Consider the following 57,671-nt stretch of genomic DNA (forward strand, 5'->3'; position numbering starts at 1 on the left):
GGTGGGGGGTGACCGGGGGTGCGGGTGGGGCGGCGGGCATGCGCACAGCATAGATACAAGACGTATACGTGGGGAGCGCGGTCCACGATCCGGACATGGGGGCGCGGGAGCGAGCCGGGCACGGGGGCGGACCGGGCAGGGGGCGGGCCGGGCAGGGGGCGCCGGATTGGGCGCGGTCCGCGCTCCCCTCCGCATCACTTGGCCGCATCTTTACCCGTTTAGCGTGCATCCCTTCCGGCCTCTCACGCGTCATCCCTGTGGCGGCTCTCCCATGTCGGCTGTATTTCAGGGGAATTTGGGACAAAGAGCCGTCAACTACCCCATCAGCAGGGACCAACGGAGTGTTCACCTTGAGAATCCGAACCCCGGGCGTGCGCGTGCGCCGTATAAGCGCAGCCGCCGCCGTCACCGCCGGAGCCGTCCTGACCACGGGCGTCGCGGTGTCGCCCGCCCAGGCCGCCGCGCCGCCCAAGCCGTCGATCGCCGCCAAGGGCGGCTTCCTCATGAACAACGGTTCGGGCAAGACGCTGTTCACGAAGGCCGCGGACACCCGCCGCGCCACCGGCTCGACGACGAAGATAATGACCGCCCGGGTGGTCCTCGGCCAGCGCAACCTGAACCTGGACTCGAAGGTCACGATCCAGAAGGCCTACAGCGACTACATCGTCAAGCACAACGCCTCGCACGCCCGCCTCATCGTGGGCGACAAGGTGACGGTCCGCCAGTTGCTCTACGGGCTGATGCTGCCGTCCGGCTGCGACGCCGCGTACGCCCTCGCGGACAAGTTCGGCAAGGGCTCGTCCCGTTCCGCGCGCGTGAAGTCCTTCATCGGCCAGATGAACAAGACGGCCAAGGACCTGAAGCTGAAGAACACGCACTTCGACTCGTTCGACGGCATCAGCAACGGCGCCAACTACTCGACGCCGCGCGACCTGACGAAGCTCGCGAGCAACGCCATGAAGAACTCGCTGTTCCGTACGGTCGTGAAGACCAAGACGTACACGGCGAAGACGAAGACGAAGACCGGCGGCACCCGCACCATGGCGCCGTGGAAGAACACCAACGCGCTGCTCGGTTCCTACCGCGGCGCGATCGGTGTGAAGACGGGCTCCGGCGCGCAGGCCAAGTACTGCCTGGTCTTCGCGGCGACCCGCAACGGCAGGACCGTCATCGGCGCGGTGCTCACGTCCACGTCCAACTCCGCCCGCGTCAAGGACGCGAAGAAGATCATGGACTACGGCTTCAAGGTCGCGTAGCGGCTCGTACCACCCGCATGACGACGGGGCCCACCGCGGGTGCGGTGGGCCCCGTCCTCGTGTCTACCGGCGGCCCGCGTGTCCGCGGACCGCCCTCGTGTCCGCGGGCGTTACGGCAGACCGACGCGACAGGACGACGCTACGACCAGGTCATCAGCCGCTTGGGCTGCTCCAGGATCGCCGCGACGTCGCCGAGCACCTTGGAGCCCAGCTCGCCGTCCACCAGGCGGTGGTCGAAGGAGAGGCCGAGGGTGGTCACCTGACGCGGCTTCACCTTGCCCTTGTGGACCCACGGCTGGAGCTTGATCGCGCCGACCGCGAGGATCGCGGACTCACCGGGGTTCAGAATCGGCGTGCCCGTGTCGATGCCGAAGACACCGATGTTCGTGATCGTCACCGTGCCGCCCTGCATCGCGGCGGGCGACGTCTTGCCCTCGCGGGCCGTGGACACCAGGTCGCCGAGCGCGGCGGCCAGCTCGGGCAGCGTCTTGTCGTGCGCGTCCTTGATGTTCGGCACGAGCAGACCGCGCGGGGTCGCCGCGGCGATGCCCAGGTTCACATAGTGCTTCTGGACGATCTCCTGGTTCGCCTCGTCCCAGGCGGCGTTCACCTCCGGGTTGCGGCGGATCGCCACCAGGAGCGCCTTGGAGATCAGCAGGAGCGGGTTCACCCGCAGGCCCTCGAAAGCCCGGTCCTGCTTCAGCTCATCGACCAGCTTCATCGTGCGGGTCACGTCCACCGTCACGAACTCCGTGACGTGCGGCGCGGTGAACGCCGAGCCGACCATGGCCTGCGCGGTGGCCTTGCGGACGCCCTTGACCGGGATACGGGTCTCGCGGGCCCCGGCGGCGGGCGCGGAGGCCGCAGGGGCCGCCGGTGCCGTCTGCGCCGCCGCTGCGGGCTGCTCCTGGGGCGCTGCCCACTGCGGCGCCGCCTCGGGCGCGGCCACGGCCGCGTGCACGTCCTCGCGGGTGATGATCCCGTCGGGCCCGGTCGGCGTGACGGCGGCCAGATCGACGCCGAGGTCCTTGGCGAGCTTGCGCACCGGTGGCTTGGCGAGCGGCCGCGCACCGTGCCCGTTGACCCCGGCTTCGGCGGAAGCTTCCTGCACGGACGCGCCGCCACCGGCCGAAGCTCCCCTACGGGGCCTGCGCTTCGTGGAGGACTCCGCGACGCCGTACCCCACGAGGACCGGCTGGCGGCCGGTGGGAGCCGCGGCGTCCGCGGACACGGCCTCGGCGGCAGGCGCGGCCTCCGCGGGCACTACCTCTGCAGGCGCGGCCTCCGCGGGCGCGGCCTCGGGAACCGCGTCCCCGGCCGCACCGACGGTAATGATCACCTGGCCCACATCGACCGTGGACCCCTCCGGGAACCGCAGCTCCCGGACCGTGCCGTCGAACGGGATGGGCAGCTCGACGGCGGCCTTGGCCGTCTCCACCTCGCACACGACCTGCCCGTCTGTGACGGTGTCGCCGGGGGCGACGAACCACTTGAGGATCTCCGCCTCGGTGAGCCCTTCGCCCACGTCGGGCATCTTGAACTCGCGGACGGCCGAGGTGGTGTCAGTCATTGTCGTCACGATCCTCTTCCCTCAGTACGCCAGCGAGCGGTCGACGGCGTCGAGCACCCGGTCGAGGCCCGGCAGATAGTCTTCTTCGACCCGCGCGGGCGGATACGGGGAGTGGAAGCCACCGACCCGCAGCACGGGCGCCTCCAGGTGGTAGAAGCTCCGCTCCGTGATGCGCGCCGCGATCTCCGCGCCGGAGCCGAAGAACACCGGTGCCTCGTGCACGACGACCAGGCGGCCCGTCTTCTCCACCGACGCCTGCACCGTGTCGAAGTCGATCGGCGAGACCGAGCGCAGGTCGACGACCTCCAGGGACTTGCCCTCCTCCGCGGCGGCCGCGGCGGCCTCCAGGCAGGTCTTCACCATCGGGCCGTACGCCACCAGGGTCGCGTCCGTGCCCTCGCGGACCGTCTTGGCCTTGTGCAGCGGGCCGGGGATGGCGTCGGTGGTGACCTCGCCCTTGTCCCAGTACCGCCGCTTGGGCTCGAAGAAGATCACCGGGTCGTCGCTCTGGATGGCCTGCTGGAGCATCCAGTACGCGTCCGAGGAGTTCGAGGGCGTGACCACCTTCAGGCCCGCGACATGCGCGAACAGCGCCTCCGGGGACTCGCTGTGGTGCTCCACGGCGCCGATGCCGCCGCCGTAGGGGATGCGGATGACGACGGGCACCTTGATCTTGCCGAGCGCCCGGGCGTGCATCTTCGCCAACTGCGTGACGATCTGGTCGTACGCGGGGAAGACGAAGCCGTCGAACTGGATCTCCACGACCGGTCGGTAGCCGCGCAGGGCCAGGCCGATGGCCGTGCCGACGATGCCCGACTCGGCGAGCGGGGTGTCGATGACGCGGTCCTCGCCGAAGTCCTTCTGCAGACCGTCGGTCACCCGGAACACGCCGCCGAGCTTGCCGACGTCCTCGCCCATGACGAGGACCTTCGGGTCGGCTTCGAGGGCCGTGCGCAGGGATTCGTTGATCGCCTTCGCGAGCGGAAGTTTCTTTACCGTCATGACTACTTGACCTCCCCGCCCGTTACGGCGTCCACCGGCGCGTCCGCGAACGACGCCTCATAGGCGGCGAACTCGGCGCGCTCCTCGTCCACGAGCGCGTGACCGTCCGCGTAGACGTTCTCGAAGATCGACATCGGCTCCGGGTCCGGCATCGACCGCACCACGTCCCGCACTCGCTTGCCCAACGTCTCGCTCTCGGCCTCGAGTTCCGCGAAAAATCCCTCATCCGCGTGACCTTCGGACTCCAGGAACGCCCGCAGCCGCGCGATCGGGTCCTTGGCCTCCCAGGCCTCGCGCTCCTCGTCGCGGCGGTAACGCGTCGGGTCGTCGGAGGTGGTGTGGGCGCCCATGCGGTACGTGAACGCCTCGATGAGCGCCGGGCCCTCGCCCGCGCGCGCCCGCTCCAGGGCCCACTTGGTCACCGCGAGACAGGCGAGCACGTCGTTGCCGTCGACGCGGACGCCGGGGAAGCCGTAGCCCTGCGCGCGCTGGTACAGCGGCACCCGGCTCTGCTTCTCCGTCGGCTCGGAGATCGCCCACTGGTTGTTCTGGCAGAAGAACACCACCGGGGCGTTGTAGACCGCGGAGAACGTGAACGCCTCGGCGACATCGCCCTGGCTGGTCGCGCCGTCGCCGAGATAGGCGATCACGGCGCTGTCCGCGCCGTCGTAGGCCACGCCCATCGCGTAGCCCGTGGCGTGCAGCGTCTGCGAACCGATGACGATCGTGTAGAGCTGGAAGCCGTTGGTGTTGGGGTCCCAGCCGCCGTTGTTCACACCACGGAACATGCCGAGGAGGAGCGTCGGGTCGACGCCCTTGCACCAGGCGACGCCGTGTTCACGGTAGGTGGGGAAGACGTGGTCGCCCTCCCGGGTGGCACGGCCGGAGCCGACCTGGGCGGCCTCCTGGCCGAGCAGCGACGGCCACAGGCCCAGCTCGCCCTGCCGCTGCAGGGTGACGGCCTCGGCGTCGAAGCGGCGGGTGATGACCATGTCCCGGTAGAGGGAGCGGAGGTCGTCCGGGGTGATGTCGGCTACGTAGCTGTCGTACGCGGCGTTCTCGACCCGTACCCCTTCAGGGGTCAGCAGTTGTACGAGCTCGGGCTCGCCGCTGCTTGCCGCCCCGCCCTTGCCCCGGGCGGCGCTCTTCCCCCGCGGGGTCCCCCGGCCCGGAGCGGAGTCCTTCTTGGCGCTCACAGTCTTGGCGCCGGCGCGCTTGCTGCCGCTGCCTGCGCTGCGCGGTGTGCGCGCGGCGGTGCTCTCCACGGTCACGTGTGCTCCTCCGTCGGTCCGGCCCCCGGGGTCCACCGGCAGGCCAGTACGGCTCGCCCGATTCCGGCCCGTCGCACGGGGTGGGTGCGGCTCGGCCGGGACAAGGCGTGACAGTTGCTCCGGCGAGACCCTTCTCCAAGCACGTTACCCAGTGTCTCCCAAAACTGTGAAACCCCACCTGACCTGCAATTTTGCTTGGATATCCAAGTAAGCTGCACTAGGAAATCCAAGTAAATCGAGAAACGCGGGAACACAGCCTGGTCACAGCACTGAACACAGCCTGGCAGGGGGCCGGAACACCGGCACGTTATCCCGACCGGCTAGGGCACGGGAAGAGTCGATGTGTGACACTGACAGAGTGCGCGAAGAAGGAAAAATCACGGTATTCCTGCTCGACGATCACGAAGTCGTGCGGCGCGGAGTCCACGAGTTGCTCTCCGTCGAGTCGGACATCGAGGTGGTCGGCGAGGCCGGCACGGCAGCCGACGCCCTCGTCCGCATTCCCGCCACCCGCCCCGATGTCGCCGTTCTGGACGTCCGTCTTCCGGATGGCAGCGGGGTCGAGGTCTGTCGCGAGATCCGTTCCCAGAACGACTCCATCAAATGCCTGATGCTGACGTCGTTCGCGGATGACGAAGCTCTCTTCGACGCCATCATGGCCGGCGCCTCGGGCTATGTACTGAAAGCCATTCGCGGCAATGAACTCCTCTCCGCGGTGCGCGACGTGGCCGCCGGGAAATCCCTGCTCGACCCGGACGCGACGGCCCGCGTCCTGGAGCGCCTGCGGGACGGCAACCACGCGAAGGGCGACGCCCGGCTCGCGAGCCTCACCGAGCAGGAACGCAGGATCCTCGATCTGATCGGCGAGGGCCTGACCAACCGCGTCATCGGTGAGCGGCTGCACCTCGCCGAGAAGACGATCAAGAACTATGTCTCCAGTCTGCTCTCCAAGCTCGGCATGGAGCGCAGGTCCCAGGCGGCGGCGTACGTGGCACGGATGCAGGCCGAGCGGCGCTGAGCAGCCCCTCGTGGGCTTACACGGGACTTATGGCCCCCCGCTGTGGGGCGGGCGGCCCTTCTTCCGGCGCGGGCCCGTGCCGGAGGGTGGGGGGATGCCGACCGAAGAACAGCTCGCCCTTGAACTGCTCCGGCGCACCGACTACGGCCGGGTTGCCACCAGCATGCGGGCCCTGCCCTTCCTCGCGGTGGCCCGGCACGTGGTGGTCGACGGGCGGATCCTGCTGCGCATGCACTGCGGCCTCGGCCACCACCAGGCGTGCGTGGGCAGTGTCGTCGCGTACGGGGCGGACAATCTGAGCACCGGGACGGCACCGGGCGGCCAGTGGACCGTCCAGTTCCTCGGCCTGTGCGAACCGGCCGAGCCCACCCGCGCCGAACTGGACCTCTTCGGCCCGGGCCCCGACTACGTCGACGGCGAGGACTTCTCCCCGGTCTATCTCCGCCTCACCCCGCAGACGGCGAGGGTGCACACGTTGACGAGCCTGACCGCCGCTGTGAGCACACGTTGACCGGCCCTCACCGCCGCCGTCGCCAGGCGTTGACCGGCCTCACCGCCGCCGTCACCAGGCGTTGACCGGTCCCACCGCCGCTGTGAGCGGCTGACCCGCCCCGCTCCCCGCACCGTGGCGGTCCCCCGTAGGTTCACCCTTGCGGGTTCACCTCTGTAGGTTTACTCCGGGTCCCGGGTGGGTTCACTCCGGGTCCCCCTCGCCGCCCTGGGCGGCTCCCTCGCTGTCGCCCCCGCTGTCGCCACCCGGCGTGGTCACGGGATCGCTCGGCTCGGTCGGGGTGTCCGACGGGTCCGGCGGCGGGTCCGAGGGGTCCGGCGGCGGATCCGACGGGTCCCCGGTCGGGTCCGAGGGATCGGTCGTCGGCTGCGTCGGCTGCGAAGGCCGCTGTGTGTCCTGGGTCGGCGGCCCGGTCCAGTCCCCGGTCTGCCCGCCGGTCCCGTCCCCTCCGGGCTGTGTGGTCCCGTCGGGCGTCTCTTCTTTCTTGGTGCTCTTGGTGGGTGACTTCTCCTGCGACTGCTTCGTCGACGGCGTAGTCGGAGTCTTGTCCTTCTTGCCGCCGTTGTCGTCACCCGCGGACAGCGCGAACGCGACACCCGCGGCGATCGCGATCACGGCGAGGACCGCGAGGATCCACACCTTGCCGCGGCCGCCCCTGCCGCCACCGTCCCGGTGACCGCCGTCGAAGCCGCCGTCGTCGCCGCCCGGCGTCCGCAGCATCGGTCCGGGGATCTGCTGGGTGCCCGAGTCCCCGGGGTGCGGCATCGCGGTCGTGCCCGCGACGCCCATCGCGGGGGTGTGCCCGCCCTCGTGCATACCGGCGAGTGCGACGGGCCCGGTGTTCCACGTACCGGTGTGGCTGCCCTGCTCGGCCAGCATCTGGAGGCCGTACTGGACCAGGCCGCGCATCTCCTCGGCCGTCTGGAACCGGTCGTCCGGGTCCTTGGCGAGGGAGCGCATGACGAGCCCGTCGAGCTCGGGCGGCGCCGCCTCGGAGACCTCCGACGGCGGCACGGGAATGTCCTGGACATGCTGGTAGACCACGGACAGCGGCGTCTCGCCGGTGAACGGGGGCCGCAGCGCGAGGAGTTCGTACAGCAGACAGCCGGTCGCGTACAGGTCACTGCGGTGGTCGACGGCCTTGCCGAGCGCCTGCTCGGGCGAGAGGTACTGCGGGGTGCCCATGACCATGCCGGTCTGCGTCATCGTCGACTGCGCGCCGTGCAGGGCGCGCGCGATGCCGAAGTCCATCACCTTCACGGCACCGGTATGGGTGATGCTGACGTTCGCGGGCTTGATGTCGCGGTGCACGATCCCGTGCTGGTGCGAGTAGGCGAGCGCCTCGAGCACACCGGAGACGATGATCAGGGCCTGCTCGGGCCCCGGGGCCTCCGCGTTGATCAGCAGGTCCCGGATGGTGCGGCCCTCGACGAGCTCCATCACGATGTACGGCACGGAGTTGCCGTTGATGACGTCCTCGCCGGAGTCGTAGACCCCGACGACCGCGTGGTGGTTCAGACCGGCCACCGACTGGGCCTCGCGCGTGAAGCGGGCCTTGGACACCGGGTCCTCGGCGAGGTCGGAGCGCAGCAGCTTGACGGCGACCGTGCGGCCGAGCCGTACGTCCTCGGCCGCGAACACCTCGGCCATGCCACCGCGTCCGAGGCGCCCCGTCAGCCGGTACCGGCCGTCGCCGACAAGACCGCCATTACCCCACATCTCAGGCACATCCGACATACCGCCGCCAGCCGCCTCGGGGTCGGACGGGCCCTGAGCGGGGTGCGTCTGTGCCATCAGTCCTCGCCGTCGTTTCTGATCGTGGGCCGCCGTGGCCGCCGTGTACATGATGTACATCGTGTACGTGGTGTAAAGCTCGCACCGGTTACGTGATAGAGCGGTACGGGGTACTCCGGCGTGCCACGCTACAGCCTTCCGGGGGCCGACCGGTCCGGCGTGAGTCGCTCGGCAAACCCTCCGGGCGTCCGACGAGGCGAACTTGTAACGCTTCCGAGACGCTTCTTGCGCGTACGGTCACGGAACGGGCACCGAGCTTGACGTGTCAGGGCCCTCGGGCAGACTTGGCCTGGAATAGCGGATCGATCAGCGTCATCAGGACGTCTTCGGTCGGCCCTTAGCCACAGTCACAACCGCGGCGCCGTCTCGCGTCCGCGCCGATGGGGGACGCACGACATGAGCCAGGACGGCGCTCAGGGCCGGTACGCGGGCAGTTCACTGGCCGGCGGCCGCTATCAGTTGCGCGATCTGCTCGGCGAGGGCGGCATGGCGTCGGTGCACCTCGCGTACGACACCGTGCTCGACCGGCAGGTCGCGATCAAGACACTGCACACCGAGCTCGGTCGTGAGCAGTCCTTCCGGGAGCGTTTCCGGCGCGAGGCCCAGGCCGTGGCCAAGCTCACGCACACCAACATCGTGTCGGTCTTCGACACCGGCGAAGATGATCTTGATGGGGCCACCATGCCCTACATCGTCATGGAGTACGTCGAGGGCAAGCCGCTCGGCTCGGTCCTGGACGCGGCCGTCCGCCAGCAGGGCGCGATGCCGACCGACCAGGCGCTGAAGATCACCGCCGATGTGCTCGCGGCCCTGGAGATCAGCCACGAGATGGGCCTGGTCCACCGCGACATCAAGCCCGGCAACGTGATGATGACCAAGCGCAACGTCGTCAAGGTCATGGACTTCGGTATCGCCCGCGCCATGCAGTCCGGCGTCACGTCGATGACGCAGACCGGCATGGTCGTCGGCACCCCCCAGTACCTCTCGCCCGAGCAGGCACTCGGCCGCGGCGTGGACGCCCGCTCCGACCTGTACTCGGTCGGCATCATGCTGTTCCAGTTGACGACGGGGCGCCTCCCCTTCGAGGCCGACTCGCCGCTCGCCATCGCGTACGCGCACGTCCAGGAGGAGCCGGTCGCGCCCTCCTCGATCAACCGTTCCCTGCCGCCGGCCGTCGACGCGCTCGTCGCCCGCGCGCTGAAGAAGAACCCGAACGAGCGCTTCCCGACCGCCGAGGCCATGCGCGACGAGTGCCTGCGCGTCGCCCAGTCCTTCCAGGCGTCGCTCTCCCAGGCCCCCAGCATCGTGCCGGGCGCCCAGACGGCGAGCGGCGCGGGCGTGGGCGCGGCCGTGTTCCCGCCGGTCGACACCGCCGCACCGGCCTCGGGCGGCGTCCAGACGCCGTACCAGCCGGGCGCCTACGGACCGCCGACCCCTGCCCCCACGCCGACACCGGGCTACGGCTACCCCCAGCAGGGCTACCAGACCCCGGCGCCCGCGGGCGCCTACGCCCCGCAGGCGGCCCAGACCCCGCCCCCGTACAACCTCACGCCGCAGCCCACCACGGCCGCCGCGTCCGGCGGTCCTGGCGGCGGTCCTGGCGGTGGCCGCAAGCGGAACATGCCGGTGATCGTCGGCTCCATCGTCGTCGCGCTCCTCGCCATCGGCGGTCTGATCGCGGCCGTCTCGCTGAGCGGCGGGGACGACAAGGGCGGCGAGAGCGGCAAAGAAACCAAGAAGCCGGTGGCGGGCCACCGGGGCCCGGACCGGACGAACACCGTCGACAAGACGATGTGCACGGAGCCGGAGACGGCCACCAACGACCCGAAGAAGATCAAGATGCCGGACTTCACCTACAAGGACTGGCGCTCGGTCCTTTCCTGCCTGCAGGCGTCCGGCTGGCGCTACGACAAGATCGCGGTCGACGAGAACACGTACGGCGAGGACACGGTCATGCGGACCCTGCCGAAGGCGGGCGAGGACCTCGACCCCAAGAGCGTGAGCATCCAGTTCGACATCTCCACGGGCAATCCGGCCTGACGTCGGCACGCCCATCGGAAGCCGGACAGCGAGGCAGCCGCAGAACCGCGAAGGGCCCGGTACGCACCACGCGTACCGGGCCCTTCGCGTTCCGTCCTTCTCAGAGGTAGGGCCCACCGCTGCGGCCCGCGATGCCACCACCGATGTCCTCGGCTCCGTCGTGACCGCCCACGCCCGGCGGGAGCGCACGGCGCATCTGCTCGAGCTGGGCCCGCGCGGCCATCTGCTGGGCGAAGAGGGTCGTCTGGATCCCGTGGAAGAGGCCTTCGAGCCAGCCCACCAACTGGGCCTGCGCGATGCGCAGTTCCGCGTCGCTCGGGGTGCCCTCCTCGGTGAAGGGCAGCGAGAGCCGCTCCAGTTCCTCGACGAGCTCCGGGGCCAGACCGTCCTCCAGTTCCTTCACGGAGCTGGCGTGGATCTCCTTGAGGCGCACCCGGCTCGCCTCGTCCAGAGGCGCCGCCCGCACTTCTTCGAGCAGTTGCTTGATCATGCTGCCGATGCGCATGACCTTCGCCGGCTGCTCGACCATGTCCGTCACCGGGAGCTCACGGGACTCGTCGTCTCCGCCCCCGAGAGCCATCCCGTCCTGACCCACGACCAGGACCTGGGGATCTTCCGGCGACCGTTCGTTCCTCGGCATCTCCATGCGGCCATTCTCTCGCACCCGCTGCTCACACCTCCGTGGTGCCCCCGTACGACGTTGATCCACCGTGTACGAGGGCGTACGCCCTGTCCAACTCCGCTCCTCAGCCACGGCGCAGACGCAGCCCGAGGAAGCCGAGGCCAAGGCCGATCAGGACCATGCCCGCGCCGAGGGGCAGCACCCGCAGACCGGGGAACGCCGGGCCCTCGGCGGCCCGCTCCCGGGGCTCGTCGGCCGTGCCCGGTACGGACGGCACCGCAACGGACGGGGGCGGCCTGGTCCCTTCGGGGCGGCGCACCTCGCGGGGCGGGGGCGGCAGGGGGCGCCACACGGCCGGGTCGGGCACGGACTCCGGCTCGCCACGCCCAGGTCGCTGCTGCCCCTCACCCGCCCCGCTACCGGCCAGGGAGCCGGTGCCGTAGTAGGGGGCCGGGGCCGAGGGCGAGGGGGTGGGGGGCGCCACCGGGGCAGCGGCGGGCTGGGCGTACGCCGCCGTACCGAACCCGACGGGCCTGTCGAACCCCGCGGGCGTATCGGACCCCGCCGTCGTACCGAACGCCACGGGCGTACCGAGCCCCGCGGGGAGCAGCAGCGCGAGCAGCACCGGGGGTACCGCCGGGCGGAGCGCGACCCGCAGCCGTGATGTCACCGCGCTGGTCCCTCCCGGTGCCGGGTTGCCGCCTGGTCCGCAGAACGCCCGACCCCCACGCACGCGAGGGCCAAGGGGCGTACGGCCAGCGTCACATGAGCCACGGCATCCGGCATCTCGAAGGGCCCCTGCCGGGTGCCCGCCCGGAGGCTGCGGGGGCCCGTGACGGGCCCCCGCGCCAGGGTCAGGACGGGTTGGCGTCCCTGGTCAGGAGGACCTTGCCGATGTGACCGCTCTCCTCGAGTACGCGGTGGGCGGCGCCCGCGTCGCGCATCGGCAGGGTGCGGTCGACCACCGGGCGGACCTGGCCCGCGCCGATGAGCGGCCAGACGTGTTCCCGTACCGCCGCGACGATCGACGACTTCTCGGCGACAGGGCGGGCACGCAGCGAGGTCGCGGTGATGGCGGCGCGCTTCTTGAGCAGCGCCGCGATGTTCAGCTCGCCCTTCGCACCGCCCTGCATACCGATGATGGCGAGGCGCCCGTTGACGGCGAGGGCGCGCACGTTCCGGTCCAGGTACTTGGCGCCCATGATGTCCAGGATGACGTCCGCACCCGCCCCGTCGGTGGCCCGCTTGACCTCCTCGACGAAGTCCTGCTCCCGGTAGTCGATGAGCACGTCGGCGCCCAGCTCCTGGCAGAAGCCCAGCTTCTCCTTGCCCCCGGCCGTCACCGCCACGTTGGCGCCGACCGCCTTCGCGAGCTGGATCGCCATGGTGCCGATGCCGCTCGCTCCGCCGTGCGCCAGGAGCGTCTCACCGGGGCGCAGGTGGGCGATCATGAACACGTTCGACCACACCGTGGACGTGACCTCGGGCAGCGCCGCCGCCGTGACGAGGTCGATGCCGTCTGGCACCGGCAGGACCTGCCCGGCGGGCACGACGACCTGCTCCGCGTACCCGCCGCCCGCGAGCAGCGCGCACACCTCGTCGCCGACCGACAAGCCCCCCACCCCCGGGCCGAGCGCGGCGATGCGGCCCGAACACTCCAGGCCGGGGTACGGCGACGAGCCGGGCGGCGGATCGTAGAGCCCCTGCCGCTGGAGCAGGTCGGCACGGTTCACGGCACTGGCGACGACATCGATGAGGACCTCGCCCTCACCGGGTACGGGATCGGGGACCTCGGCCCACTGAAGCGCTTCGGGTCCGCCGGGTTCGGGGATCGTGATCGCATACATGCGGGCGAGGCTACTCCGGGGCGGCCCGTTCCGACCTGCTGAGGAGCGACGAGGGGTGCCCCGGGCGGGGCGGGGTGGCGGCCGCTCGGTCGGCGGCGGGACGGTCGGCGGCGGCAGGCCGGTCGGTCAGGGGCGGGGTGACCGCCTCGGGTCCATGCCGCCCGTCGCCGGTGTCGGTGCCGGATGCGGGGAGGCCCGCACGATGGTGATCAGACGGTCAGTCAGCTTGAGCTTGCCGATGGCCGGGTCGTCGTACCCGAGCACCCGATGGCCCCGTACGACACTGACGATGAGGTCGGCCGTCTCCCGCACTCCCTTCCCCACCTCGGCCTTTATCACCGGCCGCTCGACGAGGTCGAGCCCGCTGCCCTGCTGGATCAGGTCCTCCATCACCAGGCCCGCGCTCGGGCTGAGCACCGAGAGACCGAGCAGCCGCCCCGCCGCACTGGCGCTGGTGATGACGGCGTCGGCGCCGGACTGACGCAGCAGCGGCGCGTTCTCCTCCTCGCGCACCGCCGCCACGATCTTCGCCCCCCGGTTGAGCTGGCGCGCGGTCAGTGCGACAAGGACGGCCGTGTCGTCGCGCTGGGTCGCGATGATGACCTGCCGGGCCCGCTGCAACTCGGCACGGAGCAGGACGTCGCTGCGGGTCGCGTCGCCGACGACCCCGGCGAACCCCTCGGCCGTGGCCGCGTCCACCACCTTCGAACTGGGGTCGACGATCACGATCTGCTCGGGCTTGAGACCGGTCGCCTGCAAGGTCTGCACCGCCGACCGGCCTTTGGTGCCGAAACCGACGACGACGGTGTGGTCACGCAAGTTGGACCTCCAGCGGGAAAGCCGCCATTCCTCGCGGGTGCGTTCGGTCAGCACTTCGAGGGTGGTGCCGACCAGGATGATCAGAAAGAGCACACGCAGCGGCGTGATCAGCAGGATGTTGACGAGCCGCGCACTGTCGCTGTGCGGCACGATGTCGCCGTAACCGGTGGTGGAGAGGGTCACGGTGGCGTAGTACGAGGCGTCGAGCAGGTCGACCGTATCGTTCGCGTTGTCGTGGTAGCCGTCCCGGTCGATCCACACGATGAAGATCGTCAGTACGAGCACGGACAGCGCCATCAGCAGGCGCTTACCCACCTGGAGCAGTGGCCGCTCCACCACCCGCCTGGGCAGTTTCACCCGGTGTGTCACCAAGTGTTCGTCGGCTTGGCGCGCGATGGCGTCATGGCCGGGAAGTTTCACGTGAAACACACCTCGCCGTCGGCGCCGGAGGCGCCCAACTCACCTTGTATTCCGCCCGGTTCCGTCCAGGGCAGCTCGAGAAGCTCCAGCTCCTGCTGTCGGCCCGCGCCCCGCGGGGGGATCACCGCGAGCCCGTCGGCGACCGCGATGCTCCGCAGCATCGCGGGACCGTTGTAGTGCAGCGGCACCGCGTACTCCCCGCGCAGGGCGACCGGGACGAGCCGTGTGTCGTGCGGATGGCCGGGGACGTCGTCCCGTACGGGGGCGGTGTACGGCTCCGCGGCCGGGCGGCCCCCGAGCCCGCGCAGCAGGGGCTCGGCCAGTGTCAGCAGGCCGGAGACGGCGGCGAGCGGGTTGCCGGGCAGGCCCACGAGGTGCCGCATCCGGCTGTCGCCGGCCGTGGCGGGCAGCCGGGCGAGCAACATGGGGTGGCCCGGCCGCACGGCGACGCCGTCGACGAGCAGCTCGGCGTTCAGGCGGCGCAGCGTGGGGTGGACGTGGTCGACGGGCCCGGACGCGGTGCCCCCGGTCGTCACGACGACGTCGGCCGTCGCCGTGGCGAGGGCTTCATGGAGTGCCTCGGCGTCGTCGCCGAGGCGACGGACCGCGGTCACCTCCGCGCCGAGCGCCCGCAGCCACGGCGGCAGCATCGGCCCGAGTGCGTCCCGGATGTGGCCTTCCTGGGGCAGGCCGGAGGTCAGCAACTCGTCCCCGAGGACCAGGACTTCGACACGCGGTCGGGCGGTGACGTACAGCGCGTCGTACCCGGCGGCAGCCGCGAGGCCGAGCACGGCCGGGGTCACCAGGGCTCCGGGCGGCAGGAGTCGGTCGCCCGCCCGGCACTCCTGGCCGCGCGGCCGGATGTCCTGCCCGGGGGCGACCTCGCGCCGTGCGTGCAGGTAACCCTTGTCGTCGGCGTGGCCGTGCTCACTGCGGATCACGGCCGTGGTGTCCCGCGGGATGCGGGCCCCGGTCGCGATCGGCACCGCCTCGCCGTCGCCGAGCGGGTCGGGGGTGTCCTGTCCGGCGAGGATTCCGGGCGGGCGGTTGTCGGTGCCGTTGTCGGTGCCGTCGTCGGTGCGGATGGCGGTACCGGACAGCAATGTCCATGGTCCCGGGCCCGCCACGGCCCATCCGTCCATCGCCGAGGTGTCGAAGGAGGGGAGGTCGGTGAGCGCGGTCAGGGGGGCGGCAAGGGTGCGGCCGAGGGTGTGGGAGAGCAGGGTCGCCTTCACCTCCGGCGAGACCGCGGCCCTCGCGGCGGCGACACCGGCACGACGCGCGATGGCACGGGCTTCGGTCCACCGGGTGGAGTGGGCGGCGCGCTTGGGGGGCTCGGGGCTGTGCGGAGGCGGGGAGGCGGGGTTGGACTCGGCGTGGGGGTCGGGGGCGGCGGAGGTCTGCGCGGGAGCCGTTGCCCCGGCGGCGTCGGCACCACTGCCGCCACCACCGTCCCTGGCGGCGCCGTCACCCGTACCCGAACCCGAACCCGCGCCGGTACCGGTACCGGTACTGGCAGCGGCTCCGGCCCCGGCTCCGACACCGTTGCCTGCACCCGCGCCGACGGCAGCCGCGCGTGCAGGGCGCACGGCGCCCATCCCGGCCCGCTCCCGGTCCTCGTTCACCAGGGCCAACGCCTCATCGAGCTCGGCGTCGGCCGCGTTGCCGGTCATGGGGTGCTCGGCTGGGTGTCGGAGGGGGCGGAGGGCTCGGACGGCCCGGCAGTCCCGCCTGGTCCGGCAGCCCCGGAGGGCCCGGACGGCCCGGCAGTCCCGGCTGGTCCGGCAGCCCCGGAGGGCCCGGACGGCCCGGCAGTCCCGGAGGACTCAGCGGACTCGGCAGACCCAGCAGCCCCGGTGGGCCCCGTAGCCCCAGCAGCCCCGGAGGAACCGGTAGCCCCGGAGGACTCAGCGGGCTTGGCGGTCCCGGAGGGCGAGGAGAGCTTGGAAGGCTCGGCGGAACCGGCCACCCCAGGGGACTTGGCAACCCGGGAGGGCCCGGCAGTTCCGGAGAGCTCGGCAGATCCAGCGGCCGCAGTGGGCCCCGTAACCCCGGCAGCCCCGGAGGACCCAGTGGCTTCGGAGGGCTCGGAGGAACCGGCAGGCCCGGCAGCTCCGGAGGGCGAGGAGGGCCCGGCAGCCCCAGTGGGCCCCGTGGGCCCGGCAGGCTCGGTGGACCCAGCGGGCCCGGCAGGCTCGGCGGACCCAGCGGGCCCGGCAGGCTCGGCGGACCCAGCGGACTCGGTGGACCCAGCAGCCCCGGAGGGCGAGGAGGTCCCGGCAGCCCTGGCGGGCTCGGTGGACCCAGCGGGCCCGGCAGGCTCGGCGGACCCAGCGGACTCGGTGGACCCAGCAGCCCCGGAGGGTGAGGCAGGCCCGGCAGCTCCGGAGAGCGAGGTGGGCCCGGAGGGCGAGGTGGACCCAGCAGCCCCGGAGGGCGAGGCGGGCCCGGCGGCGCCGGATGCCAAGGGCGTGGTGGCGTTGGGCTTCGGCGTTGCGGGCGTCCCGTCCGCCGCCTCCTCGGCCCACCGCGCCGCCAGCACGGCTGCCTTGTGCGCGGCATCCGCCACGGCCCGCGGACCGCCGCCGCCCGCCCCGGCCTGCGCGGCCGCGTACCCGACCAGAAAGGTGGTCAGGGGCGCGGCCGGCCTGGCCACGCCGTGTGCTGCGTCGCGGGCGAGGTCCAGCAGGATGCCGGTGTCGACGTCGAGCTCGATGCCCAGTTCGTCCTTGACTGCGGTAATCCATTCATCCAACACGTGCCCATGCTCCCTGATCCGCGCGCGGGCCGCCGCGATGTCGTCCCAGGTGTCGCAGTCGAACGCGGCGAGGGGTTCGGTGATGCGCACCATCTCGAGCCGGGCGACGAGCCGCCGCAACGGCATCCCGGCGAGCCCGTGCCGCGCTTCTCCCTGCCCGGGCGTGCCGGGCCCCGCCGCCGCGTCGGCGGCATCGTTCGCGGCAAGCCCCCGAAGGGCCTCGCGGAGTGCCGCGGCCCGGTAGACCGCCACGAGAGGCTGATCCCGTCCTTCGGGGTCGGTCAGCATCGCGCCGTCGGCAGACCCCGCGCCGACCGCGCGCTGCGCGCCGCCGTAGCCGCCGCCGTGGCCGTGTCCCTCGTCCTGGCCGTCCGCCACGGACACCGCGGCGATCAGACGGTGGACGGTCCGCTCCCGCAGGAACGGCAGGTCGGCCGAGAGCACCACGACCAGCTCGGCGTTCGTGCGGCGGAGCCCGGCGTCGAGCGCGGCCAGGGGCCCGCCGCCCGCAGGGATCTCGCGCGCCCACACCACCGGCCGCGGCGTGGGCCGGGGTGCAGCCACGACGACAGTGGTCCCGGCACCCACGCACGCGGCGAGCACCCGGTCGAGCAGGGCGCGCCCGCCCACCCGCAGGCCCGGCTTGTCCGCGCCGCCGAGCCGCGCCGCCCGCCCTCCGGCCAGCACGACGGCGTCGAAGGGGGCGGCGTCCGGAACCGTGCGTGAGTTCACCCCACGAGTATGGACACAGCCGCGATCAATGCCACCCCCACGGGGGTGTCCGCGTCACACCGACCGCAACAGCACCGCCGGCTGCTCCACACAGTCCGCGACGAAGCGCAGAAAACCGCCCGCCGTACCGCCGTCACACACCCGGTGGTCGAAGGTCAGTGACAGTTGCACGACCTGACGCACCGCCAGCTCGCTCTGATGCACCCACGGCTTGGGCACGATACGGCCGACACCGAGCATGGCCGCCTCGGGGTGGTTGATGATCGGCGTGGACCCGTCGACCCCGAACACGCCGTAGTTGTTCAACGTGAACGTGGACCCCGTGAGTTCCCCCGGCGTCAGCGTTCCCGTGCGGGCGGCCTCCGCGAGGCGCGCCAGCTCGGCGCTCAGCGACTCCGTGTCGCGGACGTGCGCGCCCTTCACGACCGGCACGACGAGCCCCCGCTCCGTCTGTGCGGCGAAGCCGAGGTGCACTGCGTCGAGCTGGACGACCTCCCGCGCGTCCATGTCGACCCTGGAGTTGAGCTCCGGGTGGCGGGCCAGGGCCGCGGTGCAGACGCGGGCGAGGAGCGCGAGCAGGGAGACCTTCGGCCCGCCTGCCGCGTTCATCGCCGCGCGGGCGTGCAGCAGTTCCGTCGCGTCGGCGTCGACCCAGCACGTCGCGTCCGGTATCTCGCGGCGGCTGCGCGCCAGCTTGTCGGCGACGGCTCCGCGTACACCGCGCAACGGGATCCGCGTGGCCCCCGTGCCCGTCGTACCGTCCGCTCCCGCGCCGGACGCCACACCGGCCCCCGCACCGGCCGGTGCCGTACTCGTCCCGCCGGCCCCGAAGGTGACCCCGATGCCCGGCACCGGGCGCTCCGTTGCGGTGGACGCGGGGGGCGACGCGGACGCCGGGTCCGCTATCGACGCGACGACGGTCGCAGCGGCCCGCACGGCGTCCTCCACGTCGGCCCGCAGGATCAGCCCGTCAGGACCGGAGCCGACGAGCTGCCGCAGGTCCACGCCGTGCTCCCGCGCCAGTTTGCGGACGAGCGGGGAGATCACGGGGACGGGACCGCCGTCCCGCGCGGGAGCGGCGTCACCCCGTACGGGACCGGCATCACCCCGTACGGGAGAGGCGTCACCCCGTACGGGAGAGGCCTCGGAACCCTCGCTTCCCTCGAGGGCGGGCCCGTAAGCAGCCCTCTCCCCCGAGGCCACGGCCCCCGCCCCCGAGCCCGCGTCGGACGGCGAACCCGCGCCGACAGCGCCCCGGCCATCGGCTCCGGAACCGTCCCCCGCGGTCGCCCCGGAAACCTCCGGCGGCCGCACCCTGCGCCGCCGCGCGGGCGGTGCCGTCGTGCCGTACCCGACGAGGACGTTCCCCGAGGCGTCGTCCCCCACCGCCGCGGCCGCACCGCCCTCGGAACGGGAAGCAGGGCCGCCGGAGGCCAGGTCCGCGGCGGGGGCACCGACGGCGACCGTCAGGAGCGGCGCACCCACGGGCAGTTCGGTGCCCTCCGCGCCGAAGCGGGCCGTCACCACGCCCCCGTACGGACACGGCACCTCGACCATGGCCTTGGCCGTCTCGACCTCGACGACGGGCTGGTCGACCTCCACGACGTCGCCGACCTCCACGAGCCAGCGCGTGATCGAGGCCTCCGTGAGCCCCTCGCCGAGGTCGGGCAGCTTGAACTCCAGGACCTGCGCCATCAGCTACCCGCCTCCCACTGCAGCCGTGCCACCGCGTCCAGGATCCGGTCGACGCCCGGGAGGTGGTGCCGCTCCAGCATCGGCGGCGGATAGGGGATGTCGAACCCGGCGACCCGCAGCACCGGCGCCTCCAGGTGGTGGAAGCAGCGCTCCGTGACCCGCGCGGCGATCTCCCCGCCGGGGCCGCCGAAGCCGCCCGACTCGTGCACGACCACGGCGCGGCCCGTGCGCCGCACGGACGCGGCCACCGTCTCGTCGTCGAAGGGCACCAGGGAGCGCAGGTCGACCACTTCGAGGTCCCAGCCCTCGGCCTGCGCCGCCTCGGCCGCCTCCAGGCAGACGGGCACGGAAGGGCCGTACGTGAGGAGCGTGGCGCTGCGGCCCGCGCGCCGCACCACGGCCCTGCCGATGGGCTCGACGGTGGCGGGCACGTCCGGGTTCCAGTCGGCCCTGGACCAGTAGAGCCGCTTCGGCTCCAGGAAGACGACGGGGTCGTCGGAGGCGATGGCCGCCCGCAGCAGACCGTACGCGTCGGCGACGGTGGCGGGCATGACGACGTGCAGCCCCGGCGTCGCCATGTAGTACGCCTCGGAGGAGTCGCTGTGGTGCTCGACGCCGCCGATCCCGCCGCCGTAGGGCACGCGGACGGTGAGGGGCAGCGCGAGGCCGCCCCTGGTGCGGTTGCGCATCCGCGCCACGTGCGAGATCAGTTGCTCGAAGGCGGGGTAGGCGAAAGCGTCGAACTGCATCTCCACGACGGGCCGCAGCCCGTACATCGCCATGCCGACGGCCGTCCCCAGGATGCCGGCCTCCGCGAGCGGGGTGTCCGTGCAGCGCGTGTCGCCGAACTCGGCGGCGAGGCCGTCGGTGACGCGGAAGACACCGCCGAGGGTGCCGACGTCCTCACCGAGGACGTGCACGGTGGGGTCGTCGGCCATCGCGTCGCGCAGCGCGCGCCCGAGTGCCTGCCCCATGGTGGCCGGTTTCACGGCGACAGTGGTCATCGTCCCGCTCCGTACGCCTCGTCCTCGGCCGCCAGCTCGGCCCGCAACCGGGCCGCCTGTTCCCGCAGTTGGGTGGTCTGCTCCGCGTACACGTGCGTGAACAGGTCCATGGGGTCCAGGGCCGGTTCCTCGTTCATGCGATCCCTGAGGTCCGCGGCCATCGTCTCCGCGGAGGCGCGCACCGCGTTCCTGCGGTCCTCGTCGAGCAGGCCGCGCTCGGTGAGTTCACGCTCCAGGAGCACGATCGGGTCGTGGTCGCGCCAGGCGTCGACCTCCGCGTCCCTGCGGTAGCGCGTCGCGTCGTCGGCGTTCGTGTGGGCTTCCACGCGGTACGTGACGGCCTCGACGAGCGTCGGGCCGCCGCCCGCGCGGGCGGTGCGCACCGCGTCGGAGAGGACCTCGAGCACCGCGACCGCGTCGTTGCCGTCGACCAGGCGGCCCGGCATCCCGTACCCGACGGCCTTGTGGGCCAGGGAGGGGGCGGCCGTCTGCTTGGCGAGCGGCACGGAGATCGCGAAGCCGTTGTTCTGTACGAGGAAGACGACGGGGGCCTGCCAGACCGCGGCGAAGTTCAGGGCTTCGTGGAAGTCGCCCTCGCTGGTGCCGCCGTCGCCGACCAGGGCGAGCGCGACCACGTCGTCGCCCTTGAGGCGGGCGGCGTGCGCGAGGCCCACGGCATGCGGAAGCTGGGTGGCCAGGGGAGTACACAGGGGCGCTGTGCGGTGCTCGCGCGGGTCGTAACCGGTGTGCCAGTCGCCGCGCAGCAGGGTGAGGGCCGCCACCGGGTCGAGGCCGCGGACGACCGCGGCGAGCGTGTCCCGGTAGCTGGGGAACAGCCAGTCCTGCTCGCGCAGGGCGAACGCCGCGGCGATCTGGCTGGCCTCCTGGCCGGTGCTCGACGGGTAGACGGCGAGCCTGCCCTGCTTGGTGAGGGCCGTCGCCTGCGTGTTGTACCGGCGGCCGCGCACGAGCTCGCTGTGGAGGCGCAGCAGCAGTTCCTTGTCCACCGCGCCTGCGGCCCGGGTGCCCAGAACGCGATACGGCTCCGCGTCCGGCAGGAGCGGCGCGGGGTCGGTCCTCGGCTGCCATGCGGGGGGCGGGGCGGGCTGGTGGGCGCCCCGCTGCTCCATGACCGTCATGACGGCACCTCCTGGGGGAACTCGGAAAAACAGTCTCCTCATGGGAGCGGAATGAGGCGCGCCGACGTGATGCGCCTCACCTACCGATTGTTCGGTCGTCGGCACATTTTGGCTACAGGCACCTCCAGGCTGTGGACAAACGGTTCTCCACAGCCTGGGATGGGTGCAGTACGTCCATGGTAGGGAGGCGGGGGGACATGGCACCTGAACGAATGGCCGACGGCGGCGCCGGGGAGCGTCCGGAGCCCCAGCTCCGCCCGCTGGACTCCATCGACCGCGACATCCTGCAGATCCTGCACACGGACGGTCGCGCCTCGATACGTGCCGTGTCCGAGCGCGTGCACGTCTCCCGGGCCAATGCCTACGCGCGCATCAACCGCCTCATCGACGACGGCGTGATCCGCGGTTTCGGCGCCCGCATCAACCACGAACGTGCCGGCCAGGGCGCCTCCGCCTACATCACCCTGAAGATCGTCCAGAACGGCTGGCGCACGGTCCGCGAACAACTGCGGACTCTGCCGGGGGCCTCTCACATCGCGCTGGTCAGCGGGGACTTCGACGTACTGCTGCTGGTGCACACGCCGGACAACCGCGCGCTGCGGGAGCTGGTGCTCACCCGGATCCAGTCCATCCCGGAGGTCCTCAGCACCCGCACGCTGCTGGTCTTCGAGGAGGACGACCTGGAGGCGGAGGGCTGAGATCGCGGGCGGTGGCACCCGCCTGGGTCAGCCTTCGGTGCGCAGCCCCGCGAACGCTAGCTGCACCACGGCGTCGGCGACCTCGGCACCGCTGGCGGCGTTGCGTGCCTCCGGTTTGTACCACTCCACGATGGAGTTGATCATTCCGAAGAGCAGCCGGGTGGCGAGCCGCAGCTCGACGTCGGAGCGCAGGTCGCCGTCCGCGACGGCTTCCTTGAGCAGTTCGGCGACCTCGTGGTCGAACTCCCTGCGCCGCTCAAGGGCCCACCGCTCGGTGTCGGTGTTGCCGCGCACCCGCAGCAGCAGCGTCACATAGGGCAGTTCGGCGATCAGGACCTCGACGGTGCGCCGGGTCACGTGCTCCAGGCGCCGCACCGCGCCGCCCTCGCGCGCGTGCTCCTCGGTGAGGATCCCGAAGAGCCCGTCGAGCGCCCGGCTCACCGCGCGGCGCAGCAGCTCCTCCTTGCCCGACACATGGTGGTAGATCGACGACTTGGAGATACCGGCGGCCTTGGAGAGGTGCTCCATGGACGTGCCGTCGTAGCCACGCTCGTTGAAGACCCGTACGGCGACGTCGAGGAGGGTCTCGGGGGTGTAGGTGTCCCGCCGGGCGCTCATGCGTGGTCCTCCTTCGCGGCGGCGCGGCGCAGCCCCTGGGATGCGGCGTAGCGCCCCGTGGGGTACTCGTCGTGCAGGTGGTCGAGGACCCCCGTGACCCAGTACAGGCCGAGGTCGGTGCCCCAGGAGAGCGGTCCGCGCGGGTAGTTGACGCCCAGGCGCATGGCGGTGTCGACGTCGTCGGGTTCCGCCACGCCGCGCGCCACGGCGTCGTGCGCGAAGTCGACGAGCATGGCGACCGTACGGGCCACGATCATCCCGGGGATGGCGCGTACGACGCTGACCTTCTTGTCGAGCGCCTGGAAGAGGCCCACCGCCTCGCCGAGCGCGCGCTCGTCCACGCGTGCCGCGGGGGCGAGGGCGATGCGGGTGGCCGTTCCGTAGTCGAGGGCCAGGTCGAACTGGATGGTGGGCTGTGCGGCGGCGTCGGGGGACGAGCCGTCGGCGAGGGCCAGGCGGGTGCCCCCGGAGAGCTCGATCCAGCCCGGGAAGTCCGGGTGTGCGGACTGCCCGCGCTCCACCCGGACGCCGGCGCCCTCGATGAGCGGGAGCAGGGCCGCGGCCTGGAACAGCTCGCCGTGCAGGGCGACGGACCCCGGTGCGTCCGCGGGGCCCGCGGTGTGCGGCCGGGGCTGCTCGGCACCGTCCCCGTACGCGAACCAGCCCTGCCCCGTCTTGCGGCCGAGGCGCCGGGACTCGACGAGGCGCCGCTGGGCGAGGGACGGCGTGAACTTGGGGTCCTGGAAGAACGACTCCCACACCGAGCGGGTGACGGCTTCGTTCACGTCCTGGCCGATGAGGTCGGTGAGTTCGAAGGGGCCCATCTTGAAGCCGCCGGACTCGCGCAGGACCGCGTCGACGGTAGCGGCGTCGGCGGCGCGCTCCTCGTGCACGCGCAGGGCCTCGGCGTAGAAGGGCCGGGCCACGCGGTTGACGAGGAAGCCGGGGGTGTCGGCGCAGTGGACAGGCGTCTTTCCCCAGGCTCGCGCGGTGTCGTACGCGCGCGTGGCCGTCGCCTCGTCCGTGGCGTGACCGCTGACCACCTCGACCAGGGGCAGCAGCGGCGCGGGGTTGAAGAAGTGCAGTCCGACGAAGCGGCCCGGGCGCCCGAGTGCGCCCGCGACGGCCGTCACGGACAGGGACGACGTGTTGGTGGCCAGCACGCAGTCGTCCGCCACGATCTCCTCGAGGTCCTGGAACAGGCGCTGCTTGACGTCCAGTTGTTCGACGACGGCTTCGACGACCAGGTCGCACCCGGCGAGGGCGTCGAGACCGTCGACGGCTTCGAGGCGTCCGGCCGCGGCGTCCCGGGCGGGCGCGTCGAGGCGGCCCTTCTCCACGAGGCGGTCCAGGCGGGCGGTGATCGCGGCGGCCGCCGTGCGCGCGTGGCCCGGCGCGGCGTCGTACAGCCGCACGGGGTGGCCCGCCACCAGGGCGACCTGGGCGATGCCCTGGCCCATGGTGCCGGTGCCGACCACGGCAACGGGGCTGTCGAGATCGAGTGCTGTCATGCTCGCGATCCTCCCGCACTGGGGTCTCGGCCAGGGGCCCGGGGGTGGCCGGGGAAGGTTTTCCACAGGTTCGGCAGACCCTCTTGTCCCGACCGATCGTTCGGTTACTCTAGCTCTGTCCAGGTGTTCCCGCCCACTGCCCCTGCCCAGCTCGCCAGCTCGAAGGAGAGCTGACTCGACGAGGAGTTGGTCCCTCATGGCCGCCGAACTCACCGCGCACCAGTTGATCGAAAAGCACCGGCCCACCCTCGACCAGGCGCTGGAGACGATCAGCACCCGCGCGTACTGGTCGCCGCACCCCGAGCACCCCAAGGCCTATGGGGAGAACGGCAGCCTGAGCCTCCCCGAGGGCAAAGCCGCCTTCGAAGCCCTGCTGAACGAGCGCTTCGACCTCGACCAGCCGGGCACGGACGACTGGACGGGCGCGGAAGTGTCCCCCTATGGACCCGAGTTGGGCATCACCTATCCGCACCCGGACGTGGACGCCCTGCTGCCCGCCATGCGCGCGGGCACGGCCGCCTGGCGCGACGCGGGACCCGACGTGCGCGCCATGGTCTGCCTGGAGATCCTGGCCCGCATCAGCGCCCGTACGCACGAGTTCGCGCACGCCGTCATGCACACCAGCGGCCAGGCCTTCATGATGGCGTTCCAGGCGGGCGGCCCGCACGCCCAGGACCGCGGCCTCGAAGCGGTGGCGTATGCGTACGCGGAGCAGTCCCGCACCCCCGGCACCGCCGAGTGGACCAAGCCCCAGGGCAAGCGTGACCCGCTCGCCCTGACCAAGCGCTTCACCCCTGTCGGCCGCGGCATCGCCCTCCTGATCGGCTGCAACACCTTCCCGACGTGGAACGGCTACCCCGGCCTCTTCGCCTCCCTCGCCACCGGCAACCCCGTCCTGGTCAAGCCGCATCCGCGCGCGGTGCTGCCGCTCGCCCTGACCGTGCGTGTCGCCCGTGAGGTCCTCGGTGAGGCGGGCTTCGACCCGAACCTGGTCGCGCTGGCCGTCGAGCGCCCCGGGGAGGGCATCGCCAAGACCCTGGCCGTCCGCCCCGAAATCAAGATCATCGATTACACGGGTTCGACGGCCTTCGGCGACTGGCTGGAGACCAACGCCCGGCAGGCCCAGGTCTACACGGAGAAGGCCGGTGTCAACACGGTCGTCGTCGAGTCGACCGACAACTACAAGGGCATGCTCTCCAACCTGGCCTTCTCCCTGTCGCTGTACAGCGGCCAAATGTGCACGACCCCGCAGAACCTCCTGATCCCCCGCGAGGGCATCCGGACGGACGCGGGCGCCAAGACGTACGACGAGGTGGTCACGGACCTGGCGGGCGCCGTGAACGGCCTGCTCGGCGACGACGCCCGGGCGAACGGCATCCTCGGCGCGCTGGTCAACCCGGACGTGCGCACCAGCCTGGAGGCCGCTGCCGGGCTCGGTGAAGTCGCCCTCGCCTCGCGGGAGGTCGCCAACCCGGAGTTCCCGGACGCGGTGGTGCGCACGCCGGTGATCGTGAAGCTGGACGGTGCCAAGCCGGACGCCGAGGCGGCGTATCTGAGCGAGTGCTTCGGCCCCGTCTCCTTCGCCGTCGCCGTCGACTCCGCGGCGGACGCCGTGGAGCTGCTGCGGCGCACGGTCCGCGAGAAGGGCGCGATGACGGTCGGGGCGTACACCACCTCGCCGGAGGTGTCCGAGGCCGTGGAGGAAACCTGCCTGGAGGAGAGCGCCCAACTGTCGCTGAACCTGACGGGCGGTGTCTATGTGAACCAGACGGCGGCGTTCTCCGACTTCCACGGCTCGGGCGGCAACCCGGCCGCGAATTCCGCGCTGTGCGACGCCGCGTTCGTGGCCAACCGCTTCCGGGTGGTGGAGATCCGCAAGGAGGCGTGAGCCGGGGCGACAGCCATGGGTCCGCGCCCCTCGGGGCGCGGGCTCGGCCCCAGGCCGCCGGGGAGGGGGGCTCAGGCTCCCGGCGGTCGCCCTGATGACCAGTGGAACAGCGTCATGCCGACACTCGTCGCGAGGTTGTAGCTCGACACCTGTGGCCGCATCGGCAGCGACACCAGTTGGTCGGCCCGGGCCCGCAGTGCGGCGGACAGGCCGCTGCGCTCCGAGCCGAACGCGAGCACGGCATCGTCGGGGATCTTCAGCCCGCGGATGTCCGCGCCCTCGGCGTCGAGGGCGAACAGCGGGCCCGCGGGCAGTTCCGGGACGTCGAGGCGCTCCACCGCCGTGGCGAAGTGCAGCCCCGCACCGCCGCGTACGACCGTGGGATGCCAGGGGTCGAGCGTGCCGGTCGTGACGACTCCCGTCGCGCCGAAGCCCGCGGCGAGCCGGATCACCGCCCCGGCGTTGCCGAGGTTTCGGGGGTCGTCGAGGACGACGACCGGCGCGGACCTCGGCGTGTGCGCAAGGGCCCGGAGGTTGTCGGCACGTGCCGGGCGTACGGCCAGGGCGGCCACGGCGGTGGGGTGCAGCCGGGGCACCAGGGCCCGCAGCGTCGCGTCGTCGGTCTCGGCGAGCAGTGCGTCCAGGGCGGCCGTCACATCCGGCGCCAGGTCCTCGGCGAGAGCGAGGACTGCGGCCTTGTCGCCCGTCAGCGCCACGGGGACGCGGGCGTCGAAGCGCAGGGCGTGCTTCAGGGCGTGGAAGCCGTCGAGCAGCACGTGGGAGCCGGCGAGACCGCGCCAGACCCGGACCGGATCCTCCGCACCCGCCCACGACGCCCCACCGCGCCCCCCTGCCGCCGCTGCCCACGGCGGCTCGTCACCACCCTCGGTCGCCACCGCCCTCCGCGACTCGTCGCGCCCCACCGCCGCTGCCGTCCGCTTCGACCCGTCGCGACCCGGAGGCGTCCCCTGCGGCTCGTCGCCACCTACTGCCGCTGCCGTCCTCCGCGCCTCGCCATGCCCCGCCGCCGCTGCCGTCCGCTGCGGCCTGTCATTGCCCTCTGCCGCGCTGCCGCTCATGCTCCGAAGCCTACGCGCGCGGGCTCGGTGACTGGGCTGACCTGCTCCTCTTCCTTCGGTAGCGGCGACGGCGCGGACTTGCGCGGCAGTCGCGGCGCCCGGGCGAGCACACCGTCACGCGCGCGTGCCACCCGGCCGCCTAGGCGGCGCAGGAAGGACGTGGGCAGGAAGACCGCGTCGGCCGCGATCATCGCGAGCGAGAAGAACGGCAGCCCCAGAACGACGGCGATGGCCGCGTGCTCGAAGATCATCACGGCCAGGAGGACGTTCTTGACGCGCCGGTTGAACAGGGTGAACGGGAAGGCGACCTGCACGGCGACCGTCCCGTAGGTCACCAGCATCACCAGTACACCGTGCGAGGCCAGCAGGTCGGCGAGCGCGGGCCAGGGGGAGAAGTAGTCGAGCTGGAGGGGGTAGTAGACGGCGGTACCGTCCTGCCAGCGGCTGCCCTGGATCTTGTACCAGCCCGCCGTGGCGTAGATCAGGCACGCCTCGGCCATGATCACCAACAGGGCGGCGTTGTGCGCGAGGTTGGCGACGACGTCGAGCAACAGCCGGGGTTCGCCGTTCGGGGCCCTACGACCGGCGAACCACCACAGGCCGTGCGCGAGCCACAGCCCCCAGAAGAACACCGGCCAGTACCCGTCGAGTTCCCCCATGAACGTCACGGCGGACAACGCGAGCCCGAGGACCCACCACAGCACGGGCCCGACCCGGTCCTCGCGGTTCAGCGGGGCGGCGTCGCCGTTCTCCTCACGGCCCGGCGGGGCGGCGGCATCGCTTCCCCCGCCCCGGGAGTCGGCGCGTGCCGCACGCCGCGCGTCCAGGGACCAGACCTGGCCGCACCGCGTGAACACCAGGTAGATCGCCATGAGATGGATGACGTTGTCGCCGCCGTCGCCCATGAAGATGCTGCGGTTCTGCAGCGAAAGGACGCCGATCATGAAGAGTACGGACATGGTGCGTGTGCGCCAGCCCACAAGGAGCAGGGCGCTGGACAGTATCGCCAGGAAGTAGACGATCTCGAACCACACCCGCCCGTCCGACCACATCAGCGCGGTGAAGGCGTCATTGGCGGAGATGAGCCGCTGGGCCATGTCCCAGCTCCAGGGCCCTTCGGGTCCGTACAGCTCATGCCGGTGCGGCAGTTCGCGCAGCAGGAACAGCAGCCAGGTGGCGGCGAAGCCGATGCGGACCATCGCGGTCTGGTACGGGCCGAGGGCGTGCGCCGTGACGCGCTGCACGCCACGGGCGAGTGGGTCGAGACGGATCACCGGACGGCTCCCTTCCCTTCGGCGGCCACGTCTCCGCGCGCCCGGTCCTCGTCCGCGAGCGGCAGGTCGGACGGGGTCACCGACCACCACGGAAGGACCCGCTGCACGGGCTTGATGTTGATCTTCTCGTCACTCCACTCCGGTGGCGGCACCGGCGTGGTCCGGGACCTGACCTGCACCTGGTCGAAGGCCTCACCGCGGGCGAGCGGCTCGTGCCGGTCGAGGCGGAGCAGCGCGATACGGCGGACGTAACGCTCGGACAGCTCGCCGCGCAGGCCGGTGGGACGATTTTGCGCGTCGTGGGTGGCCACGAAGAAGTCCCAGCCTCTGCGGAGTTCGTTCTGCTGGGTGTGGCTCGGCAGCGGGTTGTGGTCGATGGCGGCGCCGTCCTGCGCGGACAGGTTGTACCAGCGGGTGGTCCTGGAGGTCCCGTCAGCCGTACGGATCTGCGCGCGCACCTCCACCGCGACGTTCTGCTGGAGCGGGTTGGGCGCGAACAGCTTCCAGTTCTGCTCGAACTCGGGATAGATCCAGTCCTCGACCGTCCGGCCGTGTTCCTTGGTGACGGTGTTCGACGGCGCGACGTGCAGGAACAGCATGCCGACGTGGACGCAGACGGTGGCCACGACCACGGCGAGGACCAAAGCAGCGACGACTTGCGACCCGCGGGAGAGGGCGGCGATGCCCGCCGGGGGGCGGGGCGGGGTGGGGTCCGGCGGGGGCTCGGCCGGGGGTCCGGAGTCGGCGGGCACGTCCAGTTCCGGGTCTGGCTCGGTGGGCTTGGCGAGCGTCGGGTCCGGCTCGGTGGGCTCGTCGAGCGTCGGGTCCGGCTCGGTGGGCCCGGCGCGCCCTGAATCCAGCTCAGCCCGTTCGCTGAGCTCCGGGTCCGGCTCGGTGGGCTGGGCGGGCTGGGAAGCACGCCTGGCGGGCTCGGTGGGCTCGGCGGCACGCCTGGGCTCGGTAGGCCCGGTAGGCCCGGTGGGCTCGGCGGGCTTGGAGGCCCGCCCGGCGGGCTCGCCGCGCGGACCCTTGTCGTACCCGTCCATCTCGCCCCGTTCCTCAACCCTCCACCGGCCCCTGCATCGGGGCCCCGCAACGGACCCTGCCGCCGGAACGGTACTCAGACCCGCCCGCCAGGCCCAGGCGTCCCGGAGGTTATCCACAGGGTTGACACCTTAAGGCGAGCCACCGCACCATTGAATTCGCACGAACCGAACGATCGGTCGGTAAGTTGCTCGACCGTCGAGTTCGTGGGAGTCGGACGATGCCCGAGGTCGAGGGGGACCGAGATGCCTACAGCGCAACGGCCCGTGAGCCCGATGGACACCACGAGCGCCACGGGAACGGCAGGGGCTGCCGGGACAGCGGGCACGGCAGCGGCGGACGCCGTGACGCTGGAGGCGGCGTTCGACGCGGCCGTGGCGGCCGACGAGCGCATCGAGCCGCGTGACTGGATGCCTGACGCCTATCGCGCCACGCTCGTGCGCCAGATCGCGCAGCACGCCCACTCCGAGATCATCGGCATGCAGCCGGAGGCGAACTGGATCACGCGTGCGCCCTCGCTGCGCCGTAAGGCGATCCTGATGGCCAAGGTCCAGGACGAGGCGGGCCACGGCCTTTATCTGTACAGCGCGGCGGAGACGCTCGGCGCGAGCCGCGACGACCTGCTCGACAAGCTGCACTCGGGCCGCCAGAAGTACTCCTCGATATTCAACTACCCGACGCTGACCTGGGCGGACGTGGGCGCCATCGGCTGGCTCGTGGACGGTGCGGCGATCACCAACCAGGTCCCGCTGTGCCGGTGTTCGTACGGCCCCTATGCCCGCGCGATGGTCCGGGTCTGCAAGGAGGAGTCGTTCCACCAGCGCCAGGGGTACGAACTGCTGCTCGCCCTCAGCAGGGGCACCGAGGCCCAGCACGCGATGGCTCAGGACGCCGTGGACCGCTGGTGGTGGCCGTCCCTGATGATGTTCGGACCGCCGGACGCGGAGTCGTCGCACTCGGAGCAGTCCATGACCTGGAAGATCAAGCGGCACTCGAACGACGAGCTGCGCCAGCGGTTCGTGGACATCTGCGTCCCCCAGGCCGAGTCGCTCGGCCTCACCCTCCCGGACCCGGACCTGAAGTGGAACGAGGAGCGCGGGCAGCACGACTTCGGCGCCATCGACTGGAGCGAGTTCTGGTCGGTCCTGAAGGGGAACGGCCCGTGCAACGAACAGCGCATGACCCAGCGCAGGCTGGCCCACGAAGAGGGCGCCTGGGTGCGTGCGGCGGCGGCCGCCCACGCCGCCAAGCACGCCGCCCGCGCCGCCGAGCACAGTGAGCGCAAGGAGGCGACCGCATGAGCAGCTCGACCGAATGGCCGCTGTGGGAAGTGTTCGTGCGCTCGCGCCGCGGCCTGTCCCACACCCACGCGGGCAGCCTGCACGCCCCGGACGCCGAGATGGCCCTGCGCAACGCCCGCGACCTGTACACCCGCAGGAACGAGGGCATCTCCATCTGGGTCGTCCCCTCCGCCGGGATCACCGCGTCCTCGCCCGACGAGAAGGACTCCTTCTTCGACCCGTCCGCCGACAAGCCCTACCGCCACCCGACGTTCTACGACATCCCGGAGGGAGTGAAGCACCTGTGACCGCCACCCCGTCCACGAACACGGCCGCGACCGCCACCGCCGCCTCCGCGTCCCCTCCCGCCCCGGCTCCCCCGGCCGCGGCCCTCCCCCTGGGCGACGACGCCCTGGTGCTCTCGCACCGCCTGGGTGAGTGGGCGGGGCACGCCCCCGTCCTGGAGGAAGATGTCGCCCTGGCGAACATAGCCCTGGACCTTCTCGGACAGGCCCGGGTGCTGCTCTCCCTGGTCGGTGACGAGGACGAGCTGGCCTATTTGCGGGAGGAGCGCGCCTTCCGCAACGTCCAGCTCGTCGAGCAGCCGAACGGCGACTTCGCGCACACCATCGCCCGCCAGTTGTACTTCTCGGTGTACCAGACCTTGATGTACGACCGACTCGCCCGCACGGTCAGCCCCTTGGCGCCGCTGGCCGCGAAGGCCGTCAAGGAGGTCACCTACCATCAGGACCACGCCGAGCAGTGGACGCTCCGCCTCGGCGACGGCACGGCGGAGAGCCATGAGCGGATGCAGCGCGGTCTGGACGCGCTGTGGCGGTTCACCGGGGAGCTGTTCCAGCCGGTGACCGGCCTCGATCTCGACTGGGAGGCCCTGCGCGCGCAGTGGACGGCCACGATCACGGCGGTGATCGAGAGGGCCACCCTCACCGTCCCCGAGGGGCCGCGGAGCGGGGCGTGGCAGGCCGGCGCCGGACGCGAGGGCCTGCACACCGAGCCGTTCGGCAGGATGCTCGCGGAGATGCAGCATCTGCACCGCAGCCACCCGGGGGCGTCATGGTGACCACTCCGTCCCGCGCATCCGCAACGTCCACCACACCCCCTGCCCCCAGCGCCTCCCACACTCCCGCCGCACCCACCCCGTCCCCCGGAACCGCCGCACCCACCGCCCTGGAAGCCGAGCTGTGTGCCCTCGCGGGGTCCGTGCCCGACCCCGAGCTGCCCGTCCTGACCCTGGGAGAGCTCGGCGTGCTCCGCGCCGTCCACGTCAGCGGCACGGGCCACGTCGACGTGGAGCTCACTCCGACATACACGGGCTGCCCCGCCATAGAGGCCATGTCCGCGGACATAGAGCAGGTGCTGCGCGAGCACGGCAGGGACGACGTCACCGTGCGCACGGTGCTCTCCCCCGCCTGGTCCACGGACGACATCAGTGCCGAGGGCCGCCGCAAGCTCGCCGAGTTCGGCATCGCCCCGCCGCGCCCGCACGCCGCCGACGGGCCGGTCCCGCTCTCCCTCACGGTCCGCTGCCCGCACTGCGGCTCGACCGACACGGAGCTGCTCAGCCGCTTCTCGTCCACCGCCTGCAAGGCGTTGCGCCGCTGCGTCGACTGCCGGGAGCCCTTCGACCACTTCAAGGAGTTGTGATGGCGCGCTTCCACCCGCTCCGCGTGGCGGCGGTCGAGCAGCTCACCGACGACTCCGTGACGCTGACGTTCGCGGTGCCCCCCGCGCTGCGCGAGGAGTACCGGCACGCGGCGGGCCAGCACCTCGCCCTGCGCCGCGTCGTCGACGGCACCGAGATCCGGCGCACGTACTCGGTCTGTTCCCCGGCGCCGGACCCGCGGGCGGCCGGTGAGCCGAGGGAGTTGCGGGTGGGCGTGCGGGTGGTGGAGGGCGGCGCCTTCTCGACATACGCGCACAAGGAGATCGTCGTCGGTGACGAGCTGGAGGTGATGACCCCGGCGGGCCGCTTCACGCTGCAGCCTGCTCCGGGACGGTATGCCGCGGTGGTCGGAGGCAGCGGCATCACGCCGGTGCTCTCCATCGTCACGACGCTCCTTGAGCGCGAACCGCGGGCCGAGTTCTGCCTCATACGCAGCGACCGTACGGCGGCGTCGACGATGTTCCTGGACGAGGTGGCCGACCTCAAGGACCGCTGGCCGCACCGCTTCCAGTTGGTGACGGTGCTGTCCCGGGAGGAGCAGCAGGCCGGGCTCGCCTCGGGACGGCTCGACGAGGAACGCCTGGGACGGCTGCTGCCCGCGCTGCTGCCGGTCGATGAGGTCGACGGCTGGTTCCTGTGCGGTCCGTACGGGCTTGTGCAGGGTGCGGAGCGGACGCTGCGGGGGCTCGGGGTGCAGCGGCGGCGCATCCACGAGGAGATATTCCACGTGGACGACGGGATCGCGGCCGTGCCTGTCGCCCCGGCGCCGGAGGACAGCACGGTCACGGTCACCCTCGACGGGCGCTCCGGCTCCTGGCCGGTGCGGGCGGGGGAGTCGCTCCTGGACACGGTGTTGCGCAACCGCGCGGACGCGCCGTTCGCCTGCAAGGGCGGGGTGTGCGGTACCTGCCGGGCGTTCAAGGTGTCCGGTGAGGTGCGGATGGACCGGAACTTCGCGCTGGAGCCGGAGGAGACCGAGGCCGGTTATGTGCTGGCGTGCCAGTCGCATCCGACGACGGACAGGGTGGAGCTGGACTTCGACCGCTGAGCGGAGCCCGGGGCGAGCAGTCGGTCGGACACCCGGGCCCGACTCTCCCCCGCCATGCGGTCGTTCTCTCCCATGCGACTGTTCCCTCCCATGCGACTGTTCCCTCCCATGCGACTGTTCCCTCCCATGCGGCTGTTCGCTTCCATACGGCTGTTCCCTCCCGTGCGGCGGCTGTTCGCTTTCATCCGGCTGTTCCCTTCCACTGGAACTTGTTCTACCTTGACGACCCGTCAGGGCCGGGCCGTGCGGAGGGACGAGCTGTGGACTTCAGTTTCACCGAGGAGCAGCAGGCGGCGCTTGAGGCGGCGAAGGCGGTGTTCGCCGATGTCGTGCCGGACGGGGTGCCAAGTCCCGCGCTCACCCCGGGGGCCGTGGCCGAGGACTTCGACCGGGAGCTGTGGGGCAGGCTCGCCGGTGCCGATCTGCTGAGTCTGCTGGTGGCGCCGGAGTACGGCGGTTCGGGTCTTGACCCCATCGCGCTCTGTCTGGTGTTGCGGGAGTCGGCGAAGGTGCTTGCCAGGGTGCCGCTTCTGGAGAGCAGCGCTGCCGCGTATGCCGTACAGGCCTTCGGGAGCCAGGAGTTTAAGCAGGCCGTGCTGCCTGCGGCCGCGCGGGGTGAGACCGTCCTGACCGTGGCGACGAACGGCCGCACGGGCCACGACGACGCCGCGCTGGCCGTCACCGCGCGTCCCGATGGTGACGGTGACGACGGGAGTGGCGGGTGGGTGCTCGATGGGGTGCAGAGCGGGGTTCCCTGGGGGTTCGATGCCGACTTCATCGTGGTTCCGGCCACGTCGTCCGAGGGAATGGCGGTTCTCGCGCTGGTGCCGGGTGCGGGGGCAGGAACGAAGACGGGAGCGGGTACGGGTGCGGGGGCGGGGCTCGGTTTCGCCGAGCAGTTCTCGACGAGTGGGGAGCGGCTCGGGGAGTTGCGGCTGGACTCGGTGCGGGTCGGTGCCCGGGACGTCATCGCGGTGGAGGGGGCGTGGGACTATCTGCGCGACCTGCTGGCGACGGGTACCTGTGCGCTGGCGCTCGGCCTTGGTACGGGGGTGCTCGGGATGACGAGTGAATACACCGGGAAGCGGGAGCAGTTCGGGTTTCCGGTCGCCACGTTCCAGGCGGTGGCGATGCAGGCGGCGGACCGTTACATCGACCTGCGGGCCATGGAGGTCACGCTGTGGCAGGCCGCCTGGCGCCTGAGTGAACCGGGGCGCGGGGCCGCGGGCGAGGGCGGGCCGCTGCCCGCGTCGGGGGATGTGGCGGTGGCCAAGATCTGGGCGTCGGACGGGGTGCGCCGCGTCGTCCAGACCGCGCAGCACCTGCACGGCGGCTTCGGCGCCGACGTCGACTACCCCCTGCACCGGTACCACGCCTGGGCCAAGCATCTGGAGCTGGCACTCGGCCCGGCGGCGGCGCACGAGGAGGCGCTGGGAGACCTGCTGGCCGCCCACCCCCTGGCCTGACCGCCCCCGGCCCGACCGGCACCGGCCCGACCGACCCGCCCACCGGGCCACGGCCCCGACGTCCCGGCCACCGGCCACCGGCCACCGGCCACCGGCCACCGGCCACCGGCCACCGGCCACCGGCCCAGGATCCCCCGACCGACCGACCGACCGGCCCACAGCCCACGAGGTCACGGCCCATTGGGCCACCCGGCCAGAGTTGCCCCGACCGCCCGACCCACGGCCCACGAGGTCACGGCCCACCGGGCCACCCGACCACCCGGCCCGGGCCGCCCCGACCGACCCACGGCCCACGACGTCACGGCCCACCGGACCACCGGGCCACCGGGCCACCGGGCCACCGGGCCACCGGGCCACCGGGCCACCGGGCCACCGGGCCAAGATCCCCTCGACCGACCGGCCCACAGCCCACGAGGTCACGACCCATTGGGCCACCCGGCCAGAGTTGCCCCGCCCGACCGAGCCACAGCCCGCGACGTCACGGCCCACCGGCCCACCGGGCCACCGGGCCACCAGGCCACCAGGCCACCAGGCCACCAGGCCACCAGGCCAGGATCCCCCCGACCGACCGACCCACAGCCCACGACGTCACGGCCCACCGGATCACCGGGCCACCGGGCCACCGGGCCACCGGCCACCGGCCACCGGCCACCGGCCAAGGGTCGCCCCGGCTTACCGGGCCAGGGTCGGGTCGCCCGGCCCACCGGCCGGGGTCAGACCACCGTGCCCGGCTGGCCCTTGTCGTCGACGATGGGCCGCCCCTCGGCCTCCCAGGCCTGCATGCCCCCGTCGACGTTCACCGCGTCGATGCCCTGCTGGGCGAGGTACATCGTCACCTGGGCGGAGCGGCCGCCGGAGCGGCAGATGACGTTCACCTTGGCGTCCTGTGGCGCGGCGTCGGTCAGCTCGCCGAAGCGGGCGACGAAGTCGCTCATCGGGATGTGCAGCGCGCCCGCCGCGTGGCCCGCCTGCCACTCGTCGTCCTCGCGGACGTCGAGGAGGAAGTCTCCGTCCGTGAGCGCGTCGACGCCGACCGTGGGCACACCAGATCCGAAATGCATGGCCCCGACGCTACCCGACCGCCGGCACCCACCGCCGCCCACCCGTGGCCCCCCACGGCCCCACCCCCGGGGGCCGACGGCACCGCCACCGGGACGGCAGGCCTACGCGCTGGCCCGCTCCAGCTCCGCCTCGCGCTCCGCGACCTGCGCCAGGAGCTGCTCGGCGATCTCGTCCAGGAGCCGGTCCGGGTCGTCGGGCGCCAGCTTGAGCATCGAGCCGATGGCGCTTTCCTCCAGGTCGTGGGCCACGACCGCGAGCAGTTCCTTGCGCCGGGCGAGCCACTCCAGGCGGGCGTACAGCTCCTCGGCGGGCGTCGGCTGCTGCTCCTCGGGCGCGGGCCCCGCGTCCCACTCGCCGAGCAGCTCCCGGAGCAGCGACTCGTCGCCGCGGCCGTACGCGGCGTTCACCCGGGTGATGAACTCGTCGCGGCGGGCGCGTTCCTGCTCGTCCTGGGCGAGGTCGGGGTGTGCCTTGCGGACAAGCTCGCGGTACAGCTTGCGGGCCTCGTCGCTCGGCCGCACCCGCTGCGGGGGCCGCACCGACTGGTCGGTGAGCATCGCGGCGGCCTCGGGGAACAGGCCCTCGCCGTCCATCCAGCCGTGGAACAGTTCCTCGACGCCCGGCATCGGAAGGACCCGGGCCCGCGCCTCGTCGGCCTTGCGCCGGTCCTCGGGGTCACCGGAGCGCGCGGCCACGGCCTCGGCGATCAACGCGTCGAGCTCGTCGAGGCGGGCGTACATCGGGCCGAGTTTCTGGTGGTGCAGCCGGGAGAAGTTCTCCACCTCCACCCGGAACGTCTCGACCGCGATCTCGTACTCGATCAGAGCCTGCTCGGCGGCGCGCACCGCCTTCTCGAGTCGCTCCTCGGGCCGGGGCGCGCCGTCGGGGCCGTCGGCGCCGTCCGCGCCGTCCGTGGGGTGGGGCGCCGCCGCATGCGGTTCCTGGGGCGTGGGCTCGGCTTCCGGGGTCGTCACCGGTCCAGCGTAGGCCACACCGATCCCTCGGACAGGCTCCAGGCCCAGGCCACACCGACCACTCGGACGGGCTCCAGGCCCAGGCCACACCGACCACTCGGACGGGCTCCAGGCCCAGGCCACACCCACCCCCGGACGGGCTCCAGGCCCAGGCCACACCCACCCCCGGACGGGCTCCAGGCCCAGGCCACACCACCCCTCGGACGGGCTCCAGGCCCAGGCCACACCCACCCCCCGGACGGGCCCTAGGCCTCCGCCCGCAGCCGTCCCTCCCGTACCGCCGCGATCAGCCGGTCGTGATCGGCCTCCGTACGGTCCGCGTACGTCACCGCGAACGCGGCCACCGCCTCGTCGAGCTCGTCGTTCTTGCCGCAGTATCCGGCGATCAGGCGGGGGTCGGCACTGTGCGCGTGGGCGCGGGCGAGCAGGGCGCCGGTCATCCGGCCGTAGTCGTCGAGCTGGTCGGCGGCGAGGGCGGCCGGGTCCACGCTGCCCTTGCGGTTCCTGAACTGACGTACCTGGAAGGGGCGGCCCGAGATCGTCGTCCAGCCCAGCAGGAAGTCGCTGACGACCTGCATCCGCTTCTGCCCGAGCACGACACGGCGGCCCTCGTGACCCCCGTCGCCCTCCTGCTCCTTGAAGCCCGCCACCGGCAGGTGCGGAAGGAGCGCGGACGGGCAGGCCTCCTTGACCTGGAGGACAAGCGGCTCCCCCCGGTGGTCCAGGAGGAGGACCACGTAGGAGCGCAGTCCGACGCTGCCGGTGCCGACGACGCGGAAGGCCACGTCCTGGATCGCGTACCGGGTGAGGAGGGGCAGGCGGTCCTCGGCCAGCGTGGAGCGGTACGCGCCGAGGGCGGCGGCGACCGCGGCGGCCTCGGCGTCCGGCACCCGCCGCAGCACCGGGGGCGCGTCGACGAAGCGCCGCGGCGTGACGCCGCCCGCCGGGGCTTCGGCCTCGGTGTCGGGGACCGGCTCGGTCGACTTGGCGGCGAAGCGGGCGCTGGTGTTCTGCCGGGCCTTCTCGGAGACCCGGTCGAGGGTGCCGAGCAGGTCACGGGCGTCCGTGTGGGAGACGAGTTCCTCGTCGGCGATCGCGTTCCACGCGTCGAGCACGGGCAGCTTGGCGAGGAGCCGCATGGTGCGGCGGTACGCGCCGACGGCGTCGTACGCGGCCTCCTCACAGGCGTCCTCCTCGGCGCCCGCCTCGCGCCCGGCGAGCACCAGGGAGGTGGCGAGGCGCTTGACGTCCCACTCCCAGGGGCCGTGCACGGTCTCGTCGAAGTCGTTCAGGTCGATGACGAGGCCACCGCGGGCGTCGCCGTAGAGACCGAAGTTGGCCGCGTGGGCGTCGCCGCATATCTGGGCGCCGATGCCGGTGAGGGGGGTGCGGGCCAGGTCGTACGCCATCAGGCCCGCGGTGCCGCGCAGGAAGGCGAAGGGGGACGCGGCCATCCTGCCGACGCGCAGCGGGGCGAGTTCCGGGATGCGGCAGCGGTTGGTCTCCTCGATGACCTGTACGGGGTCGGGGCGCCGGTCGTCCGGCGCGTACCGCGCGTGCGCGGAGCGCGGGGTGCCGGCGCGCAGGGCCTTGCCCTCCTGCTTGGGCTGCCCGGGTCCGGGGTCGCCGGGCGCGGGCAGGCGCGCGAAGCCGTCCACGTGCGGGAGGCGGCGCCCGCCCGCCCCCGCTTCCGGCACGGCCCCGGCGCCGCTCTCGGCCCCTGCTCCGGTCCCCGTACGTATCGCGTCAGCCATGTTTCCCGCCCCCGGTCACGAACATCAGTGCGCGTCGAAGGTACCGCCGGGGGCCCGGGGCGCCCACCCCCGCTACGGGACCGCCGCCACCCGCGTCCGGCGGAAGCCCTCCGTACGGAACCGGCCCGCGAGCTCCTCGTCCGCGACGCCGGACGCCATGGACGCGCCGGATACCCCGGACGCCCCGGACCCCCCGGACCCCCCGGACAGGATCAGCAGATCGTGCCCCGGCCCCGCCGCCCCGACCTCGGGCCACCTGGGCGCCGTCCCCGCATGCCGCCCCCACGTCACCACGAGGGCCGGGTCCGACAACGACCGCAGGCTGAGGAACTTGTCCACGAAGCCGCCGCCCAGCTTCGGCGTGAGTACCTGCGCGGGGACGGGGGCGAAGCCGAAGCGGGTCTTGAAGTTGAACAGGCCCGGCTGGACGACATGGCCGAAGAGCGAGGGGTCGTTCCCCAACGAGGCGTACGTCAGGCCCTGTTCGCGGGCGAACTGGAGGGCCTGCGCGTACGCCACCCGCATCACCCGGCTGGACCGGGCGTCCGCCGCCGACGCGGAGTAGCGCATCTGGAGCACCGACTCCTCGGGCCTGATCCACCAGAGGGACCCCACGAGCATGGCGCCTTCGCGGGTGGTGACGCAGACGCTGACGTGCTGGTCGGCGCCCGCGAGCAGCCGGTCGCGACCGCGCCGCGCGAAGTTCTGGCCGCGCGGCATACCGGCGATCTGCTGCTCGTACAGGACCAGGAACTCGTCCACGAGCTCCTCGGTCAGGCCCACGCGGACGTCGACCCGCAGCCCCTCGTCGTGGACGAAGCGGGTGCCGAGGCGGATGTTGCGGCGCTCGGTGCCGGAGAGTGCCGCCTCGAAGTCCGCCCGGGAATCCCCCACGGGGGCGCACCAGTTCAGCCACTTCGGGCGGGCCACGAACCCCAGGTCGGCCAGGCTCGCGTCGATGCCCCCGGCAGGGTCGACGTCGGCCTCGGCGAGCCGCACGATGTCGATCCGCCCGGCCGCCCCCTCGGCCGAGTCCTGGCCCGACGCCTCGGCCGCCTTCCACGCGTGGCTCTCCGCCTCCGCCCGGTCCACCACGGCGATGACGAGGTGGTCCTGCTCAACGATCTCCACTTGCCGCTCCTTGTGCTGGCACTTCCTGTGCTGCCGCTCCTCGTGCTGGCACTTCCTGTGCCGCCGCTCCTTGTGCCGCCACTCCTTCGGAGGAATCCGGCGCCCCCCGCACACAAGTCCTCGCGCCCCGCCGCGCATGCACCGCCCAGATCACATTCGCCGTGGCCCACAGGCCGAGGGCGGGCAGCCAGTACCAGTAGCCGTCCAGGCGGCTGGCCCAGGCGTAGAGGAAGCCGGACAGGGGAACGGCTCCCGTGATGAACATGCGGATCGTGGCGTTGGCGCGGCCCGCGACGTCGGCCGGGATGGTCTCCTGGCGGTAGGTGATGGACGCCACGTTGCTCACGGCGATGGCGAAGCACTCCACCATGAAACCGACGACCCGCACGGGCAGTACCGGTACGGCGATCAGCGCGAGGCCCGCGAAGCCGATCAACTGGCACACCAGGATGCGCCGTTCGGGGGTCCACAGCGGCAGGAAGTGCGGGGCCACACGGCTCGCCACGGCGCCCGTGAGCAGGCCGATCGCCATCACCACGGAGATCACGGTGGTGTTCATGCCCTGATCGCCGAACTCGGTGATCAGGGCGGGTTCCAGTTGGCCGATGGCCAGATTGGTCATCGACATGGTCACGACGAGCCACAGGATCTCGCGCTTGCCGACCCAGCGGAAACCGATCGCGAGGTCACGACGGATGTTGATCTTCTCCGGGCTCGCCGCGACCGCGGGCAGCAGCATCGCGACACAGCCCGCGATCACGTACAGGAGCGCGATGCACAGCGTGGCGGCGGCGGGCCCGAGCAGGGTGAAGCCGACGCCGCCGAGGACCAGGCCGATGACCTTCGACAGCTCGATGGCGGAGTTCAGCTTGGCCACGGCGAGCGGGCGGCCGGGCGCGCTGATCAGCTTGGGGATCAGTACGAACTGGCCGGTGATGGCGCTCGCGACACCGCCGACGCCCGAGAGCAGCACAAGCACCGCCACCGACACCTGGCTGGACAGCGTGGCCGCGAGCACCACCAGGCACAGGGCTTGCTGGAGCTGGGCGAGCACGAAGATCAGGCGTTTGTCGAAGCGGTCGATGACCGAGCCGAGGAACGGCGAACCCACATAGGTGACACCGCGCAGCGCGAAGGAGACGAGGGACAGCGCGACGGAGTCCGACTCGGCGAGGACCGCGAGCGGGATCACGATGCCGAGCTGCCAGTCCGCGACCTTCGAGAACATCGACGAGGTGATCAGGACGCGCAGGGTCCGCTTGTCCTCCGGCGCGGCGGCCGGGGTCCGGTCCACGGCCGGAACCGCGCCCGGCCCGCCCGGCCCGGGGGGCGGGACCGTCATGCAGTCACATCGCCGGGTCGCGCCGGGGCGCCGAGGCGGCGGGCCAGCTCCGGGTGGGCGCACAGGGCCGCGAGCCCCCGGGCCGTGTTGGCCTCCACGCCGCCGTCGTCGACCTGGTGCACGATCCAGCCCCAGGAGTCGGCGTACTCACGGAACAGCTTGGCCGTCTCGTCCTGCATCCGGCTGAACGACTCCTCGCTGCGCTCGCCCGCGGGCCCGTAGTCCTCCAGGGCACCGACGGCGCCGTTCTGCGCGGTGCGCCAGCGGTAGGCGTACGAGGAGGGGCCGTCGACGAGGATGCCGACGTCGGGACGGAGCAGCGACGAGCCGAAGACCAGGTCGAGGAGGCCGCGCAGGGTGCGGGTCAGCTCGCCGACGGCCGCGGCGGCCGGGTCACCACCCTCGCCGCCCTCGCCGCCGGTGCCCTCCCCGGCCAGCCGCTCGGCGACCGCGAGTTCCTTCAGGACGTGCTTGATGGGGTACGACTCCTGGACCACGATCGCACCCCTGGCCAGGGCCTTGCGGGTCACCTCGGAGGCCAGCAGCACATTGCCCGCGATCTCCACGAACGCGGCCGCGAGGGCGCCCGACGCCTTGTTGCCCATGACGGGCTCCGCGGCCAGGTGGCGCTCCCAGTCGTTGTCGCGCCAGTCGTCGTAGCCGCGGGGGATGTCCAGCGGCTCGCCGTCGCGCAGGCCCGCCCCGTACAGGGTACGGAAGGACTCCAGCCAGAGCTGCTGGAGCGGCACCGCGGGCCAGGGCGCCGCGGTCTCCTCCAGGGCGGACCGCCAGGTGACGGTCACCACCTCCTGGCCGCTCTCGCGCACGCGCTCCTCGAAGGCGCGGCACAGGGTGCTCTTGCCGATGCCGTCGATGCCGAGGAAGGCGACGGTCAGCCCTTGGCTCATGGGTATTCCTCCTGATGTTCCTGGTCCGGCTTCCGTACTGCTGATGCGGCTCGTCCGGTTCCGTACTGCTGGTAAGGCCTCAGCACTCGTCGTCGAGCCGCCGCGTGATCTCCTCGACGTAGCAGCGCAGGCCCGTCACGCGGGCGCCGTCGACGGCCTTGCGCACGAGGCGGGCCGCGGCTGCGCGCGAGGTGTCGGCGGCCAGGGCCTGGGCGAGGATGAGTTCATAGGTGACGGGGCGCGCGGGGTCCACCGACCAGGCGTACGCGACGCCGTCGACGTCGGGCAGTTCGAAGCGGTCGAGCGTGCCCACGTCCGGGAAGTCGGCGAGCTCCTGCGGGTGGACGAAGAGCCGGGCCTCCAGGCAGTGCCGCGTCCGGTCGAGAGGGTGCGCGGCGGCGGAGACGGACTCGCCCCGTGCGATACGGAGCTGTAGCTCCACGAGGTCGGTGCCGGGCCGACTCCCGGAATCGGTGCCGAGCTGGCTCTCGGACATCTGGTAGGCCAGCGGCAGCCTGCCGTTGACCTCCAGGAAGTAGTAGCGGTCGGGGCCGACGATGAACTCCACCGTCATGACGTTGGTCAGCCCGAACTCCCGCGCCACCAGGGCCGCGTCGGCACGCATGGCCTCCAGGACCGGCGCGTCGACGCCCGCGACCGGCGACGCCTCCAGGAGCTTGAGGCCGTCGGCCACGAGCAGGCTCTCGCGTTCGCCGAGGGGAAGCACATCGCCGTCGTGGTCCACGGCGAGGGTGACCCCGACGACCTGGTTCACGGGCAGGTACTTCTCGATGTACCACGAGGTACCCGCCGCCCCCTCGGCGCTCCCCGCCACCGCCCGCTCGACGTCGGCCTCGGTGTGGGCGATGCGCACGGCCTGTCCCCCGTAGCCGAACTCCGGCTTGAGTACGACCGGCAGGCCCATCGCGCGGACGTGGGTGAGGACCTCGTCCCGGCCCCGGCCCGTGGCGTGCGGAAGCACCGGGACGCCGATGCGGCGAGCGGCCTCGGCGGCGGCGGCCTTGCTGCCCGCGAGCCGCAGCGCCGCGGCCGAGGGCCCCACGAAGGTCACGCCCCGCTCCTCAAGACCGGCGACGAAGTCGGCGTTCTCGGCGAGCGAGCCGTAGCCCGGGTAGACGGTGTCGACCCCGCTGCGGTCCACGGCGTCCAGGACGCGCTCGGCCGAGTCGTAGGTGTCGGGCAGGCCCCTGCCGTCGACGGTGACCTCGTGGTCGGCGGCGGCGACATGGGCGGCTGCCTGGGCGTCGGTACGGGCGGCGAGCGCGGTCGTCCGCAGGCCGAGGCCGCGGCAGGTACGGGCGGCACGCACCGCGATCGCGGCGCGGTTGGCTATGAGGATGTGCTGCATGGGGTCGGGTCTCCTGTCAGGGACAGCTCAGTGGCAGCTCAGTGGCAGCGGGCCAGGCGATCGAGGAGCCGCGCGCACGAAGCGGCGATACGCCGGATCCGGGACTCGTCGTCGACGTCGGCGCTGTACTGCCACTTCAGCCGTACGGTGACCGCGGCGCTCTCCGCCTTCGTTTCCGCCTTCGTTTCCGCCTCGGTCTCCGTCTCGGTCTCCTTCTCCCTCTCCGTCTCCGTCTCCGCGTAGATCTTGATGCGGTACGGCTGGGTGCGGTCGAGGGTCATCTCGGTGCCGACGTCGCCGTGGCGCGGCCGGAAGGGGCCCGCGGCCTCCAGTTCGCGCATGTGCGAGCCGAGGAAGTTCAGATAGACGTCCGGGGCGGGCAGCGCGGCGAGCCTGGCGCGTACGCCCGCGTCGTCGTGCAGGTGGCGCAGGGCTCCCCAGGTCTGCTCCAGGTCGCGGATCTCGGCGATCTGCGCCCGCAGCGCGGCGGCGGTCCCGGCACCCGTGGCGCCGGGTCCCGGCAGGGCGAGTACGTACGGCGTGATGCTGTTGAGCCAGCCCACCGCGTCGAAGTGGCCGGGCCCGCCGGTGAGGTCGGTCCTGCCGTGGCGGCACACCTCGACGGCGCCGCCGCGGGTGCCCGACTCCTCGGCGACGGCCGCCGCGACGGCCGAGATCAGCAGCTCCTCCTGGCGCGGGGCACTGATGCCCGCGGGCAGCGGGACCTCGGTGTCGAACGCCCTGATGTGGCTCAGGTGCATGCTGCCGTCAGGACGGTCGGCGGGCAGCGGGGCGCACTGCGACCAGGGCAGGGACTCCCAGCGGCGTACGAGGAACTCGTCGAGCGGGCCGTTGGCGAACCGGCGCAGTGTGCCCGCGTGCGCCGCCCAGGAGGACGCGGGGGCGGGCGGCACCGCCCCCTGCTCCGCGCCGGCGGCCGCCGCGTAGAGCGCTCCGAGGTCTCGGGCGATGATCTTCAGGGACATGCCGTCGGCGATGAAGTGGTGGAACACGAGCAGCAGTTGGTGGCCGCCGCTCCCGGAGAAGTGGGCCGCACGCCAGACGGGTCCCTCGCGCAGGCTCAGCGACTGCTGGAGGAGGTCGGCCTCCTTCAGGAAGGCCCGCTCGACCGCGTCGACGTCATCGGTTTCGGGGAGTTCGTACCAGAACAGGGGCGCGCCCGTCGGCCGGTCCGTGACCGGTACGGGCGCCCCGGCGGGGCCGGTGAGCCGCAGGCGCAGCGCGGGGTGCCGCTCGGCCAGCGCGTCCAGGGCCTCACGGAGCGCGTCCCGGTCCACGGTGTCCGCTACGTCCAGGAGCAGCGAGACGTTGTAGTGGTCGGCGTCCCGGTAGTCCCACTCCAGGAAGCGGAGCTGGGCCGGGGACAGCGCCGTCGGCAACTCGGCGGTGGCCGCCGGAGCGGCGGAGGGGGCGGGGCCGCGTGCCCCGACCGTGTCCGCGAGCTCGCCGAAGGTCCGCGTGCCGTACAGGTCGGCGACGCGCAACTGGATGCCGAGGTCCCGTGCCCTGATGGTCATCTCCATCGCGCTGAGGCTGTCCCCGCCGAGCGCGAAGAAGTTGTCCGCGGCGGTGACGTCGGCGACACCGAGGACGTCGCGCCACACCCCGGCGAGACTTTCCGCCCCCGCGGACCGGGGCCGCGCCGCCGCACGCAGCGCACGGCGGTCGGTCTTGCCGTTGGGGCTGAGCGGTATCTCGGGGACGGCGACGATGCGGTGGGGCAGGGCGTGGGCGGGCAGGTGCCGGGCGAGGTGGGCACGCAGATCGGCGGTATCACCCGCCACGCCTCCCACGCCCTCGGCGCCCTGCGCGCCCGCCACGCCTCCCACGCCCTCGGCGCCCTGCGCGCCCGCCGCGCCTCCCGCGCCCTCGGCGCCCTGCGCGCCTCCCGCGCCCACCGCGCCTTCCGCACCCACCGTGCCTCCCGCGCCCTGCGCGCCCACCGCCCCCACCGCAAGTACGACATAAGCCACGAGCCGCAGCGCATGATGCCCCCGCTCCGCGACGACGGCGGCGGCGCGGACCGACGGGTGTCGCAGCAGCCACCCCTCCACCTCGCCCGGTTCGACCCGGTGCCCCCGGATCTTGACCTGGTCGTCGGCGCGCCCCTCGTAGGCGATGCGGCCGTCGGGCAGCCTGCGGCCCAGGTCGCCCGTGCGGTAAAGGCGCTCGCCGGGGCGGAACGGGTCGGGCAGGAAGCGCCCGGCAGTCAGCTCGGGACGGTCGAGGTAGCCGAGGGCGAGGCCGGGACCGCCGAGGTGGATCTCGCCGGTCTCGCCGTCGGCACAGCGCGCGCCGTCGCGCAGGATCTCGACGACCGTGTGCGGCACGGGTCGGCCGATGGTGATGTCGGCGCCCGGTGCCTGTCCGGGTACGGAGGTGGCGGCGCCCGGTATCTGTCCCGGTACGGAAGTGGCGGCGCCCGGCCCGCCGGATGTGGGCACCCGCTCGTACAGGGAGAAGATCGACGTCTCGGTGGGGCCGTAGATGTTCCACAGCGCGGCCGCGGGCGCGAGTGCCTCCGCGAGGGCGGGCGACAGGCTCTCGCCGCCCGAGACGATGCTGACACCGCGCGGCGGCCGCCAGCCGAACGCGGTGAGCGCGGCGAACATCGAAGGCGTGCCCATCACGAACGAGGCCCGACGCGCGTCGAGCGCCGCTTCGAGCAGTTCGGGGTCGCGGGCCACGGCCCGGTCGAGCAGATGCACCGTACCCCCGCTGATCAGCGGGAGCAGCAGCTCCAGTTGGGCGAAGTCGAAGGAGAACGCGGCCATGGCGAGCACCGAGTCGTCCTCGGTGAAACCGAACGCGTCCCTGCTGTGCCGCAGGATGTCGACGATGCCGCGGTGGGCGAGCACGGCGCCCTTGGGGGTGCCGGTGGAGCCGGACGTGTAGATGACGAAGGCCGGTTGGTCCGGCGAACAGGCCACCGACGTGAGCCCAGTGGAAGCCACCGGCGCGCTCCCCGGGGAAGCCACCGGCGTGAGGCCCGTGGAGACCACCGGCGTGAGCCCCGCGGCCTCCCCGCTGGGCGCACCCGGCTCGTCGACGTGCACGAGCCGCGTCCCGTCCCCGTACGGAGGCTCCGGCAGGGTCCTGCGGGTGAGGACGGCCGCGGGCCGGGCGTCCTCGATCATGAAGCGCAGCCGGTCGGCCGGGTACTCGGGGTCCAGTGGCAGGTACGCGCATCCGGCGCGCAACGCGGCGAGCAGCCCGGCCACGAGGTCACGCGTACGGTCCAGATGGATGCCGACCCGGTCACCGGGACACACCCCGGCCCGACCCAGCAGCACGCTCAACTCGTCGGCACGGGCGAGCAGTTCGGCGTACGTCCAGGAGCCCGTGGTGTCCTGGACGGCGATCCGCTCGGGCGCGCGGGCCGCCCGGTCCGCGACGAGGCCGTGCACGGTCTCCGAATCAGGCGCCTCGGGAATCCCAGGCAGAATCTCAGGCTGAATCTCAAGCAAAATCTCACGCACCCCGAATGCCTCCTGGAACAACGCCAGTTCCGCCTCGACGCACTCCACGATGGTCGTGCTCCGCTTGAACCCGTGCCGTTCGCCGTCGAAGACCAGGTGCCGGTACGGTGCCGCCTCCGGCCGTACCCCCGCCAGGAACCGCTCGGCCTGCGCGGGCGGGCAGATCGGGTCGGCGCTGCCCTGGAGCAGCAGGAACGGCACGGCGACACGGTCGGCGGCGTGGGCGGGCGAGCGCGTCAGATAGTCGCTCTCGGCCTCGGGCCAGGGTCCGACGAGGGTGTCGAGGTAGAACGCCTCGAAGCCGTGGTTCTGGGTGTTCCGCCAGGTCACCGGGTCCAGTACGGGGTAGTGCAGCGCCGCGCAGCGGTAGGTGTCGAGGGTGGTCAGGGAGACGGCGGCGGTCCAGCCGCCGGCGCTCGCCCCGCGGATGGCGAGCCGGTCGGGGTCGGCTGCGCCCTCCGCCGCGAGCGCCTCGGCGACCAGGGCGCAGTCCGCGACGTCGGCGATGCCCCAGGCGTGCCGGAGGCGTTCGCGGTACTGCCTGCCGTACCCCGTCGAACCGCTGTAGTTGACGCCGACGACGCCTATCCCGCGGCTGGTGAGGAACGCGGTCCGCAGGTCGTACGCCATGGGGAAGCGGCTGGTGGGGCCGCTGTGGGCGAAGACCACGTAGGGCGGCCGTTCCCCGGGCGGCCCGGTGAAGGCGGGGTTGCGCGGCGGGAGGACGACGGCGTGCACCGGGCGGCCGTCACTCCCGTGGAAGGTGCGGGCCTCGGGCACCGGGAGCAGATCCGCGGGTACGGTCGCGCGCGGCTGCGACAACGTCGTGCACGTACCGTCCGAGGTGTCGACGCACACGGCCGTGAAGTCGCGGTCCGCCCGCGCGCCGATCGCGACCAGCCGGTGGCCCTGGCTCACGAGCAGGGGCTCGTACTCGGTGAACGGGCAGGGCAGTGCGGTGAGTTCCCCGGTGGCGGGGTCGAGTACCGAAAGGGACATGGAGTGGGTGCCGTGCAAGACGGCGAGCCGCCCCCCGGGCAGCGGTGCGCACCAGGTGAGCCCGATCTTGGTGAGCGCCCCGGCGAACTCCTCCGCACGCGGGCACACCGCGACCACCCGCGGGGAGCCACCGCCGAGGTCGGCGCGGTGCACGCCGAGTTCAGCCCGGCGCACGTTGAGTTCGGCCCGGTGCACGCCGAGTTCGGCGCGGTGCACGTTCCACCAGCCGGAGCGGTCGGTGATCACATAGAGGCCGCCGTCGTCGGTCCACTCGACCTGGGCGACGGACTCCCCGGGCCCGCCCGCGACGACGCGGGCCGCGGTCAGGGTGCCGTCGTCGCGGATCTCGGCGACACAGGCCTCGCTCGCGTCCCACGGCATGTCGGGGTGGTCCCAGCCGATCCAGGCGACGTGCCGCCCGTCCGGCGCGATGCGCGGCCCCGTGAGGAAGTCGTGCCCGGAAGCCAGTGTGCGCACGAGCGCGCCGTCCCCGGCGGCCGATCCGTCCAGCGGCACCGCCACCAGTTCCCGTACGGGAACACCTCCCGGAGCGGTCTGCTCCCGTACGCACCAGACCTCGGCCGGTACCGCCCCGGCGGCAGCGGGCAGCACCGGGTCGACGAAGGCCGGCCCGGCGCCGGGTGCGCACGCGGGCGTGAGGGGCCGGGGCGCGGCGCCGGGGGTGGCCGGGTCGTGGCGGTAGAGCCGCTGGTCGTCGGCGTGCACGAAGACGATCAGCGGGCCGTCCCCGGTGGCCGCGCCCGCCCAGGCCCGGCCGCCGTACTCCATGACCCTGCTGCGCACGTTCCACGGCGCGGGCAGGGCGCTGTGCGCGCCGCCGCCGGGATCGGCGCGCATGAGCGTCGTACGCCCGCCCTCCTGGGGCAGCCGCTCCGACCACCAGATCTCGTCGCCGACGAACCCGGGCCAGTTGGGGTGACTGTCCGTCGCCGCGACGTCAGCCGCCGAAACGGGTGAATTCCATGCCCCGTAGGGAGCGGCCTTGCTCATGACTGCTTCCTTCCGCTTCCTGCCGCGTCAGTGCACGGCGCGGAGCGCCCTCAGCACCAGCGATTCGTCGAGTCGTACGGGGTTGTTGGCGGCCCGTGCCGTGGAGCCGAGGCCCGCGGCGACGTAGTCCGGCAGCTCCCGGTCGGTCAGGCCGTAGTCGGAGAGCCGTGGCGACCAGGCCGACTGCGCGAGCAGCTCGCCGAGCCTGCCGGGTACGTCGACGGGGTCGAGGCCGAAGGCTGCGGCCACCGCGTCGAGCTGGGCCCTGACGTGGGCCCGGCCCCTGTCGTCCTCGCAGTGGGTGCCGTACCGCTCGGTGTTGTAGGCGTACAGCCACTGGAGGTTGAGCAGACAGGCCACGCCGTGCGGGACGCCGTAGCGGCTGGTGAGGCGGTAGGCGAAGGCGTGCGCCGCGGTGGTGCGGGTGACGTTGATGGCGCGGCCCGCGTCGATGGCCGCGCGGGCCAGTTGCTCCCGTACGGCGGGCGACGTGTCCTTGACGCCGTCGCCGAGCGGGCCGGTGAGGGCGCCGAGGGCACGCAGCGCGTCGGCCCGCGAGCCCTCCTGCGAACGGCGGGCCCACAGCGACTCGACGGCGTGGCACAGCGCGTCCATGGCGCAGCTCGTGGTGACCTCCGCCGGGCAGGTCGCGGTCAGCTCCGGGTCCACGACGGAGCGGGTCGCCGCGGCCGTCGGGTGGTCGAAGGAGAACTTGTGCTCCCCGTCGAAGACCGTCGCGAACTGCGTCACCTCGCTGCCCGTACCGCTGGTGGTGGGGACGAGGACGAGGTCCCCGGCCACCGGCAGCGGGGCCGCGCCCGTGCCCAGGCAGGCGCGGGCGGCGGCGCCGTCGGCGGGCAGGGCGCGCACCATCTTGGCCACGTCCATGGCGCTGCCACCGCCGAGCCCCACGACGAGGTCGGGGCCGACGCGGTCGCGCAGGGCGCAGCCCGCCAGGACGTCGTCGAGCGCCGGGTTGGGCCGGAAGCCGGAGAACAGATGGTGGCGCGGGGACTCCAGCCAGTGCCCGAAGCCCGCCCGCCGCAGGCCGCCCTCGGTGGCCACGACCAGGACGCGGCGCGCGCCGTAGGAGTCGACCATGGCGTCGAGGCGCCGCACCGCGCCCGCCCCGAACACCACCTCGACACCACTGTGCCTGCCCGGTACGCCGTGCCCGTCGTGTCCGTCGTGTCCACCGAGCCCGCCGTGCCCTCCGGAGTCAGCCGCCACCGGAGTGCTCCTCGCCCCGCAGCCGGGACCCACCCCGAGGCCGGGACTCACCCCCAGGCCGGGACTCACCCCCAGGCCGGGACTCGCCCCGCAGCCGTGCCGCGAAGCCCTCGCGGATATCGGTCGTGGTCATGGCGGCCGTGGCCCGGGAGAAGGCGGAGGCCCCGGCCTTGGCGACGGGGACGACGATCAGGTGCGGCCCGCCGCCGCCGAGCGCCGTGGTGAGGGCCTCGGTCACCTCGTCCACGGAGTCGCAGACCCGTGCCGAGGCGTAGCCGGCGCCCTCGGCGACGGTGGCGAACCTCGTGGTGTGCGCGGTGGTGGCCTGGCCGCCGGTGGACTCGTACGAGCCGTTGTCGAAGATGACGTGGACGTAGTGGTCCGGTGCCGCGGCGCCGACCGACGACAGCGTGCCCAGGTGCATGATGGCGGCGCCGTCGCCGTCGAGGACCACGACCGGCGTACCCGGTTCGCGCAGGGCGACGCCCAGGCCGAACGCGGCGGCGTGCCCCATCGAGCCCTGCATGTAGAAGTGGCTCTTGGAGCCGGTGACGCCGAACAGCTCGCGGGAGGTGTAGCCGGTGGTGGAGACCACCGCGGCGCCTTCCAGGAGGTGCTCGATCGCGCGCAGCACCTCGACCCGGCCGAGCCCCGGCTCACGGGGGGCGGCAGCAGCCTCGGCGGGCTTCTCGCCGTCCTTGCCCCCTGCTCCGGCGGCCTTCTCGATGGCCCCCTTCTGGGTCAGGACGAACACGGTGCGCCCGGCGGCCAGTTCGGTCTCCGCGTGGTCGAGCACGTCCGCGAAGTCCTCGGCGGTGGCGGTCGCCGGGACGGTCAGGTGCGGTACGTCCAGCGCGTCGAGGAGCTTGTGCGTGGACGTACCCATGATCTCGTGCTGGGGCTCGTCCTGGCTGGGGTCGGGCCAGCCGCGCAGGCTCATGAAGACCAGGACCGGGATCCCGTACGTCTCGGTGAGCGAGGCCAGCGGGTTGACGAGGTTGCCGAGCCCCGAGTTCTGGGCGATGACCGCGGCGCGGTGCCCGGCGACGGCGGCGCCCGCGGCGGCGGCGAGGGCCGCGCCCTCGTTCGCGGCCGGGAGGTAGACGCCGTCTCGGGTCAGCCGCTCGATCGGGCCGCTGAAGTAGGAGCAGGGGACGCCGGCGACGAAGTCGAAACCGCGGTCCGCGAGCGCCGTGCAGAAGTCGTCGTTGGATATCACGCTTCCAGGGCCAGCCAATCCTGAAGTCGCTGTAGGGCGAACACGTCGGACACGGGGGCGATCTCGGACTCGACGCCGAGGGACGTGCCGTCCCGGTAGATGGTGCCGAAGGTGGTGCGCAGGGCCTGGACGGTGGCGCGCAGGCCCTGGTTGGCGTAGATCACGACGGAGACGCCGTGTTTGGTCGCCTCCGCGGCGGACCACTGCGGGTAGGTGGTCGGCACGATGACGACGGGCTTGCGGCCGTCCCAACCGTCGAGGAACTCGACGATCTCGCCCTCGTCCTTCTTCTTGGAGTGGATCAGGATCGCGTCGGCGCCCGCGTCGGCGTACGCCGTGCAGCGCTTGAGTGCCTCCTCGACGCCGAGGCCGTCGATGAGGGCCTCGGTGCGTGCGATGACGTAGAAGTCCTCGCCGCGCTGGGCGTTCTTGGCCGTCTCGATCTTCTGCGCGAAGTCGGTGAGCGGCAGCAGGGTCTGTGCGACCTCCGCGAAGCTGTTCACCTTCGGGTACAGCTTGTCCTCGATGGCCACGGCGGTGATGCCGGCGGCCTCGTACTCGTGGACCATGTGCGCGACGTTCAGGTTGTTGCCGTAGCCGGTGTCCACGTCGGCGACGACAGGGATGTCGATCGCCTTCTGCATGTTGGCGGCGGCGGCCAGGTACTCGGTCATCGTCAGGACGCTGGCGTCCGGCAGGCAGCGCGAGGCGGAGACCTCCAGGCTCGATGACCAGACCGCCTGGAAACCGGCCTGCTGGGCGAGCGTCGCGCCCATCGCGTCGTGTGCGCCCGCGACCCGTACCAGGTCGCCTTGGGACATGACTTCACGGAAGGAGGCCCGATGAGAGGTCAAGGTTGCTGCTCCTTTGGGTCTCGCCGGAGGCACGGTCGTACGACCGTTTCCCGACGGCGGTTGGAAGGTGCGTTACGGCACACGGATGTGCGGCGGTGAACGGCGAAGAAGCGAGCGGACGGCAGGGGGCCGCCGCCGTGGTGCCCCGGCGGCGACGGTGGACCAGGAGATGTCGGACGTCGGACGTCGGGTCAGGAGACGCCGGACGTCGGACCTGGAGACGGTGGACGTCGGACCAGGAGGCGTCGGACGTCGGGTCAGGAGACGTCGGCGGCGATCCACGTGCGCAGCATCAGCCGCTGGTGGCCCTGGTCGCTGTCCTGGAACTCCACTCTGCCGTGCAGGGTCCACCGGTTGTCGATGAAGATCATCTCGCCCTCCCCGAGCCGGTCCTGCGACCGCAGCTCCGGATCGTCGAGCAGGGCGTCGAACTGGTCGAACGCCTCGATCTGGGCCTCGGTCAGGGGCGGAACGCCGTCCCTGCGGTGCCCGATCTCGATGTATTCGCGCAGGTAGTGCACGCGGTCCCGGCCGTCGTCGGTGTGCTCCAGGACGGGGCGAAGGACCGTGCGGGCGGCGCCCGGGGTGTCGTCGCGGGTGTCGAAGTACACGGGCCTGCGCAGCGTGTCGAGCACGCCGGGCCGATCGCTCAGGCGCGCCACGATGTCGGCGAGCCGCACGAGCACGAGGTCACCGCCGACGGCGGCCTGGTGCACGCAGGCGAGGGCGAAGTAGTCCGGCACGTCGGTGGGCCGGTGCGGGGAGTCGGTGTGCAGGCTGCCGCCGGTGCGGGAGTCGGAGTAGCGTCCCGTGGCGCCCTCACCGAGCTCGACGCCCCGGTAGCGGACCTCGCGCAGCAGCGTTCCCTCGCTGTCCTGCGGGACGAGGTCGCCGAGGGCGGCGGAGGCGGTGACGGCGAACTCCCGGTACTCCTCCTCGTCGAAGTGGCCGAGGCCGGTCAGGACGAAGAAGCCGGGGTCGCCCTCCAGGCAGCGGCGGGCGTGGGGCAGGAGTTCGGCACGCAGTTCTTCGCGCGTAGCACCCTTGCGCAGGTGCGCGGGGAGCTCGAAGCGCACCGGGTCGAAGGCGTGGTGCGTGGTCATGTGGGGGCCCTTCACAGAACTCGGCTTACGGAACGCGGCTTACTCGGGGCACGGAACTCGGGTCACAGAACTCGGGTCACAGAACTCGGCCGGACATAACCGCGGGCGGCTCGATGCCCAGGAGGTGGAGGCACGTCGGCGCGATGTCCCGGAGGTCGCCGGACGGCGCGAGAGCGCGGTCCGCGCCGAGCACCCACAGGGGTACGGGGCTCGATGTGTGCCGGGTGCTCGGCGTGGTGCCGTCGGCCTCGCGCATGGACTCGCCGTTGCCGTGGTCGGCGGTGACCACCAGGTACGCGCCGTGCTCGGCGGCGGCCTCGGCGATGTCCCGCAGACAGGCGTCGACCACCTCGGCGGCCTGCCGCACGGCGTCGTAGTTGCCGGTGTGCCCGACCGTGTCGATGTTGGCGATGTTGGCGACCAGGAACTGCGCCTCGCCCGAGCGGAGTTCACTGATCAGTTGCGCGGTGATCTCCCGCGCGGACATCTCGGGGGCCAGGTCGAAGCTCGGCACGTCGGTCCTGCTGGCCACCATGATGTGCCGCTCGCCCGGTTGGCGGTGCTGGGTGTAGCCGTTCAGGAGGTATGTGACGTGCCCGTACTTCTCCCGTTCGGCGATGTGCACCTGGGCGAGCCCGGCCGCGGCGACCGCCTGGGCCAGGGTGCCGTCCACGTGCTCCTGGTCGAAGACCACGGTCGCCGGGATGTCGTCGCTGTACCGGGTCATCGTGGTCAGCGGGCGCCCGGTCGCGGCCAGCGCGGTGGCGAGCTGGCGCAGCCCGTCGGGGCGGAAGTTCGTCATGACGATCTCGTCGCCGGGCGCGATGCGGGGCGCGTCCAGGACGATCGGCGGCAGGTGCTCGTCCGTGCCGCCCGCGGTGTAGTGCTCCGCGACCGCCGCCCGCCAGTCCCGCGTCGTCGCCGGTGCCGTCGCCGGCGCCTCGCCGTCGTCCACGCTCTCGCCCGTCAGGGCCGCGACGACACTCGCCGTGCGGTCCGTGCGGCCCGAGCGGTCCATGGCGAGCTTCCGCCCGACCACCGTGGCGAGCCGCGCGCCCTTCTCCTCCAGTCGCGCGAGGTCTTCGAGGGCGGTGCGTGCGGGTACGTCACGTCCGTCGCTGACGGCGTGCACATAGGTGCGGTCCGACCAGTTGTACTCCGCTGCCAGGTCGAGGACCGCGCCGATGTGGTCGATGTGCCCGTGGGCGCCGCCCTCGGAGGCGATGCCGAGCACGTGTACCGGGGTGCCCGCCGCGCGTGACCTGGCGAAGACGTCCGCGAGGGCGGGACAGCCACGGAAACCGCCCTCGGTGACGGCCCGGCGGATTTTCACCGAGGCCTGCGCGATGGTGCGCCCGGTGCCGATGGTGAGGTGCCCGACTTCGGAGTTCCCCACTTGCCCGGGCGGCAGTCCGACCACCGAACCCGATGCTTCGAGGAGAGTCGGAGGCGTGTCATCGGCGAGACGGGAGATAAATGGAATATCTGCTTCCAACAGCGGATTGTGGCTGCCTTCGGGAGCCCATCCCAGCCCGTCAAGCACCAGCAGCAGAAGGCGCTGCTTAGCGTCACGCACCCGAACCCCCCGGTTTCCGATCCGAAGCGCCTGATCGAGTCGATCAAGATCGCAGCATGCAGCTTCACTGAATGAACAGTGGGAGTCAAGGGGGTAACTTTGCGTCGTCAAACAAGTGAGCTAATGTCCAGTTTCGGACAGTTCTGACGGTTGATTCTCAAAGAAGCCGATAGTGACTGCTCATCGAATCCGGCTGCCGATCAATGACCATTGACGTGCAATGTCGGCACCGTTTAGTGTGCGTCGTCGTTGTGATCAGCAGGCCGCCAGCGGTCGAATCCACACTGATCCATCCGGCTTTTCCCGCGCGGCGGAACTTCCGGCTCCGGCGCAGTACACGCGCCCGCCAAGGCACCCAATGCCTTTATCGCCCGACATTTTCGAAGCGTCCGCGCGGAGTTGTCCGCCGCATTATCCGCCCGCATTATCCGCCGATAATTTCCGGTGTCCCGAGTATCCCTAGGAGTTGCTTTGACAGCGCAGTCGAACGCCGGCGTCGGGGAAGCAGGGACCATCGTCACCAGGCGCCTCGTCATCGCCGACATGGCCCACCAGTACTCGGTCACCCCGGTCACGGACGCCCCGGCGCTTGTGGCCGAGCTCGCCGCCGAAGCCGGTGACGCCACCCGGGCCATGGAGTTCCTGCGCCCGGAGCAGACCGCGTCCCAGGCCCTCGCGGTGGTCCGGGCGGCGGGACAGGTGCGGCCGCTCAGCCCGCCCGCCGCCCCCCTGCCGACCTGGTCCTGCACCCACTTCCCAGCGGATTTCACCGCCTATCTGGGCAGCGTTCTCGCGACGGAGGGCGGAATTCCGGATTCTGCCGACGCCACCCTTTCCGCGCTCGGTCCGCTGCTGCTCCTCCGCACGCACACGGCCGCTTCGGGGCCCTTCACCGAAGTCCTGATATGCGCCAGATACCGCACGAACGGCACCTTGTTCGTGCGGACGGCACGATTCGCGCACGCCGCCGACATCGGCCTCGCCGACCTGGTCGCCCGCGCTCTGGAGTACCGCACCGAGCTCCAGGACCACATGCGGATCGAGAGCAACGCCCATATCAACTGCGAAGAGGACATCGAGATCGAGCAGAAGGTCACCCTGCTCGACGAAGCCTCCATTTGGTCCCTCACCAAGGACATGTGGACGGCCGTGGAAGCGGGCGACTTCCCCGGCTTCATCACGTACCCCGGTTACGAACTGACCCGCTGGCATTTCGTGCAGCACAACTTCGAGGTCACCGGGCCCGCCGACGAAGTGGGCCACTACGCCTTCCAGGAGAATCCCGGCAACCGCTACCAGCTCAAGATGAAGAAGTTCCCCGCCGACGCCCTGCGCCGCGAGGAGACCTTCCGCAAGGGCGTCGAGGTTCCCGGCGGCGACTTCGACGCGTATCTGTCCCAGGAGTTCCCGGCACTGACCTTCCGGCGCCTTCCGAGCTTCCGGCGCACCCGCTTCGACGTGAACGTGCACTCCCTGGCGACCGGCCACGGCTTCGGCATCGAGACGGACGAGGTGACCGTCGACGCGGCCGGCGGGCGCAAGCTGCGGCAGGTCGAGATGGAGTACCTGGAGACCTACCGGCACGAGGGACTCGACGCCGCCACCATCGACGGCGAGATGGAGCGGCTCACCCGCCTGGTGGAGGCCCACCTCGCCAAGGCCGGTATCGCCTACGAGCGCAACCACTACTCGAAACTGTCGTTCCTGCGCGACTGCGTGGCGGCCGGCGCGCCGGTCCCGCCGGCCACCTCCCGGCCCTGACCGGCTGCTGGACGATTAAGGACGTACGGCGTGAAGACAAGCCGACGGGGCATCCGCTCCTTCCGCGACATCACCCATGGCGATGTCGACCTGCGGCGCCCCATCGTGACGCTGTTCAGCGGCGGTCTGGACAGCTCCTACCTCCTGTACCGGCTGGTGCAGGCGGGGGCCACCGAAGTGCACGCCCTCAGCGTGGCGGTGGGCGGTGACGAGGAGCGGTCCCACATCGAGCGGGTCACGACCGCGCTCGGGGTGCGCCTGCACCTGGTGGACGGCCGGGCCGCGTTCGTCGAGGAGTTCGTACGGCCCGCGCTCACCGCACACGCCGTGTACCTGGACACGCACCCCGTCAGCTCCACCCTCAGCCGCCCGCTGATCGCCCGTATCGCCACCGAGGTGGCCGGGGACCTCGGCGCCGGGGTGATCCTGCACACCGCCAACCGCTCGCAGAACACCCTGCGCAGGCTGAACGGCGCCCTGGAACAGCTCGGCTTCGACGGGCACTTCGGCAGCCCCTACGACCTGGATCCCGTGGACCGCGAGCAGAAGATCAAGGAGCTGCGGCACATCGGCCTCGACGAGATGGCCGAGCGCTCGGCCAGCGGCGACTCCAACCTGTGGTGCCGTGAGTTCGAGTCCGGCATCCTCGACGACCCCGAGGACCACGCCGTACCCGAGTCCTTCTACCGGTGGAGCGCGCGGCCGTCACCGGGGGCCGCCGCCGGGCCCCGGAGCCTGATGGTGGCCTTCCGTGCGGGCCTGCCGGTGGCCGTCGACGGGGACGAGCTCT

The 57,671-nt window shown here is 72.2% G+C and carries 44 protein-coding genes and 1 pseudogene (1 of these 45 running past the window's edge); 14 read left to right on the top strand and 31 right to left on the bottom strand.

From position 1 onward, the window contains the following. The first annotated feature begins 350 nt into the window (after nt 1-350). Nucleotides 351-1,256 carry a D-alanyl-D-alanine carboxypeptidase family protein gene (locus IG78_RS0103155; protein WP_051852348.1) on the top strand — a complete coding sequence of 302 codons (906 nt, stop codon included), beginning with the start codon at nt 351-353 and terminating at the stop codon, nt 1,254-1,256. Nucleotides 1,257-1,395: 139 nt separating this feature from the next. Here IG78_RS0103155 and IG78_RS0103160 read toward each other — a convergent pair whose 3' ends face one another. Genes IG78_RS0103160 through pdhA (IG78_RS0103170) form a run of 3 tightly spaced genes read right to left on the bottom strand, consistent with a single transcriptional unit; the run spans nt 1,396 to nt 5,099 of the window. After that, on the bottom strand, nt 1,396-2,835 hold the full coding sequence (locus IG78_RS0103160; protein WP_030559552.1) for a dihydrolipoamide acetyltransferase family protein: 1,440 nt from the start codon (nt 2,833-2,835) through the stop codon (nt 1,396-1,398). Between the two features lie 12 nt (nt 2,836-2,847). Next, on the bottom strand, nt 2,848-3,828 hold the full coding sequence (locus IG78_RS0103165; protein ID WP_030559554.1) for an alpha-ketoacid dehydrogenase subunit beta: 981 nt from the start codon (nt 3,826-3,828) through the stop codon (nt 2,848-2,850). Between the two features lie 2 nt (nt 3,829-3,830). After that, nucleotides 3,831-5,099, bottom strand: a complete 1,269-nt coding sequence (pdhA, locus tag IG78_RS0103170; protein WP_030559555.1) for a pyruvate dehydrogenase (acetyl-transferring) E1 component subunit alpha — start codon at nt 5,097-5,099, stop codon at nt 3,831-3,833. A 358-nt stretch (nt 5,100-5,457) separates the two neighbouring features. Between pdhA (IG78_RS0103170) and IG78_RS0103175 the strand changes: the two genes are divergently transcribed. Continuing rightward, a complete protein-coding gene (locus IG78_RS0103175; RefSeq protein ID WP_030559558.1) occupies nt 5,458-6,117 on the top strand; it encodes a response regulator in 660 nt (219 codons plus the stop codon). Nucleotides 6,118-6,211: 94 nt separating this feature from the next. Further along, complete coding sequence (locus IG78_RS0103180; protein WP_030559559.1) at nt 6,212-6,628, top strand: pyridoxamine 5'-phosphate oxidase family protein; 417 nt, start codon at nt 6,212-6,214, stop codon at nt 6,626-6,628. 183 nt (nt 6,629-6,811) lie between these two features. Here IG78_RS0103180 and IG78_RS0103185 read toward each other — a convergent pair whose 3' ends face one another. Continuing rightward, nucleotides 6,812-8,422 (bottom strand): protein kinase domain-containing protein, encoded by a 1,611-nt coding sequence (locus tag IG78_RS0103185; RefSeq protein WP_078964800.1) that lies wholly within the window; start codon nt 8,420-8,422, stop codon nt 6,812-6,814. Between the two features lie 396 nt (nt 8,423-8,818). On the opposite strand from IG78_RS0103185, the gene IG78_RS0103190 reads away from it, so the two are divergent. Continuing rightward, complete coding sequence (locus IG78_RS0103190; protein ID WP_030559561.1) at nt 8,819-10,462, top strand: protein kinase domain-containing protein; 1,644 nt, start codon at nt 8,819-8,821, stop codon at nt 10,460-10,462. Nucleotides 10,463-10,562: 100 nt separating this feature from the next. Here IG78_RS0103190 and IG78_RS0103195 read toward each other — a convergent pair whose 3' ends face one another. From IG78_RS0103195 to pdhA (IG78_RS0103235), 9 genes and pseudogenes are all read right to left on the bottom strand, one after another. Beyond that, nucleotides 10,563-11,108, bottom strand: coding sequence for a bacterial proteasome activator family protein (locus tag IG78_RS0103195; RefSeq protein ID WP_030559563.1), 546 nt, complete (start codon nt 11,106-11,108; stop codon nt 10,563-10,565). 100 nt (nt 11,109-11,208) lie between these two features. Beyond that, a complete protein-coding gene (locus IG78_RS0103200) occupies nt 11,209-11,754 on the bottom strand; it encodes a hypothetical protein (RefSeq protein WP_051852335.1) in 546 nt (181 codons plus the stop codon). A gap of 184 nt (nt 11,755-11,938) precedes the next feature. Further along, a complete protein-coding gene (locus tag IG78_RS0103205; RefSeq protein WP_030559565.1) occupies nt 11,939-12,931 on the bottom strand; it encodes an NAD(P)H-quinone oxidoreductase in 993 nt (330 codons plus the stop codon). 126 nt (nt 12,932-13,057) lie between these two features. Further along, nucleotides 13,058-14,170 (bottom strand): potassium channel family protein, encoded by a 1,113-nt coding sequence (locus IG78_RS0103210; RefSeq protein ID WP_030559566.1) that lies wholly within the window; start codon nt 14,168-14,170, stop codon nt 13,058-13,060. Beyond that, nucleotides 14,167-15,843, bottom strand: coding sequence for a molybdopterin molybdotransferase MoeA (locus tag IG78_RS43835; RefSeq protein WP_225881961.1), 1,677 nt, complete (start codon nt 15,841-15,843; stop codon nt 14,167-14,169). The genes IG78_RS0103210 and IG78_RS43835 overlap by 4 nt, the downstream gene beginning before the upstream one ends. A 782-nt stretch (nt 15,844-16,625) precedes the next feature. Next, nucleotides 16,626-17,660 (bottom strand): annotated as a pseudogene (locus IG78_RS50995) (DUF6457 domain-containing protein); the annotation flags it as partial. A 54-nt stretch (nt 17,661-17,714) separates the two neighbouring features. Continuing rightward, nucleotides 17,715-19,355, bottom strand: a complete 1,641-nt coding sequence (locus IG78_RS0103225; RefSeq protein WP_030559570.1) for a dihydrolipoamide acetyltransferase family protein — start codon at nt 19,353-19,355, stop codon at nt 17,715-17,717. Next, a complete protein-coding gene (locus IG78_RS0103230) occupies nt 19,355-20,359 on the bottom strand; it encodes an alpha-ketoacid dehydrogenase subunit beta (RefSeq protein ID WP_030559572.1) in 1,005 nt (334 codons plus the stop codon). The genes IG78_RS0103225 and IG78_RS0103230 overlap by 1 nt, the downstream gene beginning before the upstream one ends. Continuing rightward, the gene (pdhA, locus tag IG78_RS0103235; RefSeq protein ID WP_030559573.1) at nt 20,356-21,498 is read right to left on the bottom strand and encodes a pyruvate dehydrogenase (acetyl-transferring) E1 component subunit alpha; all 1,143 of its coding nucleotides are present in this window, start codon (nt 21,496-21,498) and stop codon (nt 20,356-20,358) included. Before pdhA (IG78_RS0103235) ends, IG78_RS0103230 begins: the two co-directional genes overlap by 4 nt. 197 nt (nt 21,499-21,695) lie before the next feature. On the opposite strand from pdhA (IG78_RS0103235), the gene IG78_RS0103240 reads away from it, so the two are divergent. Continuing rightward, nucleotides 21,696-22,196 carry an Lrp/AsnC family transcriptional regulator gene (locus tag IG78_RS0103240; protein ID WP_078964776.1) on the top strand — a complete coding sequence of 167 codons (501 nt, stop codon included), beginning with the start codon at nt 21,696-21,698 and terminating at the stop codon, nt 22,194-22,196. 27 nt (nt 22,197-22,223) lie between these two features. On the opposite strand, the gene IG78_RS0103245 is transcribed toward IG78_RS0103240, so the two are convergent. Both IG78_RS0103245 and IG78_RS0103250 read right to left on the bottom strand, forming a co-directional pair. Continuing rightward, nucleotides 22,224-22,814, bottom strand: a complete 591-nt coding sequence (locus IG78_RS0103245) for a TetR/AcrR family transcriptional regulator (RefSeq protein WP_030559576.1) — start codon at nt 22,812-22,814, stop codon at nt 22,224-22,226. Further along, complete coding sequence (locus tag IG78_RS0103250) at nt 22,811-24,325, bottom strand: 3-hydroxyacyl-CoA dehydrogenase (RefSeq protein WP_030559577.1); 1,515 nt, start codon at nt 24,323-24,325, stop codon at nt 22,811-22,813. Before IG78_RS0103250 ends, IG78_RS0103245 begins: the two co-directional genes overlap by 4 nt. 196 nt (nt 24,326-24,521) lie before the next feature. On the opposite strand from IG78_RS0103250, the gene paaN reads away from it, so the two are divergent. After that, nucleotides 24,522-26,213 (top strand): phenylacetic acid degradation protein PaaN, encoded by a 1,692-nt coding sequence (paaN, locus tag IG78_RS0103255; RefSeq protein WP_030559579.1) that lies wholly within the window; start codon nt 24,522-24,524, stop codon nt 26,211-26,213. Between the two features lie 71 nt (nt 26,214-26,284). Here the strand turns inward: paaN and IG78_RS0103260 are convergent, their stop codons facing one another. From IG78_RS0103260 to IG78_RS47595, 3 genes are all read right to left on the bottom strand, one after another. Beyond that, complete coding sequence (locus tag IG78_RS0103260) at nt 26,285-26,989, bottom strand: TrmH family RNA methyltransferase (protein ID WP_037685055.1); 705 nt, start codon at nt 26,987-26,989, stop codon at nt 26,285-26,287. A 299-nt stretch (nt 26,990-27,288) separates the two neighbouring features. Then, nucleotides 27,289-28,563: an HTTM domain-containing protein gene (locus tag IG78_RS0103265; protein WP_078964806.1), complete on the bottom strand. Its 1,275-nt coding sequence runs from the start codon at nt 28,561-28,563 to the stop codon at nt 27,289-27,291. Continuing rightward, nucleotides 28,563-29,612 (bottom strand): DUF5819 family protein, encoded by a 1,050-nt coding sequence (locus IG78_RS47595; protein ID WP_318657749.1) that lies wholly within the window; start codon nt 29,610-29,612, stop codon nt 28,563-28,565. Before IG78_RS47595 ends, IG78_RS0103265 begins: the two co-directional genes overlap by 1 nt. Nucleotides 29,613-29,885: 273 nt before the next feature. Here IG78_RS47595 and paaA point away from each other — a divergent pair, with 273 nt between their 5' ends. The 6 genes from paaA to IG78_RS0103300 all read left to right on the top strand — a co-directional run bounded on the left by paaA (nt 29,886) and on the right by IG78_RS0103300 (nt 35,088). Beyond that, nucleotides 29,886-30,911, top strand: coding sequence for a 1,2-phenylacetyl-CoA epoxidase subunit PaaA (gene paaA, locus IG78_RS0103275; RefSeq protein ID WP_037685023.1), 1,026 nt, complete (start codon nt 29,886-29,888; stop codon nt 30,909-30,911). Next, a complete protein-coding gene (paaB, locus tag IG78_RS0103280) occupies nt 30,908-31,198 on the top strand; it encodes a 1,2-phenylacetyl-CoA epoxidase subunit PaaB (RefSeq protein ID WP_030559585.1) in 291 nt (96 codons plus the stop codon). Before paaA ends, paaB begins: the two co-directional genes overlap by 4 nt. Then, nucleotides 31,195-31,971, top strand: a complete 777-nt coding sequence (paaC, locus tag IG78_RS0103285; protein WP_030559587.1) for a 1,2-phenylacetyl-CoA epoxidase subunit PaaC — start codon at nt 31,195-31,197, stop codon at nt 31,969-31,971. Before paaB ends, paaC begins: the two co-directional genes overlap by 4 nt. Then, on the top strand, nt 31,965-32,555 hold the full coding sequence (gene paaD, locus IG78_RS0103290; protein WP_225881962.1) for a 1,2-phenylacetyl-CoA epoxidase subunit PaaD: 591 nt from the start codon (nt 31,965-31,967) through the stop codon (nt 32,553-32,555). Before paaC ends, paaD begins: the two co-directional genes overlap by 7 nt. Further along, the gene (gene paaE / locus IG78_RS0103295) at nt 32,555-33,622 is read left to right on the top strand and encodes a 1,2-phenylacetyl-CoA epoxidase subunit PaaE (RefSeq protein WP_030559589.1); all 1,068 of its coding nucleotides are present in this window, start codon (nt 32,555-32,557) and stop codon (nt 33,620-33,622) included. The genes paaD and paaE overlap by 1 nt, the downstream gene beginning before the upstream one ends. 260 nt (nt 33,623-33,882) lie before the next feature. Next, nucleotides 33,883-35,088 carry an acyl-CoA dehydrogenase family protein gene (locus tag IG78_RS0103300; RefSeq protein WP_030559590.1) on the top strand — a complete coding sequence of 402 codons (1,206 nt, stop codon included), beginning with the start codon at nt 33,883-33,885 and terminating at the stop codon, nt 35,086-35,088. A 713-nt stretch (nt 35,089-35,801) separates the two neighbouring features. Here the strand turns inward: IG78_RS0103300 and IG78_RS0103305 are convergent. From IG78_RS0103305 to gpmI, 13 genes are all read right to left on the bottom strand, one after another. Then, complete coding sequence (locus IG78_RS0103305) at nt 35,802-36,149, bottom strand: rhodanese-like domain-containing protein (RefSeq protein ID WP_078964778.1); 348 nt, start codon at nt 36,147-36,149, stop codon at nt 35,802-35,804. A gap of 102 nt (nt 36,150-36,251) precedes the next feature. After that, a complete protein-coding gene (locus IG78_RS0103310; protein WP_030559593.1) occupies nt 36,252-37,124 on the bottom strand; it encodes a J domain-containing protein in 873 nt (290 codons plus the stop codon). Between the two features lie 245 nt (nt 37,125-37,369). Then, nucleotides 37,370-38,878 carry a DUF2252 domain-containing protein gene (locus tag IG78_RS0103315; RefSeq protein ID WP_063760691.1) on the bottom strand — a complete coding sequence of 503 codons (1,509 nt, stop codon included), beginning with the start codon at nt 38,876-38,878 and terminating at the stop codon, nt 37,370-37,372. 72 nt (nt 38,879-38,950) lie between these two features. Continuing rightward, entirely contained in the window at nt 38,951-40,009 is a 1,059-nt protein-coding gene (locus IG78_RS0103320; RefSeq protein WP_030559596.1) for a peptidogalycan biosysnthesis protein, read from the bottom strand. Next, nucleotides 39,996-41,351 (bottom strand): MFS transporter, encoded by a 1,356-nt coding sequence (locus tag IG78_RS0103325; protein WP_030559598.1) that lies wholly within the window; start codon nt 41,349-41,351, stop codon nt 39,996-39,998. The genes IG78_RS0103320 and IG78_RS0103325 overlap by 14 nt, the downstream gene beginning before the upstream one ends. After that, nucleotides 41,348-42,259, bottom strand: coding sequence for a hypothetical protein (locus tag IG78_RS0103330; RefSeq protein ID WP_030559599.1), 912 nt, complete (start codon nt 42,257-42,259; stop codon nt 41,348-41,350). Before IG78_RS0103330 ends, IG78_RS0103325 begins: the two co-directional genes overlap by 4 nt. Nucleotides 42,260-42,338: 79 nt before the next feature. Beyond that, nucleotides 42,339-43,628 (bottom strand): biotin carboxylase N-terminal domain-containing protein, encoded by a 1,290-nt coding sequence (locus IG78_RS0103335; RefSeq protein WP_030559600.1) that lies wholly within the window; start codon nt 43,626-43,628, stop codon nt 42,339-42,341. Nucleotides 43,629-43,666: 38 nt separating this feature from the next. Beyond that, complete coding sequence (locus tag IG78_RS52395; protein ID WP_063760692.1) at nt 43,667-49,138, bottom strand: non-ribosomal peptide synthetase; 5,472 nt, start codon at nt 49,136-49,138, stop codon at nt 43,667-43,669. Between the two features lie 27 nt (nt 49,139-49,165). Continuing rightward, nucleotides 49,166-50,368, bottom strand: coding sequence for a phosphonoacetaldehyde reductase (locus IG78_RS0103345; RefSeq protein WP_051852336.1), 1,203 nt, complete (start codon nt 50,366-50,368; stop codon nt 49,166-49,168). After that, nucleotides 50,358-51,587: a phosphonopyruvate decarboxylase gene (gene aepY / locus IG78_RS0103350; RefSeq protein ID WP_078964779.1), complete on the bottom strand. Its 1,230-nt coding sequence runs from the start codon at nt 51,585-51,587 to the stop codon at nt 50,358-50,360. The genes IG78_RS0103345 and aepY overlap by 11 nt, the downstream gene beginning before the upstream one ends. Further along, nucleotides 51,584-52,408 carry an isocitrate lyase/phosphoenolpyruvate mutase family protein gene (locus IG78_RS0103355; protein ID WP_063760693.1) on the bottom strand — a complete coding sequence of 275 codons (825 nt, stop codon included), beginning with the start codon at nt 52,406-52,408 and terminating at the stop codon, nt 51,584-51,586. Before IG78_RS0103355 ends, aepY begins: the two co-directional genes overlap by 4 nt. Before the next feature lie 290 nt (nt 52,409-52,698). After that, nucleotides 52,699-53,544, bottom strand: a complete 846-nt coding sequence (locus IG78_RS0103360; RefSeq protein ID WP_030559608.1) for a TauD/TfdA family dioxygenase — start codon at nt 53,542-53,544, stop codon at nt 52,699-52,701. 76 nt (nt 53,545-53,620) lie between these two features. Then, nucleotides 53,621-55,120 carry a 2,3-bisphosphoglycerate-independent phosphoglycerate mutase gene (gene gpmI / locus IG78_RS0103365; RefSeq protein WP_030559610.1) on the bottom strand — a complete coding sequence of 500 codons (1,500 nt, stop codon included), beginning with the start codon at nt 55,118-55,120 and terminating at the stop codon, nt 53,621-53,623. Nucleotides 55,121-55,591: 471 nt separating this feature from the next. Between gpmI and IG78_RS0103370 the strand changes: the two genes are divergently transcribed. Then, nucleotides 55,592-56,881, top strand: coding sequence for a hypothetical protein (locus IG78_RS0103370; protein ID WP_030559611.1), 1,290 nt, complete (start codon nt 55,592-55,594; stop codon nt 56,879-56,881). Between the two features lie 30 nt (nt 56,882-56,911). Then, nucleotides 56,912-57,671, top strand: the 5' portion of a protein-coding gene (locus IG78_RS0103375; protein WP_030559612.1) for an argininosuccinate synthase-related protein. It continues 491 nt past the right edge of the window; 760 of the gene's 1,251 nt are visible here — the first part of the coding sequence; the start codon lies at nt 56,912-56,914; its stop codon lies beyond the right edge, outside the window.

The organism is Streptomyces aureocirculatus, assembly GCF_000720475.1.
Taxonomy (GTDB): Bacteria; Actinomycetota; Actinomycetes; order Streptomycetales; family Streptomycetaceae; genus Streptomyces; species Streptomyces aureocirculatus.

Coding starts and splice junctions, on each gene's coding strand:
- paaB (WP_030559585.1), top strand. CDS start 30,908: ATGAGCAGCTCGACCGAATGGCCGCTGTGGGAAGTGTTCGTGCGCTCG.
- pdhA (WP_030559573.1), bottom strand. CDS start 21,498: ATGACGGTCATGGAGCAGCGGGGCGCCCACCAGCCCGCCCCGCCCCCC.
- IG78_RS0103330 (WP_030559599.1), bottom strand. CDS start 42,259: ATGAGCCAAGGGCTGACCGTCGCCTTCCTCGGCATCGACGGCATCGGC.
- IG78_RS0103225 (WP_030559570.1), bottom strand. CDS start 19,355: ATGGCGCAGGTCCTGGAGTTCAAGCTGCCCGACCTCGGCGAGGGGCTC.
- IG78_RS0103250 (WP_030559577.1), bottom strand. CDS start 24,325: ATGACAGCACTCGATCTCGACAGCCCCGTTGCCGTGGTCGGCACCGGC.
- IG78_RS0103325 (WP_030559598.1), bottom strand. CDS start 41,351: ATGACGGTCCCGCCCCCCGGGCCGGGCGGGCCGGGCGCGGTTCCGGCC.
- IG78_RS0103185 (WP_078964800.1), bottom strand. CDS start 8,422: ATGGCACAGACGCACCCCGCTCAGGGCCCGTCCGACCCCGAGGCGGCT.
- IG78_RS52395 (WP_063760692.1), bottom strand. CDS start 49,138: ATGAGCAAGGCCGCTCCCTACGGGGCATGGAATTCACCCGTTTCGGCG.
- IG78_RS0103305 (WP_078964778.1), bottom strand. CDS start 36,149: ATGCATTTCGGATCTGGTGTGCCCACGGTCGGCGTCGACGCGCTCACG.
- IG78_RS0103205 (WP_030559565.1), bottom strand. CDS start 12,931: ATGTATGCGATCACGATCCCCGAACCCGGCGGACCCGAAGCGCTTCAG.
- IG78_RS43835 (WP_225881961.1), bottom strand. CDS start 15,843: ATGACCGGCAACGCGGCCGACGCCGAGCTCGATGAGGCGTTGGCCCTG.
- IG78_RS0103165 (WP_030559554.1), bottom strand. CDS start 3,828: ATGACGGTAAAGAAACTTCCGCTCGCGAAGGCGATCAACGAATCCCTG.
- IG78_RS0103195 (WP_030559563.1), bottom strand. CDS start 11,108: ATGGAGATGCCGAGGAACGAACGGTCGCCGGAAGATCCCCAGGTCCTG.
- IG78_RS47595 (WP_318657749.1), bottom strand. CDS start 29,612: ATGGACGGGTACGACAAGGGTCCGCGCGGCGAGCCCGCCGGGCGGGCC.
- paaE (WP_030559589.1), top strand. CDS start 32,555: ATGGCGCGCTTCCACCCGCTCCGCGTGGCGGCGGTCGAGCAGCTCACC.
- IG78_RS0103245 (WP_030559576.1), bottom strand. CDS start 22,814: ATGAGCGCCCGGCGGGACACCTACACCCCCGAGACCCTCCTCGACGTC.
- IG78_RS0103315 (WP_063760691.1), bottom strand. CDS start 38,878: ATGGCTGACGCGATACGTACGGGGACCGGAGCAGGGGCCGAGAGCGGC.
- IG78_RS0103180 (WP_030559559.1), top strand. CDS start 6,212: ATGCCGACCGAAGAACAGCTCGCCCTTGAACTGCTCCGGCGCACCGAC.
- IG78_RS0103240 (WP_078964776.1), top strand. CDS start 21,696: ATGGCACCTGAACGAATGGCCGACGGCGGCGCCGGGGAGCGTCCGGAG.
- paaN (WP_030559579.1), top strand. CDS start 24,522: ATGGCCGCCGAACTCACCGCGCACCAGTTGATCGAAAAGCACCGGCCC.
- IG78_RS0103355 (WP_063760693.1), bottom strand. CDS start 52,408: ATGTCCCAAGGCGACCTGGTACGGGTCGCGGGCGCACACGACGCGATG.
- IG78_RS0103190 (WP_030559561.1), top strand. CDS start 8,819: ATGAGCCAGGACGGCGCTCAGGGCCGGTACGCGGGCAGTTCACTGGCC.
- IG78_RS0103335 (WP_030559600.1), bottom strand. CDS start 43,628: ATGCAGCACATCCTCATAGCCAACCGCGCCGCGATCGCGGTGCGTGCC.
- IG78_RS0103360 (WP_030559608.1), bottom strand. CDS start 53,544: ATGACCACGCACCACGCCTTCGACCCGGTGCGCTTCGAGCTCCCCGCG.
- IG78_RS0103230 (WP_030559572.1), bottom strand. CDS start 20,359: ATGACCACTGTCGCCGTGAAACCGGCCACCATGGGGCAGGCACTCGGG.
- paaD (WP_225881962.1), top strand. CDS start 31,965: ATGGTGACCACTCCGTCCCGCGCATCCGCAACGTCCACCACACCCCCT.
- paaA (WP_037685023.1), top strand. CDS start 29,886: ATGGACACCACGAGCGCCACGGGAACGGCAGGGGCTGCCGGGACAGCG.